The 54,297-nt window shown below is 60.9% G+C and carries 60 protein-coding genes and 1 tRNA gene (2 of these 61 running past the window's edge); 29 read left to right on the top strand and 32 right to left on the bottom strand.

All coding sequences use genetic code 11. The features are described from left to right. The 5 genes from OIU37_RS03235 to OIU37_RS03215 all read left to right on the top strand — a co-directional run. Positions 1-434, top strand: partial view of an HAD-IA family hydrolase gene (locus tag OIU37_RS03235; RefSeq protein ID WP_264255631.1) — the 3' portion only. The gene continues 220 nt to the left of window position 1, outside the view; only the last 434 of its 654 coding nucleotides appear in the window; its start codon lies off the left edge, out of view; it ends in the stop codon at positions 432-434. A gap of 9 nt (positions 435-443) precedes the next feature. Further along, positions 444-1,229, top strand: coding sequence for an ATP12 family chaperone protein (locus OIU37_RS03230; RefSeq protein WP_180695056.1), 786 nt, complete (start codon positions 444-446; stop codon positions 1,227-1,229). A 67-nt stretch (positions 1,230-1,296) separates the two neighbouring features. Then, positions 1,297-1,755: a hypothetical protein gene (locus OIU37_RS03225; protein WP_180695057.1), complete on the top strand. Its 459-nt coding sequence runs from the start codon at positions 1,297-1,299 to the stop codon at positions 1,753-1,755. A 48-nt stretch (positions 1,756-1,803) separates the two neighbouring features. Beyond that, the gene (locus tag OIU37_RS03220) at positions 1,804-3,336 is read left to right on the top strand and encodes an acyl-CoA carboxylase subunit beta (RefSeq protein WP_180695058.1); all 1,533 of its coding nucleotides are present in this window, start codon (positions 1,804-1,806) and stop codon (positions 3,334-3,336) included. Positions 3,337-3,475: 139 nt separating this feature from the next. Then, positions 3,476-3,868: a DoxX family protein gene (locus OIU37_RS03215; RefSeq protein WP_171602563.1), complete on the top strand. Its 393-nt coding sequence runs from the start codon at positions 3,476-3,478 to the stop codon at positions 3,866-3,868. Positions 3,869-3,910: 42 nt separating this feature from the next. Here OIU37_RS03215 and sugE read toward each other — a convergent pair whose 3' ends face one another. From sugE to lipB, 8 genes are all read right to left on the bottom strand, one after another. Next, positions 3,911-4,225 (bottom strand): quaternary ammonium compound efflux SMR transporter SugE, encoded by a 315-nt coding sequence (sugE, locus tag OIU37_RS03210; protein ID WP_003559670.1) that lies wholly within the window; start codon positions 4,223-4,225, stop codon positions 3,911-3,913. Positions 4,226-4,438: 213 nt separating this feature from the next. Then, a complete protein-coding gene (locus OIU37_RS03205; RefSeq protein WP_180695059.1) occupies positions 4,439-4,906 on the bottom strand; it encodes a YaiI/YqxD family protein in 468 nt (155 codons plus the stop codon). 10 nt (positions 4,907-4,916) lie between these two features. Next, positions 4,917-5,390: a GNAT family N-acetyltransferase gene (locus tag OIU37_RS03200; RefSeq protein ID WP_182210299.1), complete on the bottom strand. Its 474-nt coding sequence runs from the start codon at positions 5,388-5,390 to the stop codon at positions 4,917-4,919. Between the two features lie 110 nt (positions 5,391-5,500). Continuing rightward, positions 5,501-5,827 carry a hypothetical protein gene (locus tag OIU37_RS03195; RefSeq protein ID WP_180695060.1) on the bottom strand — a complete coding sequence of 109 codons (327 nt, stop codon included), beginning with the start codon at positions 5,825-5,827 and terminating at the stop codon, positions 5,501-5,503. A 185-nt stretch (positions 5,828-6,012) separates the two neighbouring features. Beyond that, complete coding sequence (locus OIU37_RS03190; RefSeq protein ID WP_182210233.1) at positions 6,013-8,034, bottom strand: acetyl/propionyl/methylcrotonyl-CoA carboxylase subunit alpha; 2,022 nt, start codon at positions 8,032-8,034, stop codon at positions 6,013-6,015. Between the two features lie 75 nt (positions 8,035-8,109). Further along, a complete protein-coding gene (locus tag OIU37_RS03185; RefSeq protein ID WP_182210234.1) occupies positions 8,110-8,814 on the bottom strand; it encodes a hypothetical protein in 705 nt (234 codons plus the stop codon). 97 nt (positions 8,815-8,911) lie between these two features. Further along, the gene (locus OIU37_RS03180; RefSeq protein WP_168317013.1) at positions 8,912-9,832 is read right to left on the bottom strand and encodes a DMT family transporter; all 921 of its coding nucleotides are present in this window, start codon (positions 9,830-9,832) and stop codon (positions 8,912-8,914) included. A 75-nt stretch (positions 9,833-9,907) separates the two neighbouring features. Further along, positions 9,908-10,627 carry a lipoyl(octanoyl) transferase LipB gene (gene lipB / locus OIU37_RS03175; RefSeq protein WP_180695063.1) on the bottom strand — a complete coding sequence of 240 codons (720 nt, stop codon included), beginning with the start codon at positions 10,625-10,627 and terminating at the stop codon, positions 9,908-9,910. Positions 10,628-10,809: 182 nt separating this feature from the next. Between lipB and OIU37_RS03170 the strand changes: the two genes are divergently transcribed. Next, positions 10,810-10,894, top strand: a tRNA-Leu gene (locus OIU37_RS03170). A gap of 116 nt (positions 10,895-11,010) precedes the next feature. Here OIU37_RS03170 and OIU37_RS03165 read toward each other — a convergent pair. Next, positions 11,011-11,700: an NAD(P)-dependent oxidoreductase gene (locus OIU37_RS03165; RefSeq protein WP_264255618.1), complete on the bottom strand. Its 690-nt coding sequence runs from the start codon at positions 11,698-11,700 to the stop codon at positions 11,011-11,013. Further along, a complete protein-coding gene (locus tag OIU37_RS03160; protein WP_264255616.1) occupies positions 11,697-11,888 on the bottom strand; it encodes an NAD(P)-binding domain-containing protein in 192 nt (63 codons plus the stop codon). The genes OIU37_RS03165 and OIU37_RS03160 overlap by 4 nt, the downstream gene beginning before the upstream one ends. A gap of 128 nt (positions 11,889-12,016) precedes the next feature. On the opposite strand from OIU37_RS03160, the gene OIU37_RS03155 reads away from it, so the two are divergent. After that, a complete protein-coding gene (locus OIU37_RS03155) occupies positions 12,017-12,373 on the top strand; it encodes a helix-turn-helix domain-containing protein (RefSeq protein ID WP_182210235.1) in 357 nt (118 codons plus the stop codon). Positions 12,374-12,606: 233 nt separating this feature from the next. Then, positions 12,607-13,251 carry an isoprenylcysteine carboxylmethyltransferase family protein gene (locus tag OIU37_RS03150; RefSeq protein ID WP_182210300.1) on the top strand — a complete coding sequence of 215 codons (645 nt, stop codon included), beginning with the start codon at positions 12,607-12,609 and terminating at the stop codon, positions 13,249-13,251. A gap of 61 nt (positions 13,252-13,312) precedes the next feature. Here OIU37_RS03150 and OIU37_RS03145 read toward each other — a convergent pair whose 3' ends face one another. The 3 genes from OIU37_RS03145 to OIU37_RS03135 all read right to left on the bottom strand — a co-directional run bounded on the left by OIU37_RS03145 (position 13,313) and on the right by OIU37_RS03135 (position 15,093). Further along, positions 13,313-13,678 carry a hypothetical protein gene (locus OIU37_RS03145; protein WP_168311366.1) on the bottom strand — a complete coding sequence of 122 codons (366 nt, stop codon included), beginning with the start codon at positions 13,676-13,678 and terminating at the stop codon, positions 13,313-13,315. Between the two features lie 318 nt (positions 13,679-13,996). After that, the gene (locus OIU37_RS03140; RefSeq protein WP_182210236.1) at positions 13,997-14,515 is read right to left on the bottom strand and encodes a BON domain-containing protein; all 519 of its coding nucleotides are present in this window, start codon (positions 14,513-14,515) and stop codon (positions 13,997-13,999) included. An 83-nt stretch (positions 14,516-14,598) separates the two neighbouring features. Next, positions 14,599-15,093 (bottom strand): peptide deformylase, encoded by a 495-nt coding sequence (locus tag OIU37_RS03135; RefSeq protein ID WP_182210237.1) that lies wholly within the window; start codon positions 15,091-15,093, stop codon positions 14,599-14,601. A gap of 242 nt (positions 15,094-15,335) precedes the next feature. On the opposite strand from OIU37_RS03135, the gene mgtE reads away from it, so the two are divergent. Further along, on the top strand, positions 15,336-16,751 hold the full coding sequence (gene mgtE / locus OIU37_RS03130; protein WP_168311363.1) for a magnesium transporter: 1,416 nt from the start codon (positions 15,336-15,338) through the stop codon (positions 16,749-16,751). A 63-nt stretch (positions 16,752-16,814) separates the two neighbouring features. Next, positions 16,815-17,207, top strand: coding sequence for a MerR family DNA-binding transcriptional regulator (locus OIU37_RS03125; RefSeq protein ID WP_168311362.1), 393 nt, complete (start codon positions 16,815-16,817; stop codon positions 17,205-17,207). Between the two features lie 27 nt (positions 17,208-17,234). On the opposite strand, the gene OIU37_RS03120 is transcribed toward OIU37_RS03125, so the two are convergent. Next, a complete protein-coding gene (locus tag OIU37_RS03120; protein WP_264255611.1) occupies positions 17,235-18,224 on the bottom strand; it encodes a heparan-alpha-glucosaminide N-acetyltransferase in 990 nt (329 codons plus the stop codon). After that, positions 18,224-18,988, bottom strand: coding sequence for a DUF599 domain-containing protein (locus OIU37_RS03115; protein ID WP_182210239.1), 765 nt, complete (start codon positions 18,986-18,988; stop codon positions 18,224-18,226). Before OIU37_RS03115 ends, OIU37_RS03120 begins: the two co-directional genes overlap by 1 nt. A 362-nt stretch (positions 18,989-19,350) precedes the next feature. Between OIU37_RS03115 and OIU37_RS03110 the strand changes: the two genes are divergently transcribed. The 5 genes from OIU37_RS03110 to OIU37_RS03090 all read left to right on the top strand — a co-directional run bounded on the left by OIU37_RS03110 (position 19,351) and on the right by OIU37_RS03090 (position 26,141). Then, positions 19,351-20,550 (top strand): acyltransferase, encoded by a 1,200-nt coding sequence (locus OIU37_RS03110; protein WP_264255609.1) that lies wholly within the window; start codon positions 19,351-19,353, stop codon positions 20,548-20,550. 62 nt (positions 20,551-20,612) lie between these two features. Then, entirely contained in the window at positions 20,613-20,996 is a 384-nt protein-coding gene (locus tag OIU37_RS03105) for a hypothetical protein (protein ID WP_171602549.1), read from the top strand. Between the two features lie 158 nt (positions 20,997-21,154). Then, positions 21,155-21,529 (top strand): FixH family protein, encoded by a 375-nt coding sequence (locus OIU37_RS03100; RefSeq protein WP_180695447.1) that lies wholly within the window; start codon positions 21,155-21,157, stop codon positions 21,527-21,529. Beyond that, complete coding sequence (locus OIU37_RS03095; protein ID WP_264255608.1) at positions 21,526-22,962, top strand: efflux RND transporter periplasmic adaptor subunit; 1,437 nt, start codon at positions 21,526-21,528, stop codon at positions 22,960-22,962. Before OIU37_RS03100 ends, OIU37_RS03095 begins: the two co-directional genes overlap by 4 nt. Beyond that, positions 22,959-26,141: an efflux RND transporter permease subunit gene (locus OIU37_RS03090; RefSeq protein WP_264255607.1), complete on the top strand. Its 3,183-nt coding sequence runs from the start codon at positions 22,959-22,961 to the stop codon at positions 26,139-26,141. The genes OIU37_RS03095 and OIU37_RS03090 overlap by 4 nt, the downstream gene beginning before the upstream one ends. 87 nt (positions 26,142-26,228) lie before the next feature. On the opposite strand, the gene OIU37_RS03085 is transcribed toward OIU37_RS03090, so the two are convergent. Beyond that, on the bottom strand, positions 26,229-26,666 hold the full coding sequence (locus tag OIU37_RS03085; protein WP_171602547.1) for a VOC family protein: 438 nt from the start codon (positions 26,664-26,666) through the stop codon (positions 26,229-26,231). Between the two features lie 396 nt (positions 26,667-27,062). Here OIU37_RS03085 and OIU37_RS03080 point away from each other — a divergent pair, with 396 nt between their 5' ends. Together OIU37_RS03080 and OIU37_RS03075 are read left to right on the top strand one after the other, a co-directional pair. Continuing rightward, the gene (locus OIU37_RS03080) at positions 27,063-28,466 is read left to right on the top strand and encodes an L-serine ammonia-lyase (RefSeq protein WP_264255605.1); all 1,404 of its coding nucleotides are present in this window, start codon (positions 27,063-27,065) and stop codon (positions 28,464-28,466) included. Between the two features lie 61 nt (positions 28,467-28,527). Further along, positions 28,528-28,965: a DUF1489 family protein gene (locus OIU37_RS03075; protein ID WP_003559632.1), complete on the top strand. Its 438-nt coding sequence runs from the start codon at positions 28,528-28,530 to the stop codon at positions 28,963-28,965. Between the two features lie 35 nt (positions 28,966-29,000). On the opposite strand, the gene OIU37_RS03070 is transcribed toward OIU37_RS03075, so the two are convergent. The 8 genes from OIU37_RS03070 to OIU37_RS03035 form a co-directional block, all read right to left on the bottom strand. Then, a complete protein-coding gene (locus tag OIU37_RS03070; RefSeq protein WP_264255579.1) occupies positions 29,001-29,450 on the bottom strand; it encodes a GNAT family N-acetyltransferase in 450 nt (149 codons plus the stop codon). A 204-nt stretch (positions 29,451-29,654) separates the two neighbouring features. Further along, positions 29,655-29,930 (bottom strand): hypothetical protein, encoded by a 276-nt coding sequence (locus tag OIU37_RS03065; protein ID WP_131718531.1) that lies wholly within the window; start codon positions 29,928-29,930, stop codon positions 29,655-29,657. Positions 29,931-30,043: 113 nt separating this feature from the next. Further along, positions 30,044-31,615, bottom strand: coding sequence for a serine hydrolase (locus OIU37_RS03060; RefSeq protein ID WP_264255574.1), 1,572 nt, complete (start codon positions 31,613-31,615; stop codon positions 30,044-30,046). A 134-nt stretch (positions 31,616-31,749) separates the two neighbouring features. Beyond that, positions 31,750-32,535 carry a hypothetical protein gene (locus OIU37_RS03055; protein WP_264255572.1) on the bottom strand — a complete coding sequence of 262 codons (786 nt, stop codon included), beginning with the start codon at positions 32,533-32,535 and terminating at the stop codon, positions 31,750-31,752. A gap of 202 nt (positions 32,536-32,737) precedes the next feature. Then, positions 32,738-33,343, bottom strand: coding sequence for a transglutaminase-like cysteine peptidase (locus OIU37_RS03050; protein ID WP_171602543.1), 606 nt, complete (start codon positions 33,341-33,343; stop codon positions 32,738-32,740). A gap of 384 nt (positions 33,344-33,727) precedes the next feature. Then, entirely contained in the window at positions 33,728-34,693 is a 966-nt protein-coding gene (gene pip, locus OIU37_RS03045; RefSeq protein WP_264255569.1) for a prolyl aminopeptidase, read from the bottom strand. A gap of 365 nt (positions 34,694-35,058) precedes the next feature. Further along, on the bottom strand, positions 35,059-35,670 hold the full coding sequence (locus OIU37_RS03040) for a PilZ domain-containing protein (RefSeq protein WP_003539887.1): 612 nt from the start codon (positions 35,668-35,670) through the stop codon (positions 35,059-35,061). A gap of 124 nt (positions 35,671-35,794) precedes the next feature. Beyond that, complete coding sequence (locus OIU37_RS03035) at positions 35,795-36,439, bottom strand: PAS domain-containing protein (protein WP_264255562.1); 645 nt, start codon at positions 36,437-36,439, stop codon at positions 35,795-35,797. A gap of 265 nt (positions 36,440-36,704) precedes the next feature. Here OIU37_RS03035 and OIU37_RS03030 point away from each other — a divergent pair, with 265 nt between their 5' ends. Beyond that, a complete protein-coding gene (locus tag OIU37_RS03030) occupies positions 36,705-37,496 on the top strand; it encodes a rhomboid family intramembrane serine protease (RefSeq protein ID WP_180695076.1) in 792 nt (263 codons plus the stop codon). A gap of 91 nt (positions 37,497-37,587) precedes the next feature. Next, positions 37,588-38,022, top strand: coding sequence for a CBS domain-containing protein (locus OIU37_RS03025; protein WP_003539882.1), 435 nt, complete (start codon positions 37,588-37,590; stop codon positions 38,020-38,022). Between the two features lie 162 nt (positions 38,023-38,184). Here OIU37_RS03025 and OIU37_RS03020 read toward each other — a convergent pair whose 3' ends face one another. The 4 genes from OIU37_RS03020 to OIU37_RS03005 form a co-directional block, all read right to left on the bottom strand. Then, entirely contained in the window at positions 38,185-39,630 is a 1,446-nt protein-coding gene (locus OIU37_RS03020) for an aldehyde dehydrogenase (RefSeq protein WP_182210247.1), read from the bottom strand. 32 nt (positions 39,631-39,662) lie between these two features. After that, positions 39,663-40,937, bottom strand: coding sequence for a 3-(3-hydroxy-phenyl)propionate transporter MhpT (gene mhpT, locus OIU37_RS03015; protein ID WP_182210248.1), 1,275 nt, complete (start codon positions 40,935-40,937; stop codon positions 39,663-39,665). Between the two features lie 93 nt (positions 40,938-41,030). Continuing rightward, the gene (locus OIU37_RS03010) at positions 41,031-42,611 is read right to left on the bottom strand and encodes an AMP-binding protein (protein WP_264255557.1); all 1,581 of its coding nucleotides are present in this window, start codon (positions 42,609-42,611) and stop codon (positions 41,031-41,033) included. A 57-nt stretch (positions 42,612-42,668) separates the two neighbouring features. Next, positions 42,669-43,499: a p-hydroxycinnamoyl CoA hydratase/lyase gene (locus tag OIU37_RS03005; protein ID WP_171602536.1), complete on the bottom strand. Its 831-nt coding sequence runs from the start codon at positions 43,497-43,499 to the stop codon at positions 42,669-42,671. Positions 43,500-43,786: 287 nt separating this feature from the next. On the opposite strand from OIU37_RS03005, the gene OIU37_RS03000 reads away from it, so the two are divergent. Then, entirely contained in the window at positions 43,787-44,245 is a 459-nt protein-coding gene (locus tag OIU37_RS03000) for a MarR family winged helix-turn-helix transcriptional regulator (RefSeq protein ID WP_171602535.1), read from the top strand. Between the two features lie 4 nt (positions 44,246-44,249). Here the strand turns inward: OIU37_RS03000 and OIU37_RS02995 are convergent, their stop codons facing one another. The 3 genes from OIU37_RS02995 to folE all read right to left on the bottom strand — a co-directional run bounded on the left by OIU37_RS02995 (position 44,250) and on the right by folE (position 46,422). Beyond that, positions 44,250-45,212, bottom strand: coding sequence for a patatin-like phospholipase family protein (locus tag OIU37_RS02995; protein ID WP_182210251.1), 963 nt, complete (start codon positions 45,210-45,212; stop codon positions 44,250-44,252). A 117-nt stretch (positions 45,213-45,329) separates the two neighbouring features. Further along, positions 45,330-45,782 (bottom strand): phosphoribosyl-AMP cyclohydrolase, encoded by a 453-nt coding sequence (gene hisI / locus OIU37_RS02990; protein ID WP_168317000.1) that lies wholly within the window; start codon positions 45,780-45,782, stop codon positions 45,330-45,332. A gap of 25 nt (positions 45,783-45,807) precedes the next feature. After that, complete coding sequence (folE, locus tag OIU37_RS02985; RefSeq protein WP_017960561.1) at positions 45,808-46,422, bottom strand: GTP cyclohydrolase I FolE; 615 nt, start codon at positions 46,420-46,422, stop codon at positions 45,808-45,810. Positions 46,423-46,728: 306 nt separating this feature from the next. Between folE and OIU37_RS02980 the strand changes: the two genes are divergently transcribed. The 6 genes from OIU37_RS02980 (at position 46,729) to OIU37_RS02955 (ending at position 51,607) form a co-directional block, all read left to right on the top strand. Continuing rightward, positions 46,729-47,175: an iron-sulfur cluster assembly scaffold protein gene (locus OIU37_RS02980; protein ID WP_180695080.1), complete on the top strand. Its 447-nt coding sequence runs from the start codon at positions 46,729-46,731 to the stop codon at positions 47,173-47,175. 5 nt (positions 47,176-47,180) lie between these two features. Then, positions 47,181-47,585 carry a membrane protein insertion efficiency factor YidD gene (yidD, locus tag OIU37_RS02975; protein ID WP_182210252.1) on the top strand — a complete coding sequence of 135 codons (405 nt, stop codon included), beginning with the start codon at positions 47,181-47,183 and terminating at the stop codon, positions 47,583-47,585. After that, entirely contained in the window at positions 47,582-48,010 is a 429-nt protein-coding gene (locus OIU37_RS02970; RefSeq protein ID WP_264257443.1) for a DUF2267 domain-containing protein, read from the top strand. Before yidD ends, OIU37_RS02970 begins: the two co-directional genes overlap by 4 nt. Then, positions 48,007-48,534, top strand: coding sequence for a DUF1697 domain-containing protein (locus OIU37_RS02965; protein WP_168311345.1), 528 nt, complete (start codon positions 48,007-48,009; stop codon positions 48,532-48,534). The genes OIU37_RS02970 and OIU37_RS02965 overlap by 4 nt, the downstream gene beginning before the upstream one ends. A 123-nt stretch (positions 48,535-48,657) precedes the next feature. Further along, positions 48,658-50,643, top strand: coding sequence for a threonine--tRNA ligase (gene thrS / locus OIU37_RS02960; protein WP_168311344.1), 1,986 nt, complete (start codon positions 48,658-48,660; stop codon positions 50,641-50,643). A 106-nt stretch (positions 50,644-50,749) separates the two neighbouring features. Further along, positions 50,750-51,607, top strand: coding sequence for a lysophospholipid acyltransferase family protein (locus tag OIU37_RS02955; RefSeq protein WP_168316997.1), 858 nt, complete (start codon positions 50,750-50,752; stop codon positions 51,605-51,607). Between the two features lie 3 nt (positions 51,608-51,610). Here OIU37_RS02955 and OIU37_RS02950 read toward each other — a convergent pair whose 3' ends face one another. Beyond that, positions 51,611-52,708: a hypothetical protein gene (locus OIU37_RS02950; protein ID WP_171377764.1), complete on the bottom strand. Its 1,098-nt coding sequence runs from the start codon at positions 52,706-52,708 to the stop codon at positions 51,611-51,613. Between the two features lie 113 nt (positions 52,709-52,821). Here OIU37_RS02950 and OIU37_RS02945 point away from each other — a divergent pair, with 113 nt between their 5' ends. From OIU37_RS02945 to OIU37_RS02935, 3 genes are all read left to right on the top strand, one after another. Then, positions 52,822-53,406 carry a nitroreductase gene (locus OIU37_RS02945; RefSeq protein WP_168316995.1) on the top strand — a complete coding sequence of 195 codons (585 nt, stop codon included), beginning with the start codon at positions 52,822-52,824 and terminating at the stop codon, positions 53,404-53,406. After that, entirely contained in the window at positions 53,406-54,017 is a 612-nt protein-coding gene (locus OIU37_RS02940) for a flavin reductase family protein (protein ID WP_180695086.1), read from the top strand. The genes OIU37_RS02945 and OIU37_RS02940 overlap by 1 nt, the downstream gene beginning before the upstream one ends. Positions 54,018-54,124: 107 nt before the next feature. Then, positions 54,125-54,297: the beginning of a DUF2336 domain-containing protein gene (locus tag OIU37_RS02935; RefSeq protein WP_264257442.1), read on the top strand. It continues 970 nt past the right edge of the window; 173 of the gene's 1,143 nt are visible here — the first part of the coding sequence; its start codon is at positions 54,125-54,127; its stop codon lies off the right edge, out of view.

Raw genomic sequence — 54,297 nt, 5'->3', positions numbered from 1 at the left:
CGCTGTTCTCGATCGTGCGTCAAGATCTTGACTACAAGGAGCCGCTGTTTCCCGGCATTCGCGAGATGATCGACGCGATCAGCGGGCGCGATGACCTGCTGATCGGCGCGGTGACGGGCAAATCCAGGCGCGGGCTCAAGGTGGTGATGGAGACGCATGGCTTCGACAAGCATTTCATCGTCGCACGCACCGCCGACGATTGCCCCTCCAAACCGCATCCGGCCATGGTGACGGAATGCTGCGATGAAACCAGCATGAGTGCTGCCGACACCATTGTCATCGGCGATGCGGTTTACGATATGCAGATGGCAAAGGCCGCCGGCGCCAAGGCGATCGGCGTTGCCTGGGGCTATGCCAGCGTGGATGAGCTGATCGCCAACGGCGCTGATGCGATCGCCTACCATCCGAACGAGATATTGCGTCATTTTTGCTGAGGTGAGCCCATGCGCGATCTGCTGAACGACCTTTCCGAAGGCCTGAGCCATCCCGATCCCATCCGCCGCGCGCAGATCCAGATGAAGAAGCCGCTGCCGAAGCGTTTCTATACCGATGTCTCCGTTGCCGAGCACGAGGGTGGTTTTGCGATCACGCTCGACGGCAAGATGGTGCGCACGCCGGCGCGCCAAGTTCTCGCCGTGCCGACCGAGGCGTTGGCGCGGCTTGTCGCCGCCGAATGGCAGGCGCAAGGCGAGGAGATCAATCCCCTGAGCATGCCGGTGACGCGGCTCGTCAATACGGCACTCGACGGCGTTGCCGTCAACGCGCAGGCGATCTTCGAGGATATATTGCGTTTTTCATCCAGCGACCTCATTTGCTACCGCGCCGAGGAGCCGGCACTGCTGGTCGAGCGCCAGGCCGAACGCTGGGATCCCGTAATCGACTGGGCGGCGACCGATCTCGGCGCCCGCTTCATCCTCGTCGAAGGGGTGATGCCGCATGAGCAGCCGCGCGAGGCGATTGCCGCCTTCGCCGTTACGCTTGCGAGATATGATAGCCCGATGGCGCTTGCCGCCCTCCACACAGTTACCACGCTGACCGGCTCGGCGATCCTGGCGCTCGCCTTCGCCGAGGGCCGGGTGACGGTGGAGGAGGCTTGGTCGCTTGCCCATCTCGACGAGGATTGGACGATCGAGCATTGGGGCAGCGACGAGGAGGCCGAGGAGCGGCGGGCCAAGCGCTTTGCCGAGTTCAAAGCCGCAGCTGATGTTTTTTTCGCCCTAAGCGCCTGAAACATATTGCCTTCCAATGCATTATGACGAAGTCTGCGACTCCAACGGGGTGGTGCGGGATTTTGCAATGAATTGGCTGAGGTCGTGTTTTTGCCGGGCGACACTCGTCTGTGTCGCGCTCACGGCCTGCGGCAGCCTCTCGGCCACCAAGCCGGCGGCGCCGGTCTATGATGTGCGCAGCGCCGTCGTTCTCTCCGGTCCGAACATGCCGGCCGAGCTGCTTTCCGGCATCAACGACCGCGTCAACGCAGCGATCAATGCCACCGTGCGTGACACCGTGCTGCCGCGGGTGGTGCTGACGATCCGCGTGGTTTCCGTCCAGAAGGGCCTTGGCTTCCAGAAGGACCGCAACGTCGCCAAGATCAGCATCGACGCAGCCTCGGTCGAGGACGGCTCGGTCATTGCCGTCAGCGCCTTCGACGTCACCAGTATCGCTGCCGATCCCAAGCTTGCAGACGAGATCCTGGCCGAGGACGCCGCCGCAAGAATACGCTCGGTTTTCTCACTCAGCGGGCGCAGCCGCTAGAACAAAATCTACCGCCGGATTGCCGCCCGCAGCGGCGAGGGAGATCGCATGAAGGAAATTCTCGAAGAGCTGGAACGACGCCGCGACGTCGCCCGCCTCGGCGGCGGCAAAGCCCGCATCGACGCCCAGCATAAGCGCGGCAAGCTGACGGCGCGCGAGCGCATCGACCTTTTTCTCGACGAAGGCTCCTTCGAGGAGTTCGACATGTTCGTCGAACATCGCTCCACCGATTTCGGCATGGACAAGAGCCGTATCGCCGGCGACGGCGTCGTCACCGGCTGGGGCACGGTCAATGGCCGCACCGTCTTCGTCTTCGCCAAGGACTTCACCGTCTTCGGGGGCTCGCTGTCGGAAGCGCATGCAGAGAAGATCATGAAGGTGCAGGACATGGCGCTGAAGAACCGCGCGCCGATCGTCGGCATCTATGATGCGGGCGGTGCCCGTATCCAGGAGGGCGTGGCGGCTCTCGGCGGTTATGCCGAGGTATTCCAGCGCAATGTGCTCGCCTCCGGCGTCATTCCGCAGATCTCGGTGATCATGGGTCCCTGCGCCGGCGGCGACGTCTACTCGCCTGCGATGACCGATTTCATCTTCATGGTGCGTGATACCTCCTACATGTTCGTCACCGGGCCGGATGTGGTAAAAACCGTCACCAACGAGACGGTGACGGCCGAAGAACTCGGCGGCGCCGTGGTGCATACGGTGCGCTCGTCGATTGCCGACGGCGCCTATGAGAATGATGTCGAAACGCTGCTGCAGGTGCGCCGGCTGATCGATTTCCTGCCGCTTTCGAACACGGCGCCGCTGCCGGAGATCGAATGTTACCAATCGGTGACAGAAATCGATGCCTCGCTCGATACGCTGGTGCCGGCGAGCTCCAACAAACCTTACGACATCAAGGAACTGATCCGGAAGGTGGCGGACGAGGGGGATTTCTTCGAGATCCAGGCGAGCTTTGCCAAGAACATTGTCTGCGGCTTCGGCCGCATCGAAGGTTCCACTGTCGGTTTCGTCGCCAACCAGCCGATGGTGCTGGCCGGCGTCCTCGACAGCGACGCCTCGCGCAAGGCGGCCCGCTTCGTGCGCTTCTGCGACTGCTTCAATATTCCGATCGTCACCTTCGTCGACGTGCCGGGTTTCCTGCCGGGTACGGCGCAGGAATATGGCGGCCTCATCAAGCACGGCGCCAAGCTGCTTTTCGCCTATGCCGAGGCGACGGTGCCGAAGCTCACCGTCATCACCCGCAAGGCCTTCGGCGGCGCCTATGACGTGATGGCGTCGAAGCATCTGCGCGGCGACCTCAACTATGCCTGGCCGACGGCGCAGATCGCCGTGATGGGCGCCAAGGGCGCCGTCGAGATCATCTTCCGCAAGGATATCGCCGATCCGGAGAAGATCGCCGCGCACACGAAAATGTACGAGGACAGGTTCCTCTCGCCCTTCGTCGCCGCCGAGCGCGGTTATGTCGACGAGGTGATCATGCCGCATTCGACCCGGCGGCGGCTGGCGCGCGGTTTGAAGATGCTGCGCAACAAGGATCTCGCCAATCCGTGGAAGAAACACGACAACATTCCGCTTTGACATTTTCCGCCGAATAAAGCTGTGGCCTCAGGTGTTTAACTGCTGTCGAAAAAGTGAACAGCCGTCAGCGATCCGTGTGTTCAATCCTTGCCGAGGACAAGCTAACGCTCGGCTCTTATTGTTTTAAAGGAGAGGTTTAATGTCAAGTTTCGAGCGTCTTTCTGCCTATCGCCCCTATGGGCTGGCCGCTCTCAGAATCATCACCGCCCTGCTGTTCATCGAGCATGGCACGATGAAGCTTTTCGGTTTCCCGGCTTCGCAGATGGCGGGCTCGCTGTCGCCGCTGATGCTTTTCGCCGCCTTTCTCGAGCTTGTCGGTGGCATCCTTATTCTCGTCGGCCTGCTGACGCGCCCTGTCGCCTTCCTGCTGGCCGGTGAAATGGCGGTCGCCTATTTCATGGCGCATGCGCCGAGCAGCTTCTTCCCGGCCGTCAACCAGGGCGACGCGGCGATCCTGTTCTGCTTCGTCTTCCTCTATCTGGTCTTCTCCGGTCCCGGCGCTTTTGCCGTCGATAACCGCAAGACGGTTTGAACGAAAGACTGAGGGGCGTCAGCGGCGCCCCTCGATTTCATATCAGGCGGTAAGCTTGAGACCGGCGATGCCGGCGACGATCAGCGTGATGCAGGCAAGGCGGGAGACACTTGCCTCATCGCCAAGCAGCCAGATGCCGAGGAATACGGTGCCGACCGTGCCGATGCCGGTCCAGACCGCATAGGCGGTGCCGATCGGCAGATGCTTCACCGCCAGGCCGAGCAGCACGATGCTCACCACCATGGATATGACGGTCAGCGCAGTCGGCAGCGGCCGCGTGAAACCCTCGGTATATTTAAGGCCGATTGCCCAGCCACATTCGAAAAGACCGGCGAGAAAAAGCAGAAACCAGGCCATACGCCTCTCCTTGTTCAAGAGCGAGGCCGTCCCCGCGACGGTTGCATCCCAGAGGATGCCGCAGTCGTCTGCGATAGCGCCTATATGCGTGAGGAAACGGCCGACTTCAAGGTAGGAATCGGCATGGCTGCCATGCCACCCGTTTCTTGCGGCCTATAGCGCCGAGCGTCTTTTAGACCGTGCAAGGACGCCGTAGCACCTTTAGTTGCTGCATCACGGCTGCCCGCCAGCCTCCGCGGCAAGGCTTTTGGCGCGGCGGCAGAGACGATCGAAGGTTTCGAGGAAGCGTGAACGGTCCTTCGGGCTGAAGGCTGCGTTGTAGCCCTTGCTCTCGCCGGTTTCGCGCAGGTGCGCGCCGAGATCGCGCATGGCGCTCGCCATGCCGATATTGGTCTCGTCGAAGACGCGTCCCGTGGGACCGCTGACGAAGGCGCCGGTCGCGACGCAACGCACGGCGAGCGGCACATCGGCGGTGACGACGACATCGCCCACGCCGGCGCGTTCGGCGATCCAGTTGTCGGCGGCGTCGAAGGCGTTGGAGACGATGACGTTGTGGATCATCGGATCGCGCGAGGGGCGCAGGCCGGAATTGGCGACGAAGGTGACTTCGAGGCCAAGGCGTTCCGCGACCTTCAGGATTTCCGGCTTGACCGGGCAGGCATCGGCGTCGACATAGATCATGGCAATATCCTCATGCCGGCTGCGTGGCCGGCTGGCGGACCATATCGATGTGGGGAATGCCGTCTTCGAAATATTCCTGCGATGTCCCGATAAAACCGAAGGATTCATAGAAGCGCCGCAGATGGGCCTGCGCCGACAAGGCGATGGCATTTGCCGGATAAAGCCGCTCGCAGGCGGTGATCGCTTCGCTCATCAACGCATCGCCCAGACGCTTGCCGCGATGGGCAGGCGAGACGACCACGCGACCGATCTTCGACGCATCCTGCGGCTTATGCGGTTTCAGGATCCGCGCCGAGGCCAGCAGTTCGGCGCCCTCCAGCAGCCGCAGATGCAGGGCATCGATATCCTTGCCGTCGAGTTCCGGGTAGGGGCAGTTCTGCTCGACGACGAAGACGTCGACGCGCATTCTCAGGAGGTCGTAGAGTTCCCGCGCGGAGAACTCGTCGAGACCCTTGATGTCGGTTGTGTAGGTCGTCGGAGCCATCATTTGACCACGCTGCGGATGCTCTCGCCGGAATGCATGAGCTCGAGGTTTTCCGTATATGTACGACGGGAACGTTGACTTCAAGCGAGGAAATGGTTGCTCCTGTTTTGCTAATCCTCGCGAAGGTACTGATGAAAGTTCAAGCCGTACGCATGAGGAGCCTCTGTCGGAGGCTGCTGCGGTTCGGTCGAGTAAACATAGATTCGCTTGGACGCGCTAAATCCCAAATCCCGACCAATCGTCACGATCATATCAACAGCTTGGTCATTGTCGATCGCCCAAGCTTGTATGGTAAAGAAGGCTGCCGAGCCCGCCGTGGTACCGAAGTCCGGATTGGAGTTTATGATTTCTCCCTCTGCAATAACGGTAAAATGGCGGAAAGCAGTTTTCAGCTTTCCGTATCGTAGTTTCAATTTCCAGTTCTTTAGCAAATCCATATACGATCAAAACCAGGTTTAAGCTGCGAATAGACATCCGGATTGCATCAGCTCACAGCCCCTATTGATGTCATCCAGCGGTATGGGATGGGTGGTCATTGCGTCGATCTCGATGTTGCTTTGTCACGGCCAATCTTCGCTAGGCGGTAGGCCGAGCGCGGAAGGTCTGGCCTGCCACTTTTGCCTCACGCAAATTCCATGATCACGGCATCGACGGCCAGGCTTTCGCCGGCTGCGGCATTGATCTTCGAGACGACGAGATCGCGGTCGGCGCGCAGCACGTTTTCCATCTTCATCGCTTCGACGATCGCAAGCGTCTCGCCGGCCTTGACCTCCTGGCCCTCGGCCACCGCGATGGCGACGACGAGGCCGGGCATCGGGCAGAGCAGGAGCTTGGAAGTATCGGGCGGCAGCTTCACCGGCATCAGCCTGTCGAGCTCGGCATGACGCGGCGAAAAGACCTTGGTCGTCACCGAAAGCCCCTGCCAGTCGATACGCAAGCCGTTCAGAACGGGGCGGATCTGCGCGGTGATGTCGCGACCGCCGACCTTGCCGCTCCAGACTGGGTCGCCCGGTCTCCAATCGGTGACAACATTCTGGCTCTCGCCCTCTATCGCCCCCTCGATCGTCATGTCCATATCGAAGGGGATGGTGACGAGGCCGTCGAGCAATCTTGCCGCGACGTGGTTGTCGCCGATCTTGACCACCCAATCCTCGCGCAGCGCGCCCGCTGCGGTGCGCAGGCGATCGGCGAAACGTTCGCGGCGGTTGGTCTCGATCAGCGAGGCGGAAAGCGCGATGCCGGCAAGCACGGCCTCTTCCGCCGGGTCAGGTTTCATCGGCGCGAAACCATCGGGATATTCCTCGGCGATGAAGCCGGTCGACAGCCGGCCCTCGCGCCAGCGCGGATGTTTCATCAGCGCCGACAGGAAAGGAACATTGTGCTCGATGCCGTCGACGACGAAGCCGTCGAGCGCCTGACCCATGGCCTCGATCGCTTCCAGCCGCGTCGGCGCCCAGGTGCAGAGCTTGGCGATCATCGGATCGTAATACATCGAGATCTCGGCGCCTTCAAAGACGCCGGTATCGTTGCGGACGACGACATTGCCGGTTCTACCTTCCGCCGGCGGCCGGTAGCGCGTCAGGCGGCCGATCGAGGGCAGGAAGTTGCGGTAGGGATCCTCGGCATAGAGCCGGCTCTCGATCGCCCAGCCGTCAAGCCTGATATCATTCTGGGCAAAGGGAAGGGGCTCTCCCGCCGCGACACGGATCATCTGCTCGACGAGATCGATGCCGGTGACGAGTTCGGTCACGGGATGCTCGACCTGCAGGCGGGTGTTCATTTCCAGGAAATAGAAATTGCGGTCCCGGTCGACGATGAATTCGACGGTGCCGGCGCTCTGGTAATCGACGGCTCTCGCCAGCGCCACCGATTGTTCGCCCATCGCCTTGCGGGTTTTCTCGTCGAGGAAGGGCGAGGGCGCCTCTTCCGCTACCTTCTGGTTCCGCCGCTGGATCGAGCATTCGCGCTCGCCGAGATAGACGACGTTGCCATGGGCATCGGCGAGCACCTGGATCTCGATATGGCGCGGCTCGACGACGAACTTCTCGATGAAGACCCGGTCGTCGCCGAACGAGCTTTTTGCCTCCGAGCGGGCGCGCTCGAAGCCGTCGCGCACTTCCGCCTCGTTCCAGGCAATGCGCATGCCCTTGCCGCCGCCGCCCGCCGACGCCTTGATCATGACGGGATAACCGATCCCGCCCGCTATCACTTCCGCATGGGCGGCATCCTCGATGGTGCCGAGATGGCCAGGCACGGTGGAGACACCGGCAGCATTGGCGAATTTCTTCGATTCGATCTTGTCGCCCATCGCCATGATGGCTTTCGGCTTCGGGCCGATGAAGATGATGCCCTGCTTTTCCAGTTCAGCGCAGAAGGAGGCGCGTTCGGACAGGAAGCCGTAGCCGGGATGCACCGCCTCAGCGCCGGTTGCCTTGCAGGCAGCAATGATCTTTTCGGCAACCAGATAACTCTCCGACGCCGCGGCCGGGCCGATATGAACGGCCTCGTCTGCCATCTCGACATGCAGCGCGTCCCGATCCGCATCCGAATAGACCGCGACGGTCAAAATGCCCATGCGGCGCGCAGACTTGATCACGCGGCAGGCGATTTCGCCGCGATTCGCGATCAGGATTTTCTTGAACATCGAGACTCCACCCAGAAATGCATCCCGGAGTTTTACGCACAAAACACCGGAACGCACAATCAGGCTTGCGGAGCGTCAGGCGACGGCAGCTTCTGCGACGGGTTCCTCGTCGACGATGCGCAGCCAGCGGCTGCGCCGCGGCTCGGCATAGTCGCGCAGCTCGACGGCAGCCATGATCCCCGCCCATTGCGGGTGATTGGCGCCGAGCAGCGTTGCCTGCTCGATCTGCTGGAGAACGCCGTATTCGACCGACGAGACAGGGATGGTGCCACCTTCGGCGACGCTTCTGAAGATGCGCATCGCATAGTCGATGTCCTGGCGGGTGATGCCCCGGCGATCGATGGCGCGCGACAGCTTGTAGCCACCGATATTGTCGGTGATCGCCAGGCGAAGCTGATCGAGGGCGAGCGCTCTCAACTCACCGGGAACGTTGGCCGAAACCTCCATGACGTGGAGAATGAGTTCGAGCTCGAGCGCCGAGTTGACGACACCATCGGTCGTGAACATGCGCATGATCCAGGCGACGTTGATTTCATCCAGCGAGCCCTGCGGATAAGTGTAATGGACGATGAAACCGGCGAGCTGCTCCACGAAGAAAGCGTTCCAATCGGCACATTTTTCAGGGCAGGAATTGTTGAGCGCCAACATCGCCACGACATCGTCGGATGTCCGGATACCCTCGGGAAAACTATGTTTGCGCAGCAGTACTATATCTTCGGCCGTCAGCCGATGCTTGCCGGCCACGACACAGGCCGGAAAAGCGAGACGAAATTCGCTCATGTTTTAACTCCAGGCTTCATCATGAAACCGAAGACTGTTTTATCGTCTGCGAATTGACGATCCCTCAAGAAGCGGAGTTAACCTGATATTCCCGGGGTCAGGAAGATTTTAACGATTGCGCCTGCTGCCGCTCGCGCCAGATGATGAAGAGGCCTGAAGCAACGATGATGAAGATGCCAATCCATTTGGAAAAGCTCGGGAAATCGTTGAACAGCGCATAGCCGAGAACGGTCGCCGAGATGATTTCGAAGTACTGGAACGGCGCAAGCAGCGACAGCGGCGCGAGCCGGAAAGCCCGGACCACGAGCATATGCGCATATCCGGAGATCGTGCCGAGGGCGAGCAGCAGGACAAGGCCCAGACTGGAGGAGGGCAGAGAGATGGCAAAATCGGCATTGCCGGAAGTACTGCCGACAAGAAGGGCGGCCGCCATGAAGACCGTTCCGCCGATGCCGGCCATCGTCTGCATGGTCAGTGGCGAATCGGCCTCGCCGATGGCGCGGTTGAGGAAGAGATAGAGCGAGAACAGAAAGGCGCAGGCGACCGGCAGCAGCGCCTTCAGGCCGAAAATCTCGTAGCTCGGCTGAATGACGATCATCGCGCCGCCGAAACCGACGACGATCGCCGTCCAGCGCCGCCAGCCGACCCTCTCTCCGAGGAACAGCGCCGACAGGGCGGCCAGCATGAAGGGCTCGACGAAATAGATGGCGAAGACATCGGCGAGCGGCATGTATTTGACGGCGACGAAAAAGAGCAGGCTCGCGGCACCGTGGAGCACGCCGCGCAGCAGGTTCATCCACGGCCGTTTGGCCGAAAGCGCCTTCAGGCCGAACAGCGCGAAGAGAATCGGCAGGGTGCAGGCCAGTTGGAAGAAGAAGCGGTAGAAGGTGACCTGGCCCGGCGACATCGCCTCAAAGGTCGCCATATATTTGGCGATAGCATCCATGGTCGGCAGAATGAACATGGCGCCAGCCATGATGGCCATGCCCTGCAGGTGATTTTGATGGGGCTCTGACATGGCTGCTGATTCTTGCGAGGATCATGCCATCAACCACGGGAGGGGCGGGCGATCAAGCCGAGCACCGCGAAGAGGTCAGACTTCGTTCGCCGTTTCGCCGAAAATCTGTTCGAAGGCGGCGCGCAGCCTAATATCGGCGTCCGCCATCATGACAGGCAGGCCGAGATCGACGAGGCTGGTGACCCCATAGGCTGATATCCCGCAGGGCACGATGCCGCCGAAGTGATCGAGATCGGGATCGACGTTGAGCGACAGGCCATGGAAGGTCACCCATTTCCGCAGCCTGATGCCGAGGGCGGCGATCTTGTCCTCGGCCATCGTCCCATTGGCCAGCAACGGCTTTTCCGGCCGGCGCACCCAGACGCCGACGCGATCCTCGCGCCGTTCGCCGCGCACGTTCATCATGTCAAGCGTGCGGATGACGACATCTTCAAGTGCAGCAACGAAAGCGCGCACGTCCTGGCGCCGCCGCTTGAGGTCGAGCATGACATAGGCGACGCGCTGACCGGGTCCGTGATAGGTATATTCACCGCCCCGCCCAGTCGCAAAGACCGGAAAACGGTCCGGCTGAACGAGGTCCCTGGCATTGGCGCTGGTGCCGGCGGTGTAGAGCGGCGGATGCTCGACGAGCCAGACAAGCTCATCGCCGCCATCTGATATCGCCGCCACCTCGCGCTCCATAGTCTCCACCGCCTCCACATAGGGAACGAGGCCATCGGCGATGCGCCAGCGCACCGGCCGGGTGCCGAGTTGCGGAAGCATGGAGAATTCGAGATCGGTACGAAGCATGGCCATTCCTTGCCGCTCCGCTGCGACGACAGCGAAAAAGGTGGCGGCAGAACAGCTATATGGACCCGTTTCGGGGGCAATTCAAATGCCGTGAGCGGTTTTAAAAAAAACTGTCATATCGCCCTTGTGCACCCCAGATGCTTTTGGTACATGCTGCCCCGCCGACGCAAATCGGCACCTACCACGATGCGGTCGTGGCGGAATTGGTAGACGCGCAGCGTTGAGGTCGCTGTGGGGCAACCCGTGGAAGTTCGAGTCTTCTCGACCGCACCAAAAAAGTTTAAAAAACCCTCGTGACCATCTGGTTCTACGAGGTTTTTTTATGCCTTTATTTCTGCGGATATCTCGTCGAGCGCAGATGTCCGCGATGGCTGCATGCCGAATGTTCTTTACTCCTTCATGAATTGCGATAGTGCGGCGAAGTCATCATGCAAATGGCCGGATGCGATCGCTCGCCGGAAGATCTTATCATAGCCGTCGACCACCGAACGGTCGATCTTGCGCGCTTCCATCAGTTCCAGAAGATGCTGGAAGGCGCCGTAGTGCGGCGAGATCGATGAGAGTGTTTCGTCATCGCTGGCAAAACGTCCAGCGCTGGTCCGTTTGATAAGGTCGGCAACCAATCCTTCGACGACGGGCGCTGTCGCGGTCCATTGCCGTGCCAACTCACCGAGGTCTATCCTCTCGGCTTGAGAGACTGCGATCGCGTTCAGCGTCCCGAACAGTGCACCCCACATCAGGGCCAGCAACGCGCTATCAAGTGCGTTGGCGAGACCTGGCTCCTCCCCGACATGCTGGGCATTGCCGCTGAGTGCCTGAAAGACGTCCCTGTTTGAATCGAAGACCTCTCTTGGTCCTGAAAGCAGTATCGTGCCACCATCCGTGCCGATGAAGTCCGGAGTGGCCATGATCGCCCCATCGAGGTACCTGGCCCCACGCTCAACGATCCAATGGCTTGCTTCGCGTGCACCATGCGGCGTTCCTGACGTGAGCTCAACGACCAACTTGTCGCGAATGGCTGACGCTACGGTCTCGTTGCGCAGAAGTGCGGTGGTTGCAGTGTAATCGCTGACGTTCACGATGATGTCTGTGCCGCTTCAATGGCTTCCAGAACGGATGCCGCAACGGTGGCGCCGATCGCGGCCAAGGGCTCGGCCTTTTGTTTCGTCCTATTCCAGACCGTTGTGCGATACCCCGCCTGGACCAAGGCGCGGGCTAGCGCCGATCCCATACGTCCCGTCCCCAAAATGCTGATTGCAGGCTTCATGACTACACTCCATATCCATTGGCGCGATGCGCCGTGCTCTTGTCACCACGGGCAAAGGTTATGGAGGGATGCGCGGCGCACAATACACACCGAGGGGTAAGTGGTTACCGGACGGTTAGGAGGACATCATGAGCAAGCCCACGGATAATTGCGGCTTCGCGGCCGCGATCAAGATGATCGAAGGCAAGTGGAAAGTGGATATCCTTTGCGAGCTAGGAACGGCGTCGCGCAGGTTCGGCCGGCTGAGGCAGGCGATTCCCGAGATCAGTGAAAAGATGCTGGCGCAGCAGTTGCGCGAATTGGAGGCTGACGGACTTGTCGATCGAAAAGTCTATCCGGAATTGCCGGCGAAGGTCGTCTATTCGCTAACGGAGCGCGGCATGGCGCTCAACACCGCAGCCGACGCCTTATGTCGTTGGGCCGAGCAATTTAGCCCTGTCGCCGAGGCTTCAACGCAAGTCTATGCAGCTCCTGCTCCGTCGTAAAATGTCAGGCGGAATCGAAAGGCTGGCGACAATTTCGTGAGAGTTGCGCTGCCGTCAGGGAAACGAACGCATGAAAGAAAGGGCCGTTTTCCGGCCCTTTCTTTCTGCCAATCAATGCGTGGCACGCAAAGCAAGAATCGCTGCACTGCCAGATCTGAGGCAACATCTTAACCTATAATTATAAGTTGCAAATTTATAGACGCAACAACTTGATTGATGTGGAAGTCTTGGGGATAATGAAAAAGGCAACGGCAAGCTGGTCATTCCTCGATGTGTATTTTGTTCTCGATATTATCGAGAAGGTCCTCATCGGCTATTTCTTCGTCGGGATCGTCATGCGTGTCCTGCCGCAGATGCAGGATAACCGGGCGATTATCGATTGCCTGCTGATCGTTTCGGAGGGAGTTGCCGCATTCCTCATCCTGACTCGCCGACCGACGAGAAATGCGTCGCTGCGCCTCTCCGACTGGACGGTCACCGCCATCGGCGCGCTCTTCCCGCTGCTCGTCTCACCCTCCGCGACACAGCCGCTCGCGCCGCTCGCATTCTGCGGGACGGTGATGGCACTCGGCTTCGTCCTGCAGATATCGGCAAAGCTGACATTGCGGCGAAGCTTCGGCCTGGTGCCGGCCAATCGCGGCGTCAAGATCGGTGGCCCCTACAAGTTTATCCGCCATCCGATGTATGCGGGTTATCTGATGACGCATATCGGCTTCTTCCTGACCCATCCGAGTCTCTGGAATTTTGCCATCTATGCGACCGCCCTTGCCGCGCAGTGTTTCCGCCTTTTGGCGGAGGAACGCCTGCTGAAGCAGGATCCTGCTTATGAGGCCTTCATGACCACGACCCGTTACCGGCTCCTTCCGTTGGTGTTCTAAGACGACAAAGCAAGTCGATTGAAAAAGAGAAGGGCCCTTTCCGGCCCTTTCCTTTATTGGATCAATGCGTCGCGCGGCATGCTTCGGTGCGGGAGGCGCCGCTGTCTGCACCCTTGGTGTGGGAGCCCTTCGGGCCAATCATGCTGTGGCATGGGGGCAGGGGGTTGATACTGGCCGTTGCGGTCTTGTCGACGACAGGAGCCGCCATGGCGCTTGGGGCAAAGCCGTCGCTATCATTGGTGTAGTCGCTGGAATAGGCCGGCGCCTTGCGGCTGCTGTAGTGGACCGGAGCCGGCTTTGCGACGGGGCTCGGAGCAAAGCCATCGCTGTCGTTGGTGTAGTCGCTGGAATAGGTCGGCTGGGCGAAGGCAGCGCCTGCAAGGCTGACGGCGAACAGGGACGCGGCAAGGGCGAATTTGATGCGCATGGGACTATCTCCTCAATCTGCTGTTGAATTCCACAACAAAAATTAACCCTCGGCACACACGAGTTCGCGCCCCAATTCAGGCAATTTTGTGATAATACGGCGACGCAGCCGCGACCATTTGTCCGAATAAAATCACAGTGTTGTCAACGGAATTGACGTTCTTGTGACAGAAGCCGCCTAACAGAAACAGGCGATTGATCTGGTGAGTAAGACAGTTGTTGCTACAATCGTAAATTGTTAACTTTTGGTAATGTTGAGAGGGCTCGTCAGGGAGGCGGCCGCCCGCCTCCCGTTGATAATCTCCGCCTTTGCGTGAAGTCAGTCCTCGTTCGGGATATGCGCGTCGACACCGGTCAGCTGCAACTTGTTGCGGACATGATGGACGCCGTCGACCGAAAGCGCGCCGAGTTCGACCTTGCGGGCGATGCCGATCGTCTCCACCGATCCTTCCAGGGTAACGACGTGACCGTCTGCATGAACCTCGACGCTGTCGATATCGACCTCCGGAATGTTTTCGAGATTGTCGTTCACCCGCGCTTCGAGGTCGTCGCTTTCATCGCGGTCGATCGTATCGGCGCGCAGCGAATCTCTCAGGCGGTTCTCGTTGCCGTCTTCATCCGTGCCATCTATCCGGAAGCCCTTGTTGGGATCGCTGTCGAAATTGGCCGCGGTCTCGCCGTAAGGACGATTTTCCGGGCCGCCGGTGCCGGCGCCGCTGCCATCGGCATAGGGCCAGCCTTCGTCGAGATTGCGCTCTTCGAGGTCGCGATAATCTTCCTCCCGGGAAAGCTCAGGCTTCTCCCGGGAAAACTGGGTCTTGTCACCGATCCTTGCCATTGCATTTGCTCCTTGTTTCTCTGCTGGAAACGCCGGCAGCGGCGAATGGTTCGGCATGGATGGCGATTTGTCAGCCGTGATTGTCAGCCCTGGGCCTTCTCCCATTTCTTCACGAGACGGTCGCGCTTCAGCCTTGAGAGGCGCTGCAGCCAGAAAATGCCGTCGAGCTGGTCGACTTCGTGCTGGATGCAGATGGCGAGGAAATCTTCCGCAGCGTCGTCGTGCACGGCGCCCTCAGCATCCTGATAGCGGAAGCGGATCGCCCGCGGGCGCGTGACCTCGTCCGTCGCGCCGGGCATCGAGACGCTGCCTTCGGCATGGCTCATCGTTTCCTTCGAAAACCAGGTGATATGAGGATTGACGTAAAGGCGCACGCCGTCGGCCTTGTCGAGTTCCAGCACCGTGACACGGCTGAAGACGCCGATATGGGCGGCGGTGATGCCGACGCCGGGGGCTGCGCGCATCGTCGCCAGCAGGTCATCGGCGAGTGCTGTGAGCGAGGAATCGAAGACCGTCACCGGCGCGCAGACAGTCTTCAGGCCCGGATGCGGATAACGCAGAATCGGACGGATGGGCATGGGGCGGGCTTCCTCTGCTTGGACGGGTGAGGAAACTATCGCCGGCCGTGGGCATTGTCATCACGAAGCACGGTTTGCCGCTTTACGACACGGATGCTTTGGGCTAGCAGGGGCCAAGAATTCCGGTTGCGGGAGCCTCGCGCGGGATTCGCTTATCCGCTTGTTGATAATGTGTTTTCGGCCGACATTTGCGAATGCGGCGCGGCAGTCGTTGAAATTCAAACCAGATGCGAGGGCGGCAGATGACGACGACCGATGGGGACGACCGTATTCGCAGGCGTCCCGATGACGAGGAAGCCGATATCTACGACGAGGACGGCAATGTCCGCGGCGATTTCCTGGCGCTCGTGGGTGCCGCGATCGCCGACCGCGATACGCTGTTCCTGCGCCAGAATGTTGCCCGCCTGCATGAATCCGAAATAGGCGACCTGCTGGAATCGATCCAGCCGGATCAGCGCCTGGCGCTGGTGCGCCTGCTCGGCGACGATTTCGACATGACGGCGCTGACCGAGGTCGACGAGGCGATCCGCCGCGAAATCGTCGACCAGATGCCGAACGAGCAGATTGCGGCAGCCATCGGTGAGCTCGATTCGGACGATGCCGTCTACATTCTCGAAGACCTCGACAAGGAGGATCGGGAAGAGATCCTCGCCCAGCTGCCGTTCACCGAGCGAGTGCGGCTGCGCCGGGCGCTCGACTATCCCGAAAGCTCGGCCGGGCGCCGCATGCAGACGGAATTCGTCGCCGTGCCTCCATTTTGGACGGTCGGCCAGACGATCGACTACATGCGCGATGAAGAGGATCTGCCCTATTCCTTCTCGCAGATCTTCGTCATCGATCCGACCTTCAAGCTGCTTGGCGCCGTCGATCTCGACCAGATCCTGCGCACCAAGCGGCAGACGAAGATCGAGCAGATCATGCGTGAGACCAACCATCCGGTTCCGGCCGAGATGGACCAGGAGGAGGCGGCCCAACTCTTCGAGCAGTACGACCTTCTCTCGGCCGCCGTCGTCGACGAAAACGGCCGGCTGGTCGGCGTGCTGACCATCGACGACGTCGTCGACGTTATCCACGAGGAGGCGGACGAGGACATCAAGCGCCTCGGCGGCGTCGGCGACGAAGAGCTGTCGGACAATGTGCTCTCGACGGTGCGTTCGCGCTTCCTGTGGCTCTTGATCAATCTCGGCACGGCGATGCTGTCGGCAAGCGTCATCGGCCTGTTCGACGCATCGATCGAGAAGATGATCGCGCTTGCGGTGCTGATGCCGATCGTCGCGTCGATGGGCGGCAATGCCGGCACGCAGACGATGACGGTGACGGTGCGCGCGCTCGCCACCCGCGATCTCGACATCTACAATGCCGGCCGCATCATCCGCAGGGAGGCGGGCGTCGGCATCCTGAACGGCATCGTCTTCGCGACGATCATGGGCGCGATCGCCGGCACCTGGTTCCACGACTACCAGCTCGGCGGGGTGATTGCGGCGGCGATGATCATCAATCTGATAGCGGCAGCCCTTGCCGGCATCCTGCTGCCGCTGCTGCTCGACAAGATGGGGGCCGACCCGGCGATCGCCTCTTCCGTCTTCGTCACGACGGTGACGGACTGTACCGGCTTCTTCGCCTTTCTCGGCATCGCCACCTGGTGGTTCGGCATCTGAACCGCCCAAAATTGACTATTACGTAAAAGTCAATATTATCGTCTGTCCGACGACGGGGAACACATGCCGGTGAACAAGTTTTATAGCATAACGGAGCTGACGCGGGAATTCGGGGTCTCGACGCGCACGCTCCGCTTCTACGAGGATGAGGGACTGATCCATCCGGAGCGACGCGGGCGCACGCGTCTGTTCCGGCAAGCCGACCGGCGGCTGATCGGGGAAATCCTGCGCGGCCGGCGCATCGGCTTCACCATCGCCGAGATCCGCGAGATCATCCAGGTCTACAAGGAGCCGCCGGGCGAACTCGGCCAGCTGAAACTCCTGATGAAGCGCGTCGACGAGAAGCGCGACGACCTGCGCCAGAAGCGCAAGGATATCGACGACACGCTGGCGGAACTCGACTCTATCGAAGAGACTTGCCTCGGCCGCCTCGCCGAAATCGGCGTCAACACCTGAAAAGCGCCGCAGGGCGATTGCCGGCGTTTATTGCGCCTCGGCGCTGCATTCGGCGGCGATCGTCTGAACCCGCTCGTCGTTCTGTATATCGATCGCGCCCGCCTGCAGCGGCGTGAACAGGGCTTGCGCCTGCAATTTCCCCAGCGTGCACTGGCAGAAGTTGTGGCAGAGCGCTTCGCCTTGCTGCATGACGCAAGAGGCGTTGCATTGCCTTAGGTAAGTTGCGACCGGATCCGGGGCTTGCGGCGGGATGACGAGAGAAATCCCATAAGCGATGCCGATCAACATCGGTTGGTGGATGAGATAGAAGGCAAGGCTGTGGCGGCCGAGCCTTGCCGGCCACCAGGAGCCGGTGCCGATGGCGGCAAGCCGGTGCAGCAGCCTGGTTCTGATGGCGATCGAGGCGATACTCAATCCAGCGAAGAAGGGCATTGCCCAGGGAAACAGCGGCACGTAGTCGTTGGACCGTTCTGGCGCAACAGCAAGACCGATCCAGGCGAGATAGCGCGGATCGAAGAAGGACGACCGAAGCAGGCCGGGTGGTCCGAAATTATCGGTGATCCAGGCGGCAAAGAGCACCAGCGTGGCGACAAGTGTGAAGGCGAGCGGCAGCCTCAAAAAAACGACGCCGACGAGCGTGAGCACCGCGATACAATGCAGGATGCCGAAATAGATCCACTCGTTCGGCATCGCGATCCGCGTGGCGATCGAGATGAGCGCGGCTGCCGCGGCGATCATGCCGAAGCGCTTCCAGAAGGAGGACCAGCGAATCTCAGGCCTGCTTGAGAGCACCAGGCTGATGCCGACGATGAAGAGAAAGGTCGTTGCGATCGCCCGGGCATAGATCTTCAGCCAACCGGTCTCGGCCGTGCCCGGCCCGAGATAGCCCATGAACTCCATGTCCCAGCTGAAATGGTAGCTTGCCATGGCGATCAGCGCGACGCCGCGCGCCGTATCCAATAGACCGATGCGCGGCGGTTTTGCCGCCGCATCGGCTTCCCTTGCCGGCAATGTCATCAAAGTCCCTCGGGCAAATCACGTCCGTCGCTCGACGGCATATCGCGGCGAATAGCAGAAAGGTGGAGATTTGATGGCGGGCCAGCATCCATGATCGCCAGCCGCGCCTCCGAGAAGAACTGCCGCCGTGCAAGCACGAAGATGACGATCGCCGTCGTCAGCATGAAGACATAGGGGTTGATGAACCAGCCGAGATAGCCGATCGACAGGAAGATCGCCCTGAGGCCCTCGTTGAAATTGCTGCCGGCAATGACATTCATGCGGATGACGCGTTCGGCCGCCCGCTCAGCAGCGATGATGTCGCGCTCGGTGTCACGCATCATCGGGATCGAGCCGAAGAGGATGGTGCAGTAGTTGAACAGCCGGTAGGACCAGCCGAATTTGAAGAAGGCATAACCGAAAAGCGCTGCCAGGCCGCCGACCTTCATCTCGAAGACGGCATGGCCGCCATGGAAGACGAAGGGCAGGTCGGCGAAGACGGCGTCGACCTTCTCCGTCGCACCGAGCAAAGCAAAGCAGCTGCCGATCGCGAAGATCGAGGTCGAGGCGAAGAAGGCGGTGCCGTTCTGCAGGCCGGCCATGATCTGCGTGTCGATCATCTTCAGGTCGCGGCGCAGCGAATTGTAAATCCATTCCCGGCGCCGTTCGGTCATCGCATGGGTCAGGCTGGTGCGCCCGAAGAAGGTGCGGCCGTGCAACAGCCAGGAATAGCCCATCCAGACAAAGGCAAAGAAAGCCAGAGCGATATAATCCGCCGTCGTCATCAGTGATTCCGTCTCCGCATGAACGCGGCCACTATGCCGCAAGTCGGACTATGCCGCATGACCGAGTTCGGCGGCTTTACGCGGGCTTTCGGCCATCCGGCAGTTCGGCATAATCGAGCCGTCGGCAAACGACAAGGCTCGGCGGACAGCCGGCCGGCATCTCCTGGACCTAAATGTAGCAATGCGGTCATCCGTCAGCTTGCGGATTGAGGGCGGGGACCTAGCGCTCTCACGCCGGAGCGAAGTCAATGCCATCGATCGCGCCTGCAGCCGCCAGATGAGTGCGCCGCGTTAACCGCTTATAAAGTCGTGATGGCCAATTCTTCAGGACTGAGCCTGAACTCCGAATTCACAAGTGACCCATGAGCCGGCCGGATTACATTCCCAGTCTCGATGGCCTGCGCGGTGTCGCTGCGCTTCTGGTCGTTGAAGCCCATATTGGCCTTATCTTTCCGATCACAGCTCCGCATCTCGTGACGATGGGCGACGAAGCTGTCGGTTTGTTTTTTGCTCTCAGCGGCTTTCTTATGGCGCATCTCTACGGCTCAAGGCCGGTCACGAAAGAAAACGTGCTGGATTTTCTTGTGAGCCGCTTTGCCCGCATCTATCCGGTTTATCTGGTGGCCGTCGTTCTCGTAGCAATGCTGTCGGTCATGCAAAATCTGGATTTTATTCAGCCTATCATTGGCGTCACAGATTTCGTGCGTCATGTCTTTCTTCTCGGCTCGAGTGGTGTTTTCTGGTCGATACCACCCGAGATCCAATTCTATCTTCTCTTCCCCGTCCTGTGGCTTTGCTTGGCCCAGCCGCACCGCTATAGCGGAATGATTGTGGGCCTCACCGTGGTCGTCGTCGTGGATGGCCTGGTTGAATTGCCTGGCCCGGGAATAATGCTCGTCTCCAAGCTCCCGTATTTTCTTTTCGGCGCACTTGCCGGAATGATGCATTCCTTCTGGAAGAGCTGGATTCCATCTGCGCTCACAGGAGTTTCAACGCTTTTCCTTCTGGCGGTGTTCTTCGCTTACCGACATATCTTGCCCGGCTTTTCCCCTGAATTCTGGGGCCTGCAAAGTGCGGTGGCCGCAGCCGTCATTGTCGGGCTCGTCGCTCGACAGCCTCCCATCGCTGCCCGTGTCCTGGCAGCTGCACCAGTACGGTTTTTCGGAAAGATCAGTTTTTCACTTTACCTTTTCCATGTCCCCATCATGTTCCTGGCGCGTCTGACTTTTGATGCCTTGATGCCCGAACCGGCGCTCGTCGTGGTGACGCTTTGCGTTGCGGTGGTCGGGGCATGGTTCATCCACGAGACGATAGAGGTTCCAGGCCGGCGGCTGCTGGTCCGGCTATGGCAGGATAATCGCCGGCGTCTGGTTTCGCGCAAAACTCCGGCCGACCAAATGGACCGCGCAATTCTCGACCTGCTGGAGATCGAAAAGCGCCTGCTGAGCGACACAACGTCAGCCATGGCCGATCAACGACAAGTCTCAACGGCGGCCGAACCCCGGGATGGAGCCGATGGCACGATCATTCAAGATGATCGCGACGAGAAGCTTCGCGCATAGCGCAGATGCACGTTTGTGTGACCCACTTTCAAATTGTTTTGCCTGAGGATAAGTTCGCGAACATGAAAGGTGCGCTTGTCATTCATCGACTGCTCTTGTTTGTCGCCATGCTCGCGATCGTTATCGGTCCGATGAGCATCGGGCTGGCCGGCAGTGCTATGGCGTCTTCGGGTGCCGCAACGATGGAGGGTATGGCAAGCGCCATGCCCGGCATGCAGATGGCGAAAGATATGCCCTGCTGCCCGGACGAGCAGCCTGTCAAGCCGGATTGCGACAAGGGATGCCCCCTGGCCCTGGTTTGCACGACCTCGATCTCGGCCCACGCTCCCGAGAGTCACGGTTGGTCGTTCGCCATTGAATGGCAGTCCCACCGCTACGACCTCTTGCCGACGTCGCAACTGATGTCCGCGCTCGTCGAGCCTCCGGCCCGACCTCCGAAAGCCTGATCTCAATCCATTTTTGAGCATGCCTACGGTTCGCGTCAGACGCTTGACTGCGTCTGTGCTGATCCCACGGCGATCATTTTTGACCCGAGGACGCGATGCAGACATCCGTCCCGACGAGATCGAAAATCATGAACAAAACTACTCTTTCCGCAGGAACGATGCTCCTCGCCAGCGTGCTGATCGTCGGCTCCGCCACCGTGACCCTTGCAGCCTCGCAGGACTACGAATTCCAACCTGTTTCGACCGATGTGAAACAAGGCCAGGGATCGCTCGTGTCCGTCCGCCTCGTTGACAAACGCACCGGCAAGCCGGTTCCCGACGCCGTCATCTTCACCACTCGAATGGACATGGCTCCCGAAGGCATGGAGATGATGACGACCCCGGTCGAGGCTGCTTCCTCGACGGAGCCGGGCGTCTACGCCTTCAGGACCAACTTCACCATGGCGGGCGGCTGGCGTTTCAAGCTCGCCGCCAAGGTCCAGGGCGAACCTGACACAGTTCAGGGCGAACTCGTCCTGAAGGCAGCCCCTTGAACACGCCATCTCGTGTGGCAGCCACGCTCTCCCTCGCCGTATTGCTCGGCGGGGGAGGCTATTGGGCTGGCACGAACGATCTTGGCGCGCGGCTTGGCCTTCACGTCGTCGAGCCGGCTTGCGCTACGCCCGAGGCTTCCATGACCGCCCCGAGCGGCGCGGTCATCTACTACCGCCATCCCGACGGACTGTCCCGGTTCTCTGCATCGCCGAAGAATACCGACGATGGCCGACCTTTCGTCGCCGTCAGGGAAAGCGAAGACGTCAGCTTCAGCGACACCGCCGCCAAGCCAAACAAAACGGTGGAGGCAGCCGAAACCGGCGCGAAGCCGGCGGAGCGCAAGATCCTCTACTACCGAAACCCGATGGGCCTGCCGGACACCTCCAAGGTGCCGAAGAAGGACTCGATGGGTATGGATTACATTCCTGTATTCGACGGCGACCAGGGTGACGCTTCTACCGTGAAGGTCTCACTCGGCAAGCTGCAACGCACCGGCGTGAAGACGGCCACCGCGGAGATGGCCAGCATCACCCGTAAAATAGAGGTGCCGGGGACCGTCGCTTTGGACGAACGTCTCGTCAGCATCATCTCGATGCGAACGGATTCCTTCGTTGACGATGTCGCCGATGTCACCACGGGCGACCATATCCGCAAGGGCGAGAAGCTCTTCCGCTTCTATTCCAGAGAGATCGCGACCGCCGCGTCGGAATATGCCGCAGGCAGGAGCGATGCCCGTGGCAACGGCGACGCTGGTTCGGCGCTGCGACTGAAGAACCTCGGCGTCCCGCAGGAGGTCATCGATAGCGTAGCGAACACCCGTCAGGTGCCGCCGAGCATCAGCTACGTCGCCCCGCGCGACGGCATTATTCTCGAACGCATGGCAACGACCGGGATGATGGCCAAACCGGGCGACGTGCTGTTCCGCATCGCCGACATCTCCAATGTCTGGGTGGTGGCTGACGTGCCGGAATACGATCTGGCCTCCATCCGCAACGGAGCCGAGGTCACCGTCACTGTCAGGAGCCTTCCCGGCAAGTCGTTCAACGGGGTGGTCGACCTTGTCTATCCTCAGGTCGATATGCAGACGCGGACGACCAAGGTCCGTATCGAGCTTCCCAACCCGGATGGCGTGCTGCTGTCCAACATGTATGCCGAGGTCGAGATCGAGGCGGGGGCGCCGAAGCCCGTCGTCGCCGTGCCGAACAGTGCCGTCATCGATACCGGCGACCGCCAGGTCGTCTTCATCGACAAGGGCGGTGGGCAATTCGAACCAAGGGACGTCAAGCTTGGCGTGCGCGGCGAGGACCAGACGGAGATCACCAAGGGCGTGGCAGCCGGCGACAAGGTGGTGGTTGCCGCCAACTTCCTGCTCGACGCCGAAAGCAACCTCAATTCCGCGCTGAGCGCCATGACCGAGGAGGCCAAGCCATGATCTCGCGCGTCATCTCGTGGTCCGCCCACAATTTCGTGTTGATTTTAGTCGGGGCGGCGCTCGCCGTCGCGGGCGGCGTTTATGCCCTGCGGTCCCTTCCCCTCGACGCCATCCCAGATCTCTCCGACATCCAGGTCATCGTCTACACCGAATATCCCGGCCAGGCCCCGCAGGTGGTCGAGGACCAGGTGACCTATCCGCTGACGACCTCGATGCTGACGGTGCCGAAATCGAAGGTCGTCCGCGGCTTTTCCTTCTTCGGCGTCTCCTTCGTCTATGTCATCTTCGACGATGGCACCGATCCTTACTGGGCGCGAAGCCGCGTGCTGGAATATCTGAACGCCGCGCAGAGCCGTCTGCCACAAGGCATCACGCCGACACTCGGCCCTGACGCGACGGGCGTGGGCTGGGTCTATCAATATGCGGTTGTCGCCAAGCAATTGTCGCTCGCCGAACTGCGGTCGCTACAGGATTGGGTGATACGCTTTGCCGTCTCCAAGTCCGAAGGCGTCTCGGAAGTCGCGAGTGTCGGCGGCTTCGTCAAACAGTATTCGATCGTCGTCGATCCGGCCCGGCTGAAGGCGCAGGGCGTCACGCTCTATGACGTGGCCAATGCCGTGCGCGCCAGCAACACCGACGTCGGTGGCCGCACCGTCGAACTGTCAGAATTCGAGTTCATGGTGCGCGGGCGCGGCTATCTCGAGGGCATTCCCGATATCGAGAACATCGTGCTGAAGAGCCAGAACGGCGTGCCGCTCAAGCTGAGCGACGTCGCCAGGGTGGAACTCGTTCCCGACGAGCGACGCGGCATCACCGAACTGAACGGCGAAGGCGAGGTCGCCAGCGGCATCGTGCTACAGCGGTTTGGTGCCAATGCGCTTACGGTCATCGACAACGCCAAGAAGAGCCTGGAGTCGATCAAGAGCAGCCTACCTGATGGCACGGAGATCGTTCCCGTCTACGACCGCTCGACACTGATCGAGGCGGCCATCGAGACGCTGAAAGGCACGCTGGTCGAGGAATCGATCGTCGTCGCGCTGGTAACGATCGCCTTTCTTCTTCACGTGCGCAGTGCGCTGGTCGCCATCATCATACTGCCCGTCGGCATTCTGATGGCCTTCATCGCCATGAAGCTACTTGGCATTGGCGCGAACATCATGAGCCTTGGTGGCATCGCGATTGCCATCGGGGCGATGATCGACGCGGCGATCGTCATGATCGAGAACGCTCACAAGCATCTCGAACGCGCGCCGCCGGACAAGCCCCGCATCAACATCCTGGTCGAGGCGGCGAGCGAAGTCGGCCCGGCGCTGTTCTTCAGCCTGCTGATCATCACCGTGTCGTTCCTGCCGATCTTCACGCTGGAATCGCAGGAGGGCCGCCTGTTCGGCCCGCTCGCCTTCACCAAGACCTTCTCGATGGCGGCCGCCGCGCTGCTGTCGGTGACCTTGGTGCCCGCGCTGATGATCCTCTTCGTTCGCGGCTACATCGTCCCCGAGCACAAGAATCCCCTGAACCGGTTCCTCATCTGGATCTATCGCCCCGTCATCTCGGGCGTGCTGCGGGTGAAGACGCTGACCATACTGGCGGCACTCCTGATCCTTGGGGTCACCGTCTGGCCCGTCCAGCATATCGGTAGCGAGTTCATGCCCAATCTCGACGAGGGCACGCTGATGTACATGCCGACCACCTTGCCCGGCATATCGGTCACCAAGGCGGCGGAACTGATGCAGACACAGGACCGCATCATCAAGTCCTTTCCCGAAGTGCAAAGCGTCTTCGGCAAGGCCGGCCGTGCGCTCACGGCCACCGACCCGGCGCCGACGGAAATGTTCGAGACGATCATCACCCTGAAGCCGAAATCCGAATGGCGACCGGGAGTGACCACCGACAGCCTGAAGCAGGAGATGGATGCCGCCCTGCAGTTCCCCGGCGTCTCAAATGCCTGGACCATGCCGATCCGCGCTCGCATCGACATGCTGTCGACCGGAATTAGGACGCCCGTCGGGGTCAAGGTCTATGGCACCGATCTCGGCGAGATGGAGAAGATCGCCCGCCAGATCGAGACCGTGCTGAAGGCGATCCCCGGAACGTCGAGCGCCTATGCGGAGCGGGTGATCGGCGGCTACTACCTCGACATCGTTCCAGATCGGGCGGCGCTCGGCCGCTATGGACTGACCATCAACGATGTCCAGGACGTCGTCGGCATGGCTCTCGGTTCGGAGGTCGTCACCCAGACGGTGGAAGGCCGCGAGCGATATGGCGTGGCGGTTAGATATCCGCGGGCGTCTCGAAGCGATCCGCAGTCCATCGCCAGGGATGTGCAGATATCCTTGCCGGGCGGCGGAACCGTTCCGCTCGGTGAGGTGGCGGACGTCAAGTTGACCCGCGGGGCGACGACCATTCGCACCGAGAACGGCCAACTTGCCGTCTACATCTACGTAGATATCGCCAATCGCGATCTCGGCGGATATGTGGCGGAAGCCCAGCAGGTGGTGGCCAAGAGAGTGACAATGCCGCCAGGCTATTCCGTCGCCTGGAGCGGCCAGTTCGAATATCTCGAACGGGCCAAGGCGCGGCTGGCCGTCGTCGTTCCCTTGACGCTGGCGCTGATCTTCCTGCTGCTCTACCTGAACTTCAAGGCGCTGACAGAAACCATGATCGTCATGCTGTCCCTGCCGTTCGCGCTGGTGGGCGGCATCTGGCTGATGTGGTGGATGGGCTTCAACGCCTCCGTCGCGGTCGCCGTCGGCTTTATCGCGCTTGCCGGGGTCGCCGCCGAAACCGGGGTGATCATGCTGATCTACCTCGACCATGCCATGAAGGAGCAGCGCGAAGTCTCCGAAAAGGAAGGCCGCGCCTTCTCGAGGCTAGATCTCAACAGAGCGATTATGGTCGGTGCGGTCGAGCGCGTTCGGCCGAAGATGATGACGGTGGTCGCCATCATGGCCGGTCTCGTTCCCATCCTCTGGAGGACGGGTACTGGCTCGGAGATCATGCAGCGCATTGCCGTGCCGATGATCGGCGGCATGGTATCGTCCACGCTGCTGACGCTGATCGTCATTCCGGCTGTCTACGGATTGATAAAGGGATGGGGGCTGCCTGCGACGGCTGCCACCTACAAGTCCATCGCCGAGCACAGCGAGCGCAGTCTGCTGATCGGCGCTCCTGAATGGTGATGCTTGAAACCGGCGTTACATTTTCCACTCTTTGTGAGAGGCGCTCGCTGACATTGGACGCTCTTCATTATTCTGTTCGCATAGCGCTCAGCCAAGTTCTTGGGCGAGTCCGATGAGAAGCCCTCCAGGCCCGCGGATGTAGCAGAGCCGATAGGTATCTTGATAGTCCACTACTTCGCCGACGAGCTGCGCGCCGCGCTTGCGGAGCCTCTCAAGCGTCTCGTCGATGTCGTCCAGGGCGAACATGACGCGGAGGTAGCCTAGAGCGTTGACCGGGGCATTGCGGTGATCCGCGACGGCAGGCGGCCTGAGGAAGCGGGAGAGTTCGAGCCGGCTGTGGCCGTCCGGCGTGCGCATCATGGCAATCTCGACGTGCTGATCGCCCAGTCCAGTGACACGTCCAGCCCATTCTCCTTCGATCGCAGCCCGCCCTTCGAGCTCGAGGCCGAGGTCGCGAAAGAAATCAATCGTCTCTTCGAGGTCATCGACGACGATTCCGACGTTGTCCATCCGTTTGAGCGCCATGTGTCCAATCTCCCAATCTGCAAGGTGTCGTCTAGCATCGACGTCAGCAGGACATTGGCAGTCGGTGCAGACTGTCAAGACAAGGCTCCGGTTCTTCCGCTGCATAGCCTTCATCAACCAGTGCTAACGGCCAAGATCGCAATCCGGTTGTCCAATCGGTTCTGCGTCGATATCGGGCAAGGCGGACCAGTTGGTTTAGCGCATGACCCCGAAAATCGGATTCGATTTTCGGGAAGGATTATGCGCACACTCAAAGTGCCTGCGCGTCCTATTGGACACGCGGCGCTCCAGTGTGCAGCCGGAATGTCGCACCGGCTCCATGCGATGTCGGTGTGCTGCACGGATTCGAAACCGACCTCGCTTAAGCTTGCATCCTCGTATTCAGAAGGCGCACCCATGTTTCTCTCGGTATTCGATGTCTTCAAGATCGGTGTTGGGCCGTCGAGCTCGCACACGATGGGTCCGATGTCGGCGGCCAACCGGTTTCTCGAGCTGATCCTCTCGAACGAATGGCCGCGCCCGTCATCGGGCGCGCAGGTCACAGCCATCAAGGTCAGCCTGCACGGCTCGCTCGCCCATACCGGGATCGGCCACGGCACGGGCAGGGCTGTCATTCTCGGGCTGATGGGCGAAGCGCCCGACAGCGTCGATCCCGACAGAATGGACGGCATCGTCGACGCCGTGGAGCGCACCGGCCGCATCACGCCGGAGGGCCATCCCGCCTATCAGTTCCAGCCGAAAACCGACCTGATCTTCGACAAGAAACAGTCGCTGCCCGGCCATGCCAACGGCATGGTCTTTTCCGCCTATGACAAAGACGGCCGGCTTCTCGTCAAGCGCATCTATTATTCGGTCGGCGGCGGCTTCGTCGTGACCGACACCGAGCTGGAGCAGATGCGGGCGAAGAAGAACGCGCCCGGCGGCACGCGTGTGCCCTATCCCTTCTCCACCGCCAAGCAGATGCTCGAGATGGCGGAGCGCTCGGGGTTGTCGATCGCCCAGATGAAGCGGGCGAACGAGGAGAGCCAGCGCAGCCAAGAGGAGCTCGACCAGGGGCTTGACCGGATCTGGGAGGCAATGCGCTCCTGCATCGAACGCGGCCTCAAGGTCGATGGCATCATGCCGGGTGGTCTCAACGTCAAGCGCCGCGCCCGCAGGATTCACGACAAGCTGGAGGAGGAGTGGCGCAGCAACCGCATCAACCCGCTGCTCGCCAATGACTGGCTGAGCGTCTATGCGATGGCCGTCAACGAGGAGAATGCAGCCGGTGGGCGCGTCGTCACGGCGCCGACCAATGGTGCTGCCGGCGTCATTCCGGCGACGATCCGCTATTATGAGCATTTCCACGAGGACTGGGACCAGAACGGCATCCGCGACTATTTGCTGACGGCCGCCGCCATCGGCGGCATCATCAAGCACAATGCCTCGATCTCGGGCGCCGAGGTCGGCTGTCAGGGCGAGGTGGGGTCGGCGGCTGCGATGGCGGCCGCGGGCCTTGCCGCCGTCATGGGCGGCACGCCGGAACAGATTGAAAACGCCGCCGAAATCGCGCTCGAACATCATCTCGGCATGACTTGCGATCCGATCGCAGGCCTGGTGCAGGTTCCCTGCATCGAACGCAACGCGCTCGGCGCCGTCAAAGCCGTCACGGCGGCCTCGCTCGCCATCAAGGGCGACGGCCAGCATTTCGTGCCGCTCGATGCCTGTATCGAGACCATGCGCCAGACCGGCCATGATATGAGCGAGAAATATAAGGAAACCTCGACCGGCGGTCTTGCGGTCAACGTCGTCGAATGTTGAGTTTGTGGATGCCGGATGCTTGGTGCTTGACGCTCGCTGCCAAAAGGATTTCAACGGCAGCATGGCATTGCATCTCATCAAACTCTGTGTCGGCGCCGACTCGATAGACGATCTGCGTGAATGGGTGGCGGAACGCTCGCTGCGTGCCATCGCCGCCGGGCTCGAGCCGCATTCGGTCCATACGACGCGCATGGCGCCGAAACGGATGGAGGAGCTGCTTGACGGCGGCTCGCTCTACTGGGTGATCAAGGGGCAGGTGCAGGCGCGGCAGAAGCTGCTCGACATCGAGACCTTCACCGACGGCGAAGGCATTTCGCGCTGCCGCCTGATGCTCGGCCCTGAGGTCATCGAGACGGCTGTGCAGCCGAAGCGTCCCTTCCAGGGCTGGCGTTATTACACCGAGGACGACGTGCCGCGCGACCTGACAAGCCTTGGCGCCGGTATTGCCGAAATGCCCGCGGATCTGCGCCGCGAGCTTACGGACCTTGGTCTGCTCTAATCCCCGAAAATCGTATACGTCCGGTGATGTGTTGATCAGCGTTTCAGGGATTGATCCATCTGAACGGATCGGGCGGCCAAGCCCATTCTTCGATAAAATGCCTGAGCCGCTTCGTTTGAAGCCGACACGTTAAGGCTGATTAGATCGACCTCTTCTTCAGATAACCATTTCCGCATGTGGTCGAAGAGCGCCGCCCCATAGCCACGACGACGTTCGATTTCTTCAACGCCGAGTGCCATTATGAAGGCCATCTTTCGGTAGCGGGATCGAGGATGTTCGGATAAGTCCACTATTCGGACGGCATTGATGCCGATTAACTGATCATTCTTTCCGAGCACAAACGTCTTGCAGTTTTCAATGACGCCAAGCAGTTGTTCATCAGTGCTGCCAGGCCCATGCTCAGCATCATTGGAGCAAGCGGCTATTTGACGAAGCAGCCGCAACATTGCGGCAGTATCATCGGGATTGGCGTCGCGGATGAACATTTATTTGGCCATCCCTCCACCAGCAAAAGAGGTTGATGATCTTTCCACATTCCAAAGCAGATATTTCATCTGTCCTGTTGATGGGCCAGATCTCAAAAGCTGCTCTACCGGTCGTTTACCGAAAATCGGAGCTGATTTCCGGAAAGGTTCATGCGTGGATTGGACGTGACGCCGCGTCGGATTGGGCACGTGGCACTCTGCAGTTCAGCGCAGGCGCAGCTGCACCGGCGCGCTGCCATCCGGCGAGGTCACATGCAGATGGATGCGGGCTTCGGGCTGGGAATAGCGCCAGGCGCGGGCACCATGGCACAGCAGCAGATTGATAAGGTCCCGGGTCTTCGGAGACTTCGCCTTCGGCCTCTGCAGGCCGATTTCGGCGAGGCGCAAAGCCGCCTCGTGCAGCGGATGCAGGGATGAGCGCCCCTTGGCTGCCGTGCGGCGGTCTGAAGGCATTCCCGGAACATTCTCATTGATTGCCATTGTTTTCCCCGTACGCAATACTGATCGAGTTCAAGAACGGTGGCCGGAAACGCAAACACCGATTCCGGCCGTCACCGATGCCGCCGGCCATCTTGCAGGCAGCATCGAATAGCTCATTGGGCAGCCGCCCAGCACTTGATGCCGGCCCTTTTCAAGGCCTTGCAGGCGTTGACGGCGTCGCGCTGATCGTCGAAGCCGCCGAAGCGGGCGCGGTAAAGCTGGTCACCACCAGCGGCGTAGGCGACCGCGAAAGGCTTTGCCGAGGCCAATGCCTTGCCGCCCTTGCTCTTGGCGCCCTCCAGGAGATCCATGGCCATCTGCCGGCTCGGCGAGATGCCGACCTGCACGACCCAACCTGCCGGGCCATTGCTGGTTGAAGCAGTGCGAGTCGGGGAGGGAGTGGTCGAGGCGGTTGTGACGTTATCGACCGACGTATCGCCCTGTTCCGACGGCACAGATGCAGGCGTCGGCTTTGGTGCGGCGACCGCTGCCTGTTGCTTGAAGGTCATGGTCTTGACCTTGGTGGGCGCCGGCATCGGCTGTGCTACCAGCGGATTGTCGGATTTCGGTGCAGCGGCCTCGGCATAGGCGACCTCGGTCTCGGCGACCTGATAGCGCGCATCCGGCAGCGGGCCTTTATGCGGCAGGCTGATATCGGCAGCGGCGGCCGAAACGGGCGGCTGCGCTGCGGTGATGGTCTTCGCTACTTGCTGAGCCTTCTGGGGCTGGACCGGAGCCGGCGTCACGATCATCGCCGGGGCAGGGGCTGCCTGGGCGATTAGCGCCGACGAACCGCCACGGCTCGATGCTTTCGGCAGATAGGTGGCGATCAGATTGCGCATCTGGGCATCGCGGGCAGGCGTCGATGCGCCACCCATCACGACGCCGACGATCGACTTGTCGTCCACCTGCACCGAGCTTACCAGATTGAAACCGGCCGCCCGCGTGTAACCGGTCTTGATGCCGTCGACGCCGCGCACTGAACCGACCAAGCGGTTGTGGCTGCGAATCGTGCGGCTGCCGAACTTGAAGGCGCGCGTGGAGAAATAGCCGTAATATTGCGGGAAATGCTGGCGAAGGGCGATGCCGAGGCGGGCCTGGTCGCGCGCCGTCGTCATCTGCGCCGTATTCGGCAGGCCGTTCGCATTGCGATAGGTGGTGCGCGTCATACCGAGCGCATGCGCCTTGGCGGTCATCAGCTGGGCGAAGCGATCCTCGCTGCCGCCGCCGAGCATTTCGCCGAGCGCGGTTGCGGCATCATTGGCCGACAGAGTGACGAGACCGAGAATGCCTTGTTCGACGGTGATCGTACCGCCGGCGCGCACGCCGAGCTTGGTCGGCGCCTGGGCTGCCGCATGGGCGGAGAAGGGAACCGGCGTATCGAGGCGGATGCGACCCTGCTCCAATGCCTCGAAGGTCATGTAGAGGGTCATCATCTTGGTCAGGGAGGCGGGGTACTGCAGCCGGTCGGCGTTCTCACTGTAGAGAACGTTGCCGGTCTTGGCGTCGACGACGATGCCTGCATATTTCGGATTTGCCGCTTCCGCGTCGGCATTCACCGAATCGACCATGACGATCGTGACGGCCACCGAAAGGATCGCCAGCAGCCTTGCGAAAAAACTGCCGGATCGGGGCGATGATACGGAGGAGACTGACCTTGACACTATTCCACTCTTCGCTTGCATTTCAGATATTTGGCACTTCAGATTTTGGCAGGAACCGCACACCTCCCGCCGCACAGCTCGTCTTCTAAAATTACCGGTTGGGCGTTACCAATCCGTTTATGATGAATCGTTTATTTCGCCGTTCGTGGAGCATTTTAGGGACTTGTTGCAGAACGGTTCACAAGACGCGCGTCTACAAAGGTGCGGATAGCGGCATCAATATGTTCCCAATCGTCGAGATGGCTGCTTGAGAAGCGGTAGAGAACGCTGAGATCCCGACCGACCTTGATATCGCGCTGACAGTCTCCGCCCGCCGCCTTATCCGGGGCTGACGGCAATATGCAGCGCACGACGTAATCCGGCCCGCCCTTGACGGGCGCCGTCAGCAGCACCTCGTCGCCGTAACCCGCATCGGCGCGAAGACGGTGCAGCGTCAGCCCGTCGCGGAAGGGCTCCGCAGTTCCTTCGAGCAGATGCGAATAGATCGGCTCCAGCCGCCCGGACATGTCGCGCGACATGGTGCTCTGGGTGATCTGCAGGAAGATCAGCCCGGAGGATTGGGTGATATCGTCGAATCGTAGGTGGTTTTCCTGGCCGTAACCCTGCATTTCCGGCCAGGCGAGGTAGAGATCGACGCGCTCGGCGGCGCCTTCATGCCTTTGACTCGGGAAGCGGATGGCATTCTCGGGGAATTTCACGGTGTCGCGGCCGATGGCCAGCTTGATTTCAGCCGTGCTGTCGGTGTTGCCGGCGAGCGAGATATGCCGGCCGAACCAGCGGCCGCCTATGCTGATGGCAACAGTCAGGACCGCCAGAACGGCAATCACCGCCATCGTGCGGAGGAGAAACCCCATGGAAAGAAGCGGCTGCTCGTCGGGTGCGCTGTGCGCGGCATGGCTCATGGCGGTTCTTCGGGTTTCGGTCCGCCGCAGGAAGAACATGAGCCGCCGGTGCCGATGATGAATCTCATCACCATGATCGGACCGGCAAGGTTAATAATTCGCTAAGATGTTGATGGGTAAGGCTTGAAAAGGGGCGAGCCGTTCCCGGGACAGCGGGAACGGCTCTTGGGCGCCGGTCGGGGACGGGATGCGGGGACTGACCGGGCCGCAGCTGCAACCGGCAATGGCCGGCAGGCTGTGCTTACTTGACGCTACCGACCGCGACAGCGCGGCCGTCCTGAAGCTTCGACCAGCGGGCCGGATCGTCGGCGGACTGGCGCTTTAGATAGGTGTATTCGGTATCCGACCACAGCAGCACCTTGTTGCGCATATTGTCGAGGATGAAGTCGCCATGATCGGTTCGAACCGTCAGCACGGCATGGCCTTCGCCATTCGGCTGCAGCACGACGGTGATCAGCGTGTCGGACGGCGAGAAACCGTCATCGATCAGCATCTTGCGCTTCAGCAGGGCATAATCCTCGCAGTCGCCGACGGTGCGCGGATAGGCCCAGCGCTCTTCGACCCCGTAGATCTGCTCATCCGTCATCGGCTGGATTGCCGAATTGACGGTGTAGTTGACCTTGAGAATTTCCTTCCAGCGATCTTCGGTGAGGATCGCCGGTCCGGCATCGCCGCCGACTTCAACACATTCCGTCGGATTAGCCTTGCAGAATTCGTAGTGTCCGATCGGCGGGCTGGCATTGCCTGCAAGGGCCATGCTGGCGGGCATCGCCTGTCCCGAACCCGCCATTGTCATCATGATGGCACCGGCCAGAAGGCCGCCTTTCAGGATGTTCGTAGTTGTCATTGCCGTCTCCCCGTAAGTTGAGGTGACAATGGCACAGACATTTTTATCTCACGCAAAATTACGCAATAGAATTAAAGGCTTAGTTGATTCAAATACCGATAAAGCTTGGCTAAAAACAGATTCGAATGCGCATAAAATTCGATGCGGATTTGTCGCGAATTCGCTTAAAATTTTAATCCACACAACAAGGCTTTCGCCCGCAAAAAGGTTGCGCTGCCGTCGTCATGTTAAGGATTTTCGTTGAGCCGGATAAATTCCGGCTGCCGGCAGGCGATCTGCAGCGACGTGGGCCTGGCCATCGATGCCGCCGGAATTGACCGAGTCGGCCGACCCAAAAGCAGAATATCTTTCAGATCGCCGGTGTGGGCGGGAAAATTATTTTTGCTAGATATCGCGAAATCGATCGGTGGCGGCGACGATCGCTGCGCTCATTTCCGGATTTGCGGTGGAATGGGCAGCATGCGCAAGGATGCTGAGCTCGCTTTGCGGCCAGGCGCGGGCGAGTTCCCAAGCGGTGACGAGCGGCGCCTCAATGTCGAACCTTCCCTGCAGCAGGATACCGGGGATGCCGCTGAGCCGTGCGGCATTCTTCAAAAGTTGGCCGTCCTCCAGCCAGGCGCCGTTGGTGAAGTAGTGGGTGATGATGCGGGCGCGCGTCAGCAAATAGGCCGGGTCGGCCCAGCGGCGCGGCCGGCCTTGGGGATCGGCGAGCAGGATCGAGGCCGCCTCCCAGTCATGCCAGTCACGCGCCGCCTTGAAGCGCGTCTCCGAATTCGGATCGTTGAGGAGACCATGGTAGGCGGCAACCATGTCCTCGTCCTGTTCCTGCCTGCCAGGAGGAACCGCCTGGCGGAAACGGTGCCATTCTTCCGGAAAGAGCGGCGCCACGCCGCGATAGAGCCAGTCGATTTCCGAGCGCCTTGTCGTGGTCACGCCTGCGATGACGATCGCAGCAACTCGCTCCGGATGGGTTTCGGCATAGGCGAGTGCCAGCGTCGAACCCCAGGAATTGCCAAAAAGCAGCCAGCTGTCGATGCCGAGACAGGACCGCAGCCGCTCGATATCGGCAACGAGATGCCAGGTGGTGTTGAGCGAGAGATCGGTTTCGGGATCGGCAGCACTCGGCAGGCTGCGGCCGCAATTGCGCTGGTCGAACAAAATGATTCGATAGGCGTCGGGATCGAAGTAGCGTCGCACCGCGGTCGAACAGCCGGAACCAGGGCCGCCATGCAGCACCAGCGCCGGCCGACCCGCCGGATTGCCGCAGGCCTCCCAATAGATCAGATTGCCGTCGCCCGTATCGAGCTGACCATGATCATAGGGTTCGATTTCGGGATAAATATCTGACATGGGCGCACCTGCAATCGAGGCGGGGCCTTATCCATTATATCCGTGACGAAGGGATGACGGGCGAGGCATTCGCGAGGCCAAAAAACTGCACATTTTTCCCCAACCTCATTGGGTGCCGATCGGTGTCGCAGCTTGTTCCACTCATAATATTATCTACCGACTGGGTGGAACGACTTGCGACAGGTTTCGCGCGTGCTTTCCAAAGCCAGATTCGTTGCCGCTTGCAAAGCTCTTGCCGTGAAGTGCCGGCTTTTCAACACGACCTGACCGGGCGCACGCCGGACCTGGCAACCGCGTTCGATGGAAGTTCGTCATTGCGCCCCGCCACGGAATCCCCGGCAAGGCAGCGCCATTTTCCGCAGCTGTTAAAGGAATTCGCGCAGCGTCTCGCGGGACTGGATCGACAGGAATTCGATCGCCACGCCTTCGACGAAATGGCGCACGACGCGACCACGCATGTTGCCGAGGCGCACGGCCGTTCCGATCGACGGGCGCATCTCGACGTCGACGGCAGCGCCCGACAGCGAAAGGTCCATGATGCGGCAGGAATAACGCGTGCCGTCTTCAAGCGTCAGCTCGGTCTTCGTGTCGCGTGGCGTCAGACGGTCGTGGCGGCGATCCTCGGGCAGGCCGAGTTCATGCTTGTTGGCAAGCCAGGTGAGCTGGGCCGCGAGCTTCTCGCGTTTCCGGTCGGTGGCGTTGATCGACATGGTGAAGCCACGGCCATCGATCGTCTGGACATAACCTTCGACGCGGCCGAGATGGTCGATATAGGCGACGACGCGTTCGTTGGCGCGCGGCCGGCCGAGGCAGGTGACGTACATATCGCCAGGCGACATGTCGATCACCATGCATTCGAATTCCTCGTAGTTCGCAAGCATCAGCCGGCCCTGCATATTGATGGGCACGCGCTGGAAAACGCCCTGTTCAGGGCGCGGCGCAGGTCGTTGCGTCTGAGCTGGCTGGAACGAGTGCATCAAAGGGCTTCTTCATGAAAATCGCAGAGACCGATCTTTACCCACAATCCATTAACAGAAGGTTGTTTTGCCCGGTCCGCATATAGCGGAAAACGAGTATGCCCGATGTGCCGAAACGGGACCGTCAGCGCGCCTCCACGCTCAGCAGCTGCGACACCATGCGGCGCATGACCTGCCCGAAATGGGTGCTTTTGCCAGCGACGATCCTGTTGATGGGGCGCAGTTTGGCCGGTGCTGGCTTGTCGAATTTTCCGGGCAGCAGCCGGCTGCGGTCGAGCGCCAGGAATTCGAGCGGTACGATCTCCAGCCAGCTCGCGGCCGCCGCCGGCGCGATCGCGCCGAGCAGCCGGTCGCATGCGCCGTCCGACGAACGCAGCGGCATCATGATAATCTCGAAGGAGGCCTGATGACCAACGGTGCTGTAGCCGGTGGCGTTGAACAGGGCCGGCATGGCATGGTCCATCACGCCCATCGCAGTGCGTTCGATGTCCGCGAACTGACCATTTGCCCAGAGAGACGAAAAACGTTCGCCGCGCAGGTCACGCCCAAAGAGATCACAGATGCGGGTGCCCGCGAGCCGGAAGCAGATATCTCCGCCCTCGCGCGTCTCCAGAATAAAGAGACTTTGAAGAAGATGGGGGACGGCGGAGGGGTCGACCTGTGATTTCAGCGGCGCATCGGCAGCGCCGCGGATACGGTTCCAGTAGTCAAAAATCTCGATGGTCGTTTGTAGCCGCATTTCACACCAACCTGTCCCATTCCGGAGCATTTTCGGGCAGTCATTGCCCGTACAGGCTCTACCTTGCGGGTTTCATGCCAAATCGCGGCGGTTAAGGTTAAGAGATGGTTTCGGTTGAGATGCGATGCCCGTCGTGAGACTGTCCTGCCAGCGCTTCGACTTTCGAAGTTCAGCACAACCTGCCCGGGCCGAGGTCTTTTCCTGGAGCTCAGGGTCACGCCGTCCGGCACTTCGGACGGCTTTTTTTTTGACAGTCGCTCCTGTATGGCTGTGGCCTCAACGAGGCAAAACACAGATGAATGAGCAGTCGGCCGAGCCGCATAAGGCGCCCGAACCTCCCCAGGTCCAGCCGCCGGCACGGCCACCGCGCGAACCGGTCTTCAACCTTCCGCCGGCGCTGTTCTTCAGCCTTTGCCTGCTGGCCGTCATCTATGCGGTGCAGGAGCTCCTGCTGTCCGATGACGCGCTGAACTGGCTGTTCTTCACCTTCGGCTTCGTTCCCGCCCGCTATGTGATTCCGCTGTCGCAGCAGGGGCCGGAGCTGTTCTGGACGCCCGTCACCTATTCTCTGCTGCACGGCAGCGTCCAGCATATCCTCTTTAACGCCTTCTGGCTGATGGCCTTCGGCGCGCCGGTCGTGCGTCGCATCGGGACGCTGCGTTTCGTGCTCTTCTGGATTTTTTCCGCCGTCGCTTCCGCCGCCCTGCACGCGGTGCTGAACTGGGGGGACGTGTCGCTGCTGATCGGCGCGTCGGGCGTCATCTCCGGGCTGATGGGCGCCGCCTGCCGATTCGCCTTTCCGGCCGAACGGCGGCCGATGCTGCCTGCGCATCTCAATCCTCGGCTTTCCTTCGTCGAGGCGCTGAAGAGCCGCACAGTCATCATCTTCATGCTGCTCTGGCTGGTCGGCAACGCGCTGATTGCGGTCGGCATCCCGCTCGTCGGCGACAGCGATCAGGCGATTGCCTGGGACGCGCATATCGGCGGTTTCGTGTTCGGCTTCTTGCTGTTTTCGCTGTTCGACCGGGCGCCGCGCCCACCGGTGATGGAACCTGACGGAACCGAGAAGGATATGTTGCAATCCTGAGCCGGGCGGTGCACGATTGACCTATCCGCGCTGGGGGGAGAAACCGCCGCGGATGCCTGTGACAAGTGTTTCACGGACATAGGAGGTTCGAATGACCAGTTCAGTTAAAGCAATCCTCGACCTGAAGGGCAGGGACGTTATCACTGCCGCGCCGAGCACCACCGTCGCCGAGGCGGCCGCCATCCTCAGTAAGAAGAAGATCGGCGCCATCGTCGTCGTCGGCATGGAGAATCGGATTTCGGGGATGTTCACCGAGCGCGATCTCGTGCATGCGATCGCCAAACACGGCAAGGAAGGCCTCGACCAGCCGCTGGCCCAGGTCATGACCGCGAAGGTCTACCGCTGCCATGAGGAGACGACCGTCAACGAGCTGATGGAGCTGATGACCAGCCGCCGCTTCCGTCACGTGCCGGTGGAAAGCAACGGCAAGCTTGCCGGCATCATTTCGATCGGCGACGTGGTGAAATCGCGCATCGCCGAAGTCGAGCGTGAGGCCGAGGAAATCAAGGCCTATATCGCCGGCTGAGGTTTTCGCCGCTTGGGCTTTTGTCGGCAATAGCCTTGCGAAGCCAGGTGCTGTCGCAGGCTTTATCGGCCATGCCATGACGACGTCGGCTGGCAGATCGCGCGCGGAAATGTCTGTGCGATCTGCGTCGGCTCGGCTCTGAGTTGTAGGCACCTCGTTCTGTTAGAACGGATAGTGCTGGGCAGCGTCCTCAATGGTTATCCAGCGTAGATCGGTGAACTCCGCGATCGCGGCTTTCCCTCCGAAGCGTCCGTAGCCGCTCCCCTTCACACCACCGAAGGGCATCTGCGCCTCGTCGTGAACGGTCGGCCCGTTGATATGGCAGATGCCCGACTCTATGCGGGCCGCAACGGCCATCGCCCTTTGGACATTGCGGCTGAAGACCGCGGCGGACAAACCATACTCGGTGTCGTTTGCCACCCGGATTGCCTCCTCTTCGTCGGCCACTCGGATGATCGGCTTAACTGGCCCGAAGGATTCCTCGGAATAGATCCGCATCTCGCGGGTGACGTGATCGAGCAGCGTCGCCTCGACGACGGTGCCGGTGCGCTTGCCGCCCGCGACGAGCTTTGCGCCCTTGGCCTCGGCGTCTGATATCAGTGCTTCCATCTTCTTGGCGGCGTCGAGACTGATGAGCGAGCCGAGGACTACGTGTCCCCGGGGATCGCCGGCCGGCAATTGGGCCGCACGCGCTGCAAGCTTGGCAGCGAACTCATCGGCAATCGCCTGGTGCACGATGATGCGCTCCGTCGACATGCAGATCTGCCCCTGATGCAAGAAAGCGCCGAAAACGGCGGCATTGACCGCGCCGTCGATGTCGGCATCGTCCAGAACGACGAGCGGCGCCTTGCCGCCGAGTTCGAGCAGGGCGGGTTTCAGGTGTTCGGCGGCAAGTTTGGCGATGATCCTGCCGACCTTGGTCGACCCGGTGAAGTTGACCCGCCTTACGGCCGGATGAGCGACGAGTGCTGCAACGATCTCCGCCGCGTTTTCGGGCGCATTGGTGATGACATTGATGACGCCGGCCGGCAGGCCTGCCTCCGTCATGGCCGTGGCAATCAGCCGATGTGTGCCCGGGCATTGCTCGGACGCCTTGAGGACGACGGTGTTGCCGCAGGCAATCGGCATTGCAATTGCGCGCGTTGCCAGGATGACGGGCGCGTTCCAGGGGGCAATCGCCAGGCAAACGCCGACTGCTTGGCGAACGCCCATGGCCAGCGCGCCGGGCTTGTCGGAGGGAATGATTTCGCCGGCAATCTGGGTTGTCATCGCGCCGGCCTCCCGCAGAATATTGGCGGCAAGCATGACGTTGAAGCCCGCCCACGGTGCGGTGGCTCCGGTTTCCTCCATCATCAATCTGGTGAATTCTCCAGCCTTGGATTCCATGATCTCCGCCGCCTTCGTCAGCAATGCGCGGCGCTGAGTGGGGCCTGTCTTTGACCATGCCGCAAATGCAGTTGAGGCGGCTTCAACTGCAGCAGCGACGTCCTCAAGTCCGGCGGCGGATGCGCGGCTTGCAAGCCGTTCGGTAAAGGGGTCGAAACGATCGTAGGTTCTGCCGCTTGCGGCGGGACTATCCGCGCCATTGATGAGAAGGGGAATGTTCATGGAAGCTTCCTGTTCGACATTGAAATTGCTGATCAAGCGGATGTCTGCGAAACGGCGGTGCTTTCGTATTCTGCCGCTGCATCGCGGTTTCCAGCATTTTGCGCCTTAGCCAAGCGGTGGACAAGCAGCAGGCTGGCCAGGCCGCCGAGAATGGCGATCGGCACGATGCCCAGCAGAACTTCAGTCGCGGACTTTCCGCCGGCAACGAGCGCGCCGGCAAGGAGCGGGCCGGCGACGGAACCAAGGCGGCCTGCCGCGACCGCAAATCCCACCGCCGTGCCGCGCACTTCCTGCGTATAGCTTTGCGGCGCGAGACCGTAGAGGATTGCCTGTACGCCGATGATCGTACCCCCGAGAAGCACGCCCGAGACGATAGCCAAGGCAAGGTTGTTCGGCAGCAGGGCGACACCGAACAGTGCGGCGACAAGCAGGCCGTAGCTGAGAATGACCGCGCGGCGGCGATGAATGCCGTCGAGCGCATTGCCGACCATCAGGCTTCCGGCCGCGCCGCCGATGTTGAAGACGATCTGGACTATTCCGGCGTCATATTTGCTGAAGCCCTTGGCGACCATCAATGCCGGCAGCCAGTTCAGCAGGAGATAGAGAACGAGGAGCGAGAAGAAGAAGCCAAGCCACAGAAGCAGCGTCGTCTGCCAGCTCGAAGGACCGAAAATGGATCTGAACGTGGCGCTGATATTTGCCTCGTCGCCATGGTCCCGCGCGACTTTCAGGTCCGGCAGCGACAACAAGAGTACGGGCACGAGCGCAACGGGTAAAATGCCGCCTATGACGAAGATCGATTCCCAGCTGTCATGCAGTCCGAGGATCGAGACCGCACTCGCGATCGCGCCGCCGATCGGAATGCCGGCGTACATCAGCCCGACGGCCGTGCCGCGCCGTTCGCGTGAGAGCGCCTCGGCCGCGATTGCCACAAGATTTGGGAGCGCTCCACCCAGGCCCACACCTGTGAGGAAGCGCATAAGGACCAGAGCGGAAAAAGAGCCGACCAGAGCGGTGCCCAAAGAGAACAGGCCAAACGTCAGGAGCGACAATATCAGCCCGGTTCGTCTGCCAAATCGATCGGCAATTCGCCCGCCGACAATGGCGCCGAAGATCAGCCCAAACGTGGCGGAAGAGAAGAAGAGGGCCATCTGACCCGGTGCAAGGCCAAGCGCAGGCGCGAGTTTCGGCGCGGCAACACCTGCGGCCTGGATATCGAAACCTTCGATCATCGCGGCGCAAAAACACAGTATCAGCACCTTGTAGCCGCTGGTTTGGAGACTTATTCCACGCGCAGATTTTCCCATTTTATCCTCCCTGAGAAAATACCAACCGGGCATGAGTGATCCCTGTCTGAACAGCCCGGTTCAGCCAAAGTCGAACGACAGTTTCGTATTCCGTTAACGTTGCGCGGCCAGCTCTTCCGGCTTCGCACTCGCGTGCCGGGCATGCGGGATATCGCCGATCCGATCCGGTTCCGGGTCTTTCCCGAGCGCCAGCCGCCGCAATTCACGTTTCAGGATCTTGCCTGCGCCGTTGCGCGGAAGCGCATCGATCAGAACAAATTCCTTCGGCACCTTGAACCGGGCGATCAATGCGGAACAGTGGGCGGCGAGATCGACTGCGGATGCAATCGCACCATCGTGGAGGACGATATAGGCGCACCCGACTTCGCCCCAGCGTTCATCGGGAATGCCGACGACCGCTGCCTCCTTGACGCCGGGGTGTTCCATCAGGGCCGCTTCGACCTCGGCGGGATAGACGTTCTCGCCACCTGATATGAAGAGGTCTTTGCGGCGATCGACGACCGTCACGTAGCCGTCGGCATCCGCCTTAGCGAGATCGCCGGTCTTCAGCCAGCCATCATCCGTGAAGGCGCGGGCGTTTTCGTCCGGGCACGCCCAATAGCCCGCGCTGACGTTTGGACCGCAGACGAGAACTTCACCGACTTCGCCGGCCTCGGCATTGAGACCGTTGTCCGCGACGATCCGAAGTGACATGTCCGGCGGCGGCAATCCGACCGATCCGGCCTTCTCCGCAATGATGGCCCGATCCAGCGGCATCCCGAGCAAAGTGCCGGCCTCGCTCATGCCGTAGCCATCGACCATCAGGACATTCCGGTCGAGCCACCAGCGGATATTTGCCGGAGGATTGGGCGCGCCGCCGGTAAACAGCGCCTTGAGGCTCGCCCATTGCTCCGGATGAAAATTCTCCGCCTTTCGCAGCGCGTCGGCCATTTGCGGGACGCAGAAATAATGGGTCACTGCGAATGCCGCGTCCGCCAGGCGATCATTGGTCGCGACGGGGTCGAACCCTCCGGAGATCAGGACGGTGGCGCCTTGCAGGAAGGGCGCCTGTATGCTCGTGACCAGTCCAATGACATGAAACATCGGCGTGTCGCAGAGAAAGACGCTCTCCTGAGAGACCTCGCCGAGGACACCGAAATTGACCGCTGTCGCGAACATATTTCGGGCCGACAGCATCACGCCTTTCGGGCGCCCTGAGGTTCCTGACGTATAGAGTAGAACTGCGGGAGAATCGGCAGAGATCGTCGGCCGGGCCGCCTTCGGTTTCGCTTGCGCAACCGCAGTGACGAAGTCAGCCGTTGCGAGCGTGCGTGCGCCCTTTATCGACACCTGCGAGACCGCATCGCCAAAAACAAACGAAGGTTTGCAATCGAGCAGGATCTGCTCTTGCTCCGTCATCGAAAGGCGCCAATTGATCGGCACGAAGATGACGCCAAGGCGCATCGCCGCCTGCTGAAGAATGATGAAATCGGCGCTGTTCCTGGCGACCGCCGCGATACGCTCGCCACGTGCGACCTGATAGATGTCCGACAGCACGAAGGCGGCTCGGTTGACCGCGTCATTCAACTCCGCGTAGGTCCAGCGACGCCCGCTCGATAAATCGACGCAGGCGAGGGCGCCCGGGCGCAAACTGGCGTGCAGACGTACCGGGTCCGGTGCTTTCCACTCCGTCATAGGTTCTCCTCCCATCCCAGCGCTTTCCCCGGCGCGGGATATGCTCAGCGGCAGCGATCAGGATGCTTGCCGCGTCTTGTCATAGGCGCCCAGCCCAGGTTTGTAGGTCTTCTCATCGATGAACTGGTGAATGCCTTCCTTGCGGCCTTCATTGTCGAAATAGTTCGCCGCCTCCTGCGCCCGCACCAGATAGTCCTCGGCGCTGTCGTAGGTCATCTCGGCGACACGGCGAAGCGCATCCTTGGTGGCCTTCAGGGCAACCGGATTTTTGCTCAGCAACACGTCTGCAACCTGCTTTACACGGGTTCTCAACTCGGCAAGCGGAACGCTCTCGTTGACGAGTTTCCATTCGGCAGCCTTTTTGCCGTCGATCAACTCGCCGGTCAGAGCGTGATACATGGCGTCCCGCATCGAAAGGAGATCGGCGACCACTTTCGTTGCACCGCCGCCGGGCAAGATTCCCCAGTTGATCTCCGACAGGGCGAACTGAGCTTCATCCGCGGCAAAGGCGAGATCGCAGGAGAAGAGCGGCCCGTAACCCCCACCGAAACACCAGCCATTGACCATGGCGATCGTCGGCTTCTGATACCACCGCAGCCGGCGCCACCAGCCATAGGCCTCCTGCTGAGATTTCCGCACGGCCCCAAGGCCTTTTTCCTCGCTTTCGCGGAAGTATTCCTTGAGATCCATTCCGGCCGACCAGGCCGTTCCCTCGCCGGAGAGCACGAGCACACCGACGTCGTCGCGATATTCAAGCTCCTCGAGGACTTCCATCATGCGACGGTTGAGCGAGGGGTTCATGCAGTTGCGCTTTTCGGGGCGATTGAACCGCACCCACGCAATATTATCGACGACGTCGAAGGCGACTGGATCATCAGCCAAGCGCATTCTCTTCTCCTGTGTCCGAATAAGGTGTCTAATTCGCAGAAGACCTGCCTAATCCGAGGCAGCAGATCTCAGCTTGTATTCCAAATGCCCGCGTCACAGCTGCCCTGACAGAATAGCTTCGTCGGGTTTTCGGCTGCGTCGGGCGATGCAGTTGGCACGGCAATACAGAGTGATATCGTCATAGCAGTCATGCTATTCATCCGATCGCGTTGGTGGTTTACCGCAGCGATAATTGCTATATGACATAGCAATATTGAAATTGCAAGTGACAAGGCGGATTTAGTTGAATGGGACCTACAAAGAGCAAGACGAAGGCGACAAAAGGACAACTACCGCAGCAGTTGGAAGACTATGTCGGCTACCATTTGAGGCGCGCTTCGGCTCTCAACATGCAGGACATCACCAATGCTCTCGCAACGGTTGGACAACGACCAAGCGGCTTCAGCGTTGCCTGCATTATCAATGAGCAGCCCGGGATAACGTCGGCGGAGATCTGCCGGATGCTGGGGCTGCAGCGTGCAAACATCGTACCGCTCCTGGATGAGCTTTCAGGCCCCGGATACATTAGCCGGGTCGACGACGAGAGGGATAAGCGCGTTCAACGCCTGTATCTAACCGACGCGGGATATGAGGCTCTGGAAACTTGGCACGACATCGTTTTCAGTCACGAAGAACGTGTCCTGGCAAATCTGTCGCCGTCGGAGCGAGACTTGCTCCGGGAATTGCTGGCTAAAATCTGGAATTAAACTTCTAGGGATGGTTGGCGTAGACTTCCTGCATGCGTTGGATCTCGGGGAGCCGGGCTCTGGCTTCCTCGTAGCCGCGTTCGATCGCTTCGCCCGCCCGGTGGAATTCGGAAAGGCCGATATAGCTGAGACGCGGCTGCAGCGAAATGTCCGGCGGGTCGCCGGCAAGGCGGGCGCGGGCGATCCGGTCCTGGATGATGTTGAAGGCCTGCACCATGACGCCGGTCATGCCGAGGCGCGCATAGGGCGCCTCTTCCTGTTTCTGCACTTCCTGGGCCGACAGGCTGGCGTTGTGCCGGACGACGGCCGAGCGGCCGTAGAGATCGTAATTGAGATTGACGGCGACCACGAGCGGCTGCTCATAGGCGCGGCAGACGGAGACGGGGACGGGATTGACCAGCGCCCCGTCGACCAGCGTGCGGTGATTGCTGCGCACCGGCTCGAAAATGCCGGGCAGGGCATAGGAGGCGCGCAGCGCCGTAATCAGCGAACCATTGGCAATCCAGACCTCATGGCCGGTATTGACCTCGGCCGCGACCGCGACGAACGGCCGGTCGAGATCCTCGACGTTCAGGCCTTCGAGATGTTCCTGCATACGCTTGGTCAGCCGCATGCCGCCAAAGAGGCCGCTGCCGCCAATCGTAAGATCGAGGAGACTTGCGATGCGGCGCATCGTCAGCGAGCGCGCGAAACTTTCGAGTTCATCGAGCTTGCCGGCGAGATAGCAGCCGCCGACCAGCGCGCCGATCGAGGTGCCGGCAATCATGCCGATCTCGACCTTTGCCTCGTCGAGGGCGCGCAGCACGCCGATATGGGCCCAGCCGCGGGCAGCGCCGCCGCCGAGTGCCAGCGCGATCTTGATTTTCTTTTGAGGCGCGGGAGGCGGGAGCATCTCGAGCGTGGTCGACATGCCGGAACCGGAACCCTCGCCTTCAGAGCTTTGACGATGCAGACTCCAGCTCAGCATGGCGCTCTCCCCTCCCAGCAGAACACTTGATTTTCGATAGTGTGCCCGATCAGTTTCCAAATGGTATATAGAAGCGGTTTCTGGCGCAATAAGGAGCAAATGTCGGAGAATTCGGGGCTATTTCTCGTAGACGTCCTGCGGATCGAAATGAAGCTCGTCGTCAACGATATCCAGCATCGGCTTTCCGTCCCGCAGCGTGATCGTCCGGTAGAAGCAGGAGCGGCGGCCGGTGTGACAGGTGGCGTCGTGGCCGGCGACCTCGACCTTCAGCCAGATGGCGTCCTGATCGCAATCGGTGCGGATTTCCTTCACCGTCTGGAGATTGCCCGAGGTCTCGCCCTTCTTCCAGAGCTTGCCGCGCGAACGGCTGAAATAGTGCGCCGTGCCGGTCTGGATGGTCAGCGCCAGCGCCTGGGCGTTCATATGCGCCACCATCAGCAACTCGCCGTCACCGGCGTCGGTGACGATCGCGGTGATCAGGCCACGGTCGTCGAAACGCGGCGTGAAATCACCGGCGTCTTCCAACGCCGACTTGTCCTCGGATGGTTGATTGAAGATCAGTTGACTCATCGCGGCCCTCCTGAGGGAGCCGGTATCAGCGGCTCCGCACCATGGTCATGAAGCGGGCCTGATCGGCCGGCTCGGTCTTGAACGTTCCCGTAAACGTCGTCGTCAACGTGGTCGAGCCCTGCTTCTGAACGCCGCGCATCGCCATGCACATATGTTCGGCCTCGATCAACACGGCGACACCGCGCGGATTAAGCGTATCGTCGATGGCCCGGGCGATCTGCGCGGTCATCGTTTCCTGGGTCTGCAGGCGGCGGCCATAGATCTCGACGACACGGGCAATCTTCGACAGGCCGAGCACACGTCCGTCCGGCATGTAGGCGACGTGGGCCTTGCCGATGATCGGCACCATGTGGTGTTCGCAATGTGAGTAGAACGGAATATCCTTGACGAGGACCATGTCGTCGTAACCGGCGACCTCCTCGAATGTGCGGCCGAGCACGTCTTCCGCCGCCATGTCGTAACCGGAAAAAAGCTCGCGGTACGATTTGACGACGCGGGCCGGCGTTTCGAGCAGGCCTTCACGCGTCGGGTCGTCACCGGCCCAGCGCAGCAGGACGCGAACGGCTTCCTCCGCCTCCTGCTGGGAGGGGCGATCCGAGTCGCGGTTCGTCTGCGGAAAATTCTTTACGATGGCGTCCATGAACAATGGTCTCCTGGTCCGCACCGCGGACCCATCTGTCGGAATCGCCACTGGTCAATCCCATGCGGGAATTCATGCACCTTTGGCAGGCTCCGGGGCTTTCAGGGCAAGTTCACCCGTCCGGCACGGTTTCCCAATCAAACTTACACCAGGCCATTGCATTTTCATGGCCTTCGAACGACATACATATAGGAAGACGGCCATCGTATGTAAGTATCCTCACACGACACGGTGTGTTTTTTGTTTTGACGACAATGACGCCCCTAGAGAGGCCGATCCGCAGCGATTTTGGAGCGGAAATCCAGCATGGACGATATCTACAACAGCAAAATCCTCGAATTCGCCGGCAATATTCCGTTGACCGGCATGCTTGATGATGCCGATGCGAGTGCCCAGGCCCATTCCAAACTCTGCGGCTCGAAGGTGCGGATCTGGCTGAAGATGGATGGCGACACCGTGACCGGCTTTGCTCATGACGTGAAGGCCTGCGCGCTCGGCCAGGCCTCGTCCTCGATCATGGCGCGCCACGTCGTCGGCGCCACGTCGGACGAACTGCGTCAGGCCCGCCAGGACATGCTCGCCATGTTGAAGGCGGACGGGGCGGGGCCTCATGGACGGTTCGAAGACATGCGCTATCTGTTGCCGGTGCGGGACTACAAGGCCCGCCATGCCTCGACGATGCTGACCTTCGATGCCGTCGTCGACGCGATCGGGCAGATCGAAGCGAAACGGGCGGAAGTTGTCGAGGCGTAACGGAGATGTGCGAGTTCTGCGCCCAGCAGACTGACGATGAGGACGACGGTGGCGCCGCCGGATCAGTAAAGCCGCGCGAAAAGGCCGCACGCACCTCCCGAAACTATACCGGTCCGTTCCGCAAGACGCCCGACCGCCTGCTCGGCATGGGGCTGATCCGCCTCTACCAGCTGACGCTTTCCGGCTTTGTCGGCAATTCCTGCCGCCATATCCCGACCTGCTCCGAATATGGCTACGAGTCGATCGCCCGTCACGGCCTTTGGGCCGGCGGCTGGATGACATTGTTTCGCGTCGGCCGCTGCGGCCCGGGCGGCACCAGCGGCCTCGACCAGGTGCCGGAGATGCTCGGCGACGGCTTCCGCTGGTGGACCCCTTGGCGCTATTTCGCCCTCGGACGCAAGAGAGGCTGATGGCCATGACGATGCCCGGCGAATACAGGCGTGCATCGGAAGACTTCGACGGTTATCTCGATGATCTGAGAGCCGATACGCTGATCGACAGCCGAAACGTGGTCTACACGATGACCCAAGGGGTCTTTCAGACGTTCCGCCGCCGCCTCGATGTCGCAGACGCGCTCCGGTTTGCCGATGTGCTGCCGCCTGTGCTGCGCGCGATCTTTGTCGCCGACTGGAATCCCGACGAGGCCAAACGGTCTTTCGTGGATCGTGTGGCGATGACGCGGGAGGTGCAGTCACTACGCGGTGACCATAATTTTGCCCCTGACACCGTCATCCGAGACGTGGCGATGGCCGTTCGCAAACATGTCGACGCCGCCGCATTCGACAGAGTGCTGAGGACCTTGCCCGGTGGAGCGGAGGAGTTCTGGCAGCCATGAGCACCTTCATCGCCCTTCTGCACAGCATTGTGCTGACGCCCGACCGCCGCGTCATCATGCAGGATTTGCGCGCACTTGCCAAAGAACTCGGTTATCGCGAGCCGCGCACGCTGGTTTCCACAGGCAATCTTGTCTTCGAGGCCGACGAGATGCGGCCGCACGAAGTCGAGACCCAGCTGGAAGAGGGTTTTGAAGAAAAGTTCGGCAAACATGTCGATATCATCGTGCGCAGCGACTGCACCTGGATGGCGCTTTGCAGCACCAATCCCTTCAAGGACGGCAATGGCGACCAGGTCATCGTCCGGGTGATGCGTCTGCCGGTCGATCCCAAGAAGGTGGAGGCACTGAAACCGCTGATGACGGAGGGACAGCGCATCGCCGTCGTCGGCGGCGATCTCTGGATCGATTTCGCCGGCAAGCCAAGCCAATCCAAGCTGCTTTCGGCGCTGACGACCAAGCGGCTCGGCGTCGGTACGATGCGCAACTGGAACACCGTGCGCGGGCTGACTGAAATGATTATATAACCCCGCTTTTTCTTTACTCAGACAGCAAATCTGGCTATCAGGCGGCTGCGCATTCAGCTCCGCGGAGGCGCGTTCGTGTCAACCACCCGCATTCGTTGGCGGGACTGGACAAGGAGAATTTCGATGTCCCAAGCTATTTCCCTGACATTTCCCGATGGTTCCGTGCGCGGCTATGATGCCGGCGCAACCGGCCGGGATGTGGCCGAATCCATTTCCAAGTCGCTTGCCAAGAAGGCGGTCGCCGTTGCGATCGACGGTACCGTGCGCGACCTTTCCGATCCCGTGACGACCGGCAGGATCGAGATCATCACCCGCAATGACGACCGCGCGCTGGAACTCATCCGCCATGACGCGGCGCATGTCATGGCCGAAGCAGTGCAGGAGCTCTGGCCCGGCACCCAGGTGACGATCGGCCCGGTCATCGAAAACGGCTTCTATTACGACTTCGCCAAGAACGAGCCCTTCACACTCGATGATCTGCCGAAAATCGAAAAGAAGATGAAGGAGATCATCGCCCGCAACGCCGCCTTCACCAAGCAGGTCTGGTCGCGCGAGAAGGCGAAACAGGTCTTCGCCGACAAGGGCGAGCAGTACAAGGTCGAACTCGTCGATGCGATCCCGGAAGGGCAGGATCTCAAGATCTATTACCAGGGCGATTGGTTTGACCTCTGCCGCGGTCCGCACATGGCCTCGACCGGCCAGATCGGCAGCGCCTTCAAGCTCTTGAAGGTGGCTGGCGCCTATTGGCGCGGCGACAGCAACAATCCGATGCTGAGCCGCATCTACGGCACGGCCTTCGCCGAGCAGTCGGAACTCGACAACTACCTGCATATGCTTGCTGAAGCCGAAAAGCGCGATCACCGCCGCCTCGGCCGCGAGATGGATCTCTTCCACTTCCAGGAAGAAGGTCCTGGTGTCGTCTTCTGGCACGGCAAGGGCTGGCGCGTATTCCAGACGCTGGTTGCCTATATGCGCCGCCGGCTTGCCGACGACTATCAGGAAGTCAATGCGCCGCAGGTGCTCGACAAGTCGCTGTGGGAAACCTCCGGTCACTGGGGCTGGTATCGCGACAACATGTTCAAGGTGACGGTTGCCGGCGACGACACCGATGACGACCGCGTCTTCGCGCTGAAGCCGATGAACTGCCCGGGCCATATCCAGATCTTCAAGCACGGGCTGAAATCCTACCGCGAGCTGCCGATCCGGCTGGCCGAATTCGGCAATGTCCACCGCTATGAGCCGTCGGGCGCGCTGCACGGGCTGATGCGCGTGCGCGGCTTCACGCAGGACGACGCGCATATCTTCTGCACCGACGAGCAGATGGCCGCCGAATGCCTGAAGATCAACGAGCTGATCCTTTCGGTCTACAAGGATTTCGGCTTCGACGAAGTCACCATCAAGCTCTCGACCCGGCCGGACAAGCGCGTCGGTTCGGACGAGCTCTGGGACCGCGCCGAAAGCGTGATGATGGGCGTGCTGGAGACGATCCAGCAGCAGTCCAACAATATCAAGACCGGCATCGTGCCGGGCGAGGGCGCCTTCTACGGTCCGAAGTTCGAATATACGCTGAAGGATGCGATCGGCCGCGAATGGCAGTGCGGGACGACGCAGGTCGACTTCAACCTGCCGGAACGCTTCGGCGCCTTCTATATCGACAGCAACTCGGAAAAGACGCAGCCGGTGATGATCCACCGCGCCATCTGCGGCTCGATGGAGCGTTTCCTCGGCATCCTGATCGAGAACTTCGCCGGCCATATGCCGCTCTGGGTATCGCCGCTGCAGGTGGTGGTCGCAACGATCACCTCGGAAGCCGACGCCTACGGGCTTGAGGTGGCCGAGGCGCTGCGCGAGGCCGGCCTCAACGTCGAGACCGACTTCCGCAACGAGAAGATCAACTACAAGATCCGCGAGCATTCGGTCACCAAGGTTCCTGTCATAATCGTCTGCGGCAGGAAGGAAGCCGAGGAGCGCACGGTCAATATCCGCCGCCTCGGCAGCCAGGACCAGGTTTCGATGGGGCTCGACGCCGCCGTCGAGAGCCTTACCCTCGAAGCGACACCGCCCGACATTCGTCGCAAGGCCGAAGCAAAAAAAGCCAAGGCGGCCTGAACAAATGGCCGGTATCCGACAGCGCCGAACCCGGCGCTGTCGGAAATCTGATATGTAACTGCAATATTGTCGCCACGAACGGGGAGCGGGTCATCCCGAGGCCGGAGTGCGCTTCAAAGAATTATCCTATGCCAATGATCGCGATCCACGCCTGAAGCGCTGGCTGATCCGCTCGATCGAAGGGCTTTCGGGCCGCGACCGCTATGTCAGGCTCTACGACATATGGCGCAGCGACATCATCGGCAAGAGCGACCGCGTGTTCGCCAGGACGCTCGATCTTATCGACGTGTCGGTCGACGTCAAAGGCAGTTGGCCGCTCGAACCCGTTCCCGCCGAGCCCATCGTCATCGTCGCCAACCACCCCTTCGGCATCGGCGACGGCATCGCCGTGCTGGCGCTTGCCGAACAGCTCGGCCGTCCCTTCAAGGTGCTGATCCATAACGACCTTCTGAAGATGCCGGAGATGGCGCCCTATTCGCTGCCGATCTCCTTTGCGGCGACCAAGGCGGCGATGGCGATGAACATGAAGAGCCGGCATGAGGCGGTGCGGCTGCTCGGGGAAGGCACCACCATCATCGTCTTTCCCGCAGGCGGCGTTGCAACCGCCAAGAGGGGCTTCGGCCGCGCCGAGGATCTACCGTGGAAGATGTTTCCGGCAAAACTCATCCAGGCGACGCATGCCAGCGTGCTGCCGATCTATTTCGAAGGCCAGAACGGGCGGCTGTTTCATCTGGCAAGCCGGGTGTCGATGACGCTGCGCCTGTCGCTGCTGATCGGAGAGTTCCGCCGGCTGTCCGGCAGCACGATCACGGCGCATGTCGGCGAGGTGCTGACCTGGCAGGCGCTGAGCAGCGGCGGCGACCGCAAGGGTCTGCTTGCCCGTCTCTATGAGGCCGTGTTCTCGATGGCGCCGCCGAAGCGCGCCTTCCAAAGGTATCGGTTGAGCCGAAACCGCGCGCGGTAAAAGTCAATCGAGGCTGGTGTCGTCGCCGCCCTGCGGCACGAGTTGTTCATAGGAGGGCAGCGGCTCCACCGGAGCCGGCTGGACGCCTGGCGGTGGTGGCGTGCCGACCGGTACTTGCTGCACCGTGCGGGCCGCGCTGACCGGCGGCTGCGGCTGCTGGTCCTTCATCAGAACCTCGACATCGGTGTTCCTGCCGGCGACGACTGTGAAATCGCGTTGGTAGATCTTGTCCTTGTTGCGGGCGACGGCGGAATATCCGCCTTCGGCGAGAACCATGGTCGGGAAGGCGCTGACACTTTCGCCGACGCTGTCGCCGGCCGCCGTCAGGATCGACCATGCCGTATCGGCGATCGCCTCGCCACCGGCATCGGAGACCAGCTTGAAGGTGATCTGCGCGGCGCGATGCTGGATCGTCGCCTCTGTCAGCTTGCCTGCCTCGACTTGGATGTCGGCGCGGATCACGGCGTTGACGCTGCCATATTCGGAAACGATGTGATAGGTGCCGGCATTGAGACGGACGACGGTATTCGGCGAGACATCGGCCACGACGAGGCCGCGCTCGCCGTCGTCGCGCACTTCCGAGGAATAGATCGAGAAGCTCAACTGGTCGGGGCGAATGCGGGCGTCGGCGCCGGAGACGGCATTGAGCAGCAGGCCGCCGGCATCGAGCACCATCACCTGCTTGTCGACCTCGCCTTCAGCGGGCACGGTCAATTTCTTGGTGACCCCGGCGCGGCCGAAGGAGACGTTGACAAAATAATCGCCGGGGGCGAGCTGGAAGGCGGCAGGCCCGCCCTTGGCGCTGGCGATCAGCGGCAGCTTGCCATCGGTTCCGGCGATCGGGCTGAAGACGTACCAAGAAAGACCCTCCTCAACCGGCGTGCCGTCAGCTGTCAGCTTGGCTTCCATTGGGACGTCGCGGAGCTTGACCCCTTGGGGCACCGTGCCGGGCGCAATAAAGGCATCGAGCTTCGGCATCTTCGGTGTCGATTCAAGCTGTTTGAATTCCTTGAAGGCATCCTGAGCGCCGGCGCCGAGGGGCATCAATACCATCAGGGCAATGGCAAGGCCGATGCGTGCAAAAGGCAAAATGCCAAACATCTGTTTCGTGAACCGATTGACTTCTGAAATCGCAAAGGTCACTTCAAGACCAACGCGATGGCAAATTCAAGACCCGCCCTTTGCAGCAGCATAAAAATGAGAGCTTCTCCCGTATGAAATCCGATATCAAGCTGATCGACTACCTCGCCGTGCGCCGCTCCATCCCCGCTTTCCAAATGTGCGAACCAGGCCCCGAGAAGGCCGAGATCGAGGAGATCCTGCGTCTTGCCTCGCGTGTTCCCGATCACGGCAAGATCGCGCCCTGGCGCTTCATCGTCTATCGCGGAGAGCAGCGCGTGCGTATCGGCGAGGAACTTCTGACGCTGGCACTTCAGACAAAGCCCGACCTTTCCGAAGAGATGATCCAGGTTGAGCGCAGCCGTTTCACCCGTGCGCCCGTGGTCGTCGCCGTCGTCAGCAAGGCGGGGCCGCATATAAAGATCCCGGAATGGGAGCAGCTGATGTCGGCAGGCGCGCTTTGCTTCAACGTCATCCTCGCCGCCAATGCCAATGGGTATGTCGCCAACTGGCTGACGGAGTGGTTCGCCTATGACGAGCGCGCCTATCCGCTGCTCGGCGTCGGGCCTGATGAAAAGGTGGCGGGCTTCATCCATATCGGCTCGACCACATTTCCGGCAATCGAACGGCCGCGGCCGGAGCTTGCCGATACCGTGACCTGGGTCGGCGGAGACGACTGATGTTCTATAGCACCGACAGCAACCGGCACGGGCTCGCGCATGATCCGTTCAAGGCGATCGTGTCGCCGCGCCCGATCGGCTGGATCGGCAGCAAGGCAAGGGATGGCTCGATCAATCTGGCGCCCTATTCCTTCTTCAATGCCGTTGCCGACCGGCCGAAGCTGGTGATGTTTTCTTCGGCCGGGCGCAAGCACAGCCAGCGCAATGCGGCCGAGACCGGCGTCTTCACCTGCAATTTCGTCAGCCGCGATCTCGCCGAGAAGATGAACCTCTCCTCGGCGGCGTTGCCCTATGGCCACAGCGAATTCGACTTCGCCGGCCTGACGCCGAAGCCGGCCGAACTGATCGACGCGCCCTATGTCGGCGAGGCTTTCGCGGTGCTCGAATGCAAGGTTACCGAGATCATCGAGCCGAAGACGCTGTCGGGCGAACCGTCCGAAAACGTCCTTGTCTTCGGCGAAGTGGTCGGCATCCGCATCGACGAAGCGATTGTCAGGGACGGCCGCCTCGACATGTCGATCGCGCGACCTGTCGCCCGCATGGGCTACATGGATTACAGCGAAGGCAGCGATGTTTTCGAGATGATCCGGCCGAAGCCGCAGCAAGGCTAAGCCGAACGGCAAGGCGCCCAAAGACTTAAGAAACATGGTGAACCAATCTTAAACCTTTTGCCGCTACGGTCGCAGCATTGAATGGAGCGCGAGGGAATCGCGTTCAACTGCTGGGGCGTCGCGTGATCGTAGAAGCTTTCCTTCGTTGGATCGAAACGGCCAAGACCGGTGATCGGGCCCGGGCTGCAAATGCCCTTGGGCGCGCCTATCTGCAGTCCGAAATGTCCGCGGATGAGCGTGCGGCGGCCGAAATGGCGATGGCCTTTCTTCTCGACGATCC

The organism is Rhizobium sp. BT-226 (genome assembly GCF_025847085.2).
GTDB classification, from domain to species: Bacteria; Pseudomonadota; Alphaproteobacteria; order Rhizobiales; family Rhizobiaceae; genus Rhizobium; species Rhizobium sophorae.
Note: the sequence above shows the minus strand (reverse complement) of the source record. Positions and strands in the feature narration are given on the sequence as shown.

Excerpts from the sequence above, each read along its gene's own strand:
- OIU37_RS03060 (WP_264255574.1), bottom strand. The coding sequence starts at position 31,615 with ATGCAAGCGAAGAGTGGAATAGTGTCAAGGTCAGTCTCCTCCGTATCA.
- OIU37_RS03055 (WP_264255572.1), bottom strand. The coding sequence starts at position 32,535 with ATGTTCTTCCTGCGGCGGACCGAAACCCGAAGAACCGCCATGAGCCAT.
- OIU37_RS03185 (WP_182210234.1), bottom strand. The coding sequence starts at position 8,814 with ATGAGCGAATTTCGTCTCGCTTTTCCGGCCTGTGTCGTGGCCGGCAAG.
- OIU37_RS03010 (WP_264255557.1), bottom strand. The coding sequence starts at position 42,611 with ATGACGGAGTGGAAAGCACCGGACCCGGTACGTCTGCACGCCAGTTTG.
- mgtE (WP_168311363.1), top strand. The coding sequence starts at position 15,336 with ATGACGACGACCGATGGGGACGACCGTATTCGCAGGCGTCCCGATGAC.
- OIU37_RS03040 (WP_003539887.1), bottom strand. The coding sequence starts at position 35,670 with ATGCACTCGTTCCAGCCAGCTCAGACGCAACGACCTGCGCCGCGCCCT.
- OIU37_RS02965 (WP_168311345.1), top strand. The coding sequence starts at position 48,007 with ATGAGCACCTTCATCGCCCTTCTGCACAGCATTGTGCTGACGCCCGAC.
- OIU37_RS03190 (WP_182210233.1), bottom strand. The coding sequence starts at position 8,034 with ATGTTCAAGAAAATCCTGATCGCGAATCGCGGCGAAATCGCCTGCCGC.
- OIU37_RS03195 (WP_180695060.1), bottom strand. The coding sequence starts at position 5,827 with ATGGATTTGCTAAAGAACTGGAAATTGAAACTACGATACGGAAAGCTG.
- OIU37_RS03225 (WP_180695057.1), top strand. The coding sequence starts at position 1,297 with ATGAATTGGCTGAGGTCGTGTTTTTGCCGGGCGACACTCGTCTGTGTC.
- OIU37_RS03155 (WP_182210235.1), top strand. The coding sequence starts at position 12,017 with ATGAGCAAGCCCACGGATAATTGCGGCTTCGCGGCCGCGATCAAGATG.
- mhpT (WP_182210248.1), bottom strand. The coding sequence starts at position 40,937 with ATGGGAAAATCTGCGCGTGGAATAAGTCTCCAAACCAGCGGCTACAAG.
- OIU37_RS03120 (WP_264255611.1), bottom strand. The coding sequence starts at position 18,224 with ATGACATTGCCGGCAAGGGAAGCCGATGCGGCGGCAAAACCGCCGCGC.
- OIU37_RS03025 (WP_003539882.1), top strand. The coding sequence starts at position 37,588 with ATGACCAGTTCAGTTAAAGCAATCCTCGACCTGAAGGGCAGGGACGTT.
- OIU37_RS03110 (WP_264255609.1), top strand. The coding sequence starts at position 19,351 with ATGAGCCGGCCGGATTACATTCCCAGTCTCGATGGCCTGCGCGGTGTC.
- OIU37_RS03005 (WP_171602536.1), bottom strand. The coding sequence starts at position 43,499 with ATGCGCTTGGCTGATGATCCAGTCGCCTTCGACGTCGTCGATAATATT.
- OIU37_RS03035 (WP_264255562.1), bottom strand. The coding sequence starts at position 36,439 with ATGCTCCGGAATGGGACAGGTTGGTGTGAAATGCGGCTACAAACGACC.
- folE (WP_017960561.1), bottom strand. The coding sequence starts at position 46,422 with ATGGACGCCATCGTAAAGAATTTTCCGCAGACGAACCGCGACTCGGAT.
- OIU37_RS03205 (WP_180695059.1), bottom strand. The coding sequence starts at position 4,906 with ATGATCTATGTCGACGCCGATGCCTGCCCGGTCAAGCCGGAAATCCTG.
- OIU37_RS02950 (WP_171377764.1), bottom strand. The coding sequence starts at position 52,708 with ATGTTTGGCATTTTGCCTTTTGCACGCATCGGCCTTGCCATTGCCCTG.
- OIU37_RS03140 (WP_182210236.1), bottom strand. The coding sequence starts at position 14,515 with ATGGCAAGGATCGGTGACAAGACCCAGTTTTCCCGGGAGAAGCCTGAG.
- OIU37_RS02995 (WP_182210251.1), bottom strand. The coding sequence starts at position 45,212 with ATGCTGAGCTGGAGTCTGCATCGTCAAAGCTCTGAAGGCGAGGGTTCC.
- OIU37_RS03065 (WP_131718531.1), bottom strand. The coding sequence starts at position 29,930 with ATGGCAATCAATGAGAATGTTCCGGGAATGCCTTCAGACCGCCGCACG.
- OIU37_RS03085 (WP_171602547.1), bottom strand. The coding sequence starts at position 26,666 with ATGGCGCTCAAACGGATGGACAACGTCGGAATCGTCGTCGATGACCTC.
- thrS (WP_168311344.1), top strand. The coding sequence starts at position 48,658 with ATGTCCCAAGCTATTTCCCTGACATTTCCCGATGGTTCCGTGCGCGGC.
- yidD (WP_182210252.1), top strand. The coding sequence starts at position 47,181 with ATGTGCGAGTTCTGCGCCCAGCAGACTGACGATGAGGACGACGGTGGC.
- OIU37_RS03135 (WP_182210237.1), bottom strand. The coding sequence starts at position 15,093 with ATGCCCATCCGTCCGATTCTGCGTTATCCGCATCCGGGCCTGAAGACT.
- OIU37_RS03160 (WP_264255616.1), bottom strand. The coding sequence starts at position 11,888 with ATGAAGCCTGCAATCAGCATTTTGGGGACGGGACGTATGGGATCGGCG.
- OIU37_RS03075 (WP_003559632.1), top strand. The coding sequence starts at position 28,528 with ATGGCATTGCATCTCATCAAACTCTGTGTCGGCGCCGACTCGATAGAC.
- OIU37_RS02945 (WP_168316995.1), top strand. The coding sequence starts at position 52,822 with ATGAAATCCGATATCAAGCTGATCGACTACCTCGCCGTGCGCCGCTCC.
- OIU37_RS03145 (WP_168311366.1), bottom strand. The coding sequence starts at position 13,678 with ATGCGCATCAAATTCGCCCTTGCCGCGTCCCTGTTCGCCGTCAGCCTT.
- OIU37_RS03220 (WP_180695058.1), top strand. The coding sequence starts at position 1,804 with ATGAAGGAAATTCTCGAAGAGCTGGAACGACGCCGCGACGTCGCCCGC.
- OIU37_RS03125 (WP_168311362.1), top strand. The coding sequence starts at position 16,815 with ATGCCGGTGAACAAGTTTTATAGCATAACGGAGCTGACGCGGGAATTC.
- OIU37_RS03180 (WP_168317013.1), bottom strand. The coding sequence starts at position 9,832 with ATGTCAGAGCCCCATCAAAATCACCTGCAGGGCATGGCCATCATGGCT.
- OIU37_RS03200 (WP_182210299.1), bottom strand. The coding sequence starts at position 5,390 with ATGGCTCCGACGACCTACACAACCGACATCAAGGGTCTCGACGAGTTC.
- OIU37_RS03000 (WP_171602535.1), top strand. The coding sequence starts at position 43,787 with ATGGGACCTACAAAGAGCAAGACGAAGGCGACAAAAGGACAACTACCG.
- pip (WP_264255569.1), bottom strand. The coding sequence starts at position 34,693 with ATGTCAGATATTTATCCCGAAATCGAACCCTATGATCATGGTCAGCTC.
- OIU37_RS03105 (WP_171602549.1), top strand. The coding sequence starts at position 20,613 with ATGAAAGGTGCGCTTGTCATTCATCGACTGCTCTTGTTTGTCGCCATG.
- OIU37_RS03115 (WP_182210239.1), bottom strand. The coding sequence starts at position 18,988 with ATGACGACGGCGGATTATATCGCTCTGGCTTTCTTTGCCTTTGTCTGG.
- OIU37_RS03230 (WP_180695056.1), top strand. The coding sequence starts at position 444 with ATGCGCGATCTGCTGAACGACCTTTCCGAAGGCCTGAGCCATCCCGAT.
- OIU37_RS03090 (WP_264255607.1), top strand. The coding sequence starts at position 22,959 with ATGATCTCGCGCGTCATCTCGTGGTCCGCCCACAATTTCGTGTTGATT.
- OIU37_RS03030 (WP_180695076.1), top strand. The coding sequence starts at position 36,705 with ATGAATGAGCAGTCGGCCGAGCCGCATAAGGCGCCCGAACCTCCCCAG.
- hisI (WP_168317000.1), bottom strand. The coding sequence starts at position 45,782 with ATGAGTCAACTGATCTTCAATCAACCATCCGAGGACAAGTCGGCGTTG.
- lipB (WP_180695063.1), bottom strand. The coding sequence starts at position 10,627 with ATGGCCATGCTTCGTACCGATCTCGAATTCTCCATGCTTCCGCAACTC.
- OIU37_RS03100 (WP_180695447.1), top strand. The coding sequence starts at position 21,155 with ATGCTCCTCGCCAGCGTGCTGATCGTCGGCTCCGCCACCGTGACCCTT.
- OIU37_RS02940 (WP_180695086.1), top strand. The coding sequence starts at position 53,406 with ATGTTCTATAGCACCGACAGCAACCGGCACGGGCTCGCGCATGATCCG.
- OIU37_RS03020 (WP_182210247.1), bottom strand. The coding sequence starts at position 39,630 with ATGAACATTCCCCTTCTCATCAATGGCGCGGATAGTCCCGCCGCAAGC.
- OIU37_RS03050 (WP_171602543.1), bottom strand. The coding sequence starts at position 33,343 with ATGACAACTACGAACATCCTGAAAGGCGGCCTTCTGGCCGGTGCCATC.
- OIU37_RS03070 (WP_264255579.1), bottom strand. The coding sequence starts at position 29,450 with ATGTTCATCCGCGACGCCAATCCCGATGATACTGCCGCAATGTTGCGG.
- OIU37_RS03215 (WP_171602563.1), top strand. The coding sequence starts at position 3,476 with ATGTCAAGTTTCGAGCGTCTTTCTGCCTATCGCCCCTATGGGCTGGCC.
- OIU37_RS03080 (WP_264255605.1), top strand. The coding sequence starts at position 27,063 with ATGTTTCTCTCGGTATTCGATGTCTTCAAGATCGGTGTTGGGCCGTCG.
- sugE (WP_003559670.1), bottom strand. The coding sequence starts at position 4,225 with ATGGCCTGGTTTCTGCTTTTTCTCGCCGGTCTTTTCGAATGTGGCTGG.
- OIU37_RS02980 (WP_180695080.1), top strand. The coding sequence starts at position 46,729 with ATGGACGATATCTACAACAGCAAAATCCTCGAATTCGCCGGCAATATT.